Origin of the sequence: uncultured Brachyspira sp., assembly GCF_944390845.1 — a bacterium.
Classification (GTDB): domain Bacteria; phylum Spirochaetota; class Brachyspiria; order Brachyspirales; family Brachyspiraceae; genus Brachyspira; species Brachyspira pulli.
The window spans coordinates 1-44,326 of sequence record NZ_CALXRM010000024.1 but is presented as its reverse complement, the minus strand read 5'-3'; the positions used below and the strand labels follow the sequence as shown (position 1 = coordinate 44,326).

Sequence of the window (44,326 nt, the reverse complement as noted above, 5' to 3'; positions counted from 1 at the left end):
AAGCGTATCCGAGCCTGTCGAGGATATAGCTTCTTTGTGGCAATACCACAGGCACTCCTTTCAGTCGCAAAAGAAGTGGGAGTCTTGCGTAAGCACGCAGAGCGGTGGTCAAAGCCCCAGATATAAAAACAAAAATATAACTTTACTTTTGACAAAGTATAGTTGTTTAGGTATATATAATTGACTTTTATTCCTGTGAGGTCTTCAAATTCTTTTACTACATCCATAGAATTATTATCACCATTAGCAATATATTCACCCCAATTGCATACATTAATAGTAATATTTTGATCTTTCAATTTTGTATAATAATTTAAATCTAATTGCGGTATATCCAATTTACTATTACTTTGAGCAAGAATAGTACTGCAAAAAATCATTATGATAATGAATATTTTAAGAGAGGTATGCATTGTTTTTCCTTTAATTTATTAGAATCTTATTCCTATTTGACCGCCTATATCAAGTCCTCCGAAACTTACTTTAGGCAAAGATTCTTTATATTCCATTAAAGGGAAATCATAAGACATATAAAGTCCTAAAGTTACATTATATAATAAAAGGAAATCAACACTTGCTTTAAGATATGGAATGTATAGATTATAGAATTTATTCTGTAATTCTTTTAAATTATATGAATGAGTTTGTTCTCTGCCGCTATTTTCTTTATAATAACTGCCTCCGCCTAGAGGGAATTTAACACCAGCACCTACACCTATAGATAAAAATAATACATCAATTTTTGGCATTAAACCTAAACTTATAGAATCAAATGTAACATTGCCTTTTCCTGTATCTGATTTGAAAGCGAAATGATCTCTTTGATATCCTAAATCTAATGAAATACCTAGAGATAATATACTTAAATCAAAATAGTAATTAGGTTTTAAATAAACTCCAAATTCAAATCCGCCATCTGGTTTAATAGTTTGGCTTTGTTTTCCGTCTTCAAGATAAAAACCTATTCCAGCTCCCAAAGGTACTGATAAATCAACACCCCAGCCATCTTTAGCCATAAGGCTTCCGCTTATTGTCATTATAAATATTGAAACTATTAATATTATTTTCTTCATTTTTATTTACTCCATCAATACCATATATATAACTAACTATATTATACTTAGTAATATTGCCGTATAAAAGATATGAATATTTTTATTTTTTTCAACTAATAATTTAAAATTAGTGCTTATAAAAACAGAAAAATATCTATAAAGTGCTTAAAATTACTATCATAAGTACTAAATTATTGTTTTTTTGTGAAAATATTATTATGAACAATAATTAACCCGCCCGCCCACCCTTATAGTTAAACAAACCTTTTTAACAAAATGAGCCTAAAAATAGAAATTTTTTATAAAATAATAAAATATAAATTACTATGAATTAGAATAGAAATAATTTATAAGGACATTAGTTTAAAATAAGATATTTTATATGTATGAACTTTGGTGAAGCCCGAAAAAATTTGATATAAAAAATGATTCTTAGATGAAATATATTTATTATAATAAAAAACTTTATTTATAAATAAAAAATCATTTCTTAAAAAAGCCTGCCATTTTTGCAAACAGCAGGCTTTTATTTATTAAATATTTTCTTCTATTAGGATACTAAATCTTTCACAGCATCACGTCCGGCATTTAATGCCTTTTCGTTAGATGGTAAAAATTCTTTCTTGCGTTCTCCGAATACTTTCAAGAATGCCTGCTGAACACTGTCAAATGATACTATGTTATGAAGTGTAAGCAAAGCACCAAGCATTACCATATTCGCGGATTTTGGATTACCTATATCGCCTGCAATTTTATTTGCTTCAACATAAGCTACTTTTATATCATTTCTTGAAGCTTTCTTTTCTATTAAAGATGAATTGATTAATAGTATGCCATTAGGCAAAACATCTTTTTCAAATTTAGTAAGAGAAGGAAGATTCATAATAACAGCAGCAGTAGCATCATGTGATATAATAGGGGAGCCTACAAGTTCATCGCTTACAACAACGGAACAGTTAGCAGTACCGCCTCTCATTTCAGGTCCATAAGAAGGACACCAAGTAACATGTTTATCTTCTATCATACCAGCATAAGCAATCATCTGTCCCATAGACATAACACCTTGACCGCCGAAACCAGCAAAAATTATTCTATCTGTACTCATATTTCCTCCTTAAATTAACCGTCATTTCTAAAATTGCCAAGAGGATAATGAGGAATCATATATTCTCTTATCCATTTATGTGATTCTGTTGGAGATATACCCCAGTTAGTAGTACAGCTTGTAAGCATTTCTACTATAGAAAAGCCTTTTCTTGCTATTTGATTTTCAAAAGCTTTTTTTACAGCCACTTTAGCTTTTCTTATATTAGCAGGACTATCTAAAGCAACTCTCTCAACAAAAGTAGCTCCTTCCAAAGTAGCAAGCATTTCGCATACTCTTATAGGTTTACCAGCTCTATGGAAATCTCTTCCAGCTTGAGTTGTAGTTGTTTTTTGTCCTTCCAAAGTAGTAGGTGCCATTTGTCCGCCTGTCATACCATAAATAGCATTATTCAAGAAAATAACAGTGATATTTTCTCCGCGTGCTGCAGCATGTACTATTTCAGCAGTACCAATAGCAGCTAAATCTCCATCGCCTTGAAGTGTAAATACAACAGTATCCGGAACAGCTCTTTTTACTCCAGTAGCAAGTGCAGGTGCTCTGCCATGTGCTGCCTGCTGCATATCGCAATTAAAATATTTATAAGCAAGTACAGAACAACCTACGGAAGCTATTCCTACAGTTCTGTCAAGTACATTAAGTTCTTCCAAACATTCAGCTATTATTCTTTGTGATGTTCCATGCATACAGCCAGGACAATAATGTGTCCTATCATTAGTTAATCCTTTTGACTTTTCAAATACTATCATATAATACCTCCAGCAAAACCTCTAACATTATCTATTATTTCATGAGAAGTAGGAACTAATCCTCCAGCTTTACCATAGAATTTAACAGGAACCTTACATTCACATGCCAATTTTATATCATCTACCATCTGTCCCATACTCATTTCTATACTTACATACATTTTGCAATTAGGATTATCGAATGCTTTTACTGGGAAAGGCCATAATGTTTGAGGACGAATCATACCTACCTTTTTGCCTTCTTCTCTAAGTTTATCAACTACTCCTCTTACTACTCTTGACATAGTGCCATAAGATACAAATAAAAGTTCTGCATCATCTGCTTTATATTTTTCAGCTCTGGCTTCTTTCTCTTTTATTTCTGCATATTTTTCTTGAAGATGTATATTATGTTTGTATAATAATTCAGGCTCTAAATAAAGAGAGTTTACTATATTTTTTTCTCTTTTTCCTCTAGTTCCATTAGTAGCCCAAGTTTTCTCTTTTAATTCATATTTAGGTTTATATATTATTTCTACAGGCTCCATCATTTGACCGATAAAACCGTCAGCAGCAACATAAACAGGAGTTCTATAATGATCAGCTAAATCGAAAGCTTCCATTATCATATCAGCTGCTTCTTGTAAATTGGAAGGAGCTAATATAGGACAATTATAATCTCCGTCGCCTCCGCCTCTAGTCATCATATTATAATCACTTTGAGCAGGCTGTATACTTCCAAGTCCTGGACCGCCTCTCATAACATTAAGTATAACAGCAGGTACTTCAGCACCGGCAAGATATGATATACCTTCCTGTTTCAATGCTATTCCAGGTGAAGAAGAAGAAGTCATAGCTCTAACTCCAGCACCGCCGGCACCATAAACCATATTAATAGCAGCTATTTCGCTTTCTGCTTGAACAAAAGCTCCGCCGGATTCATACATAGCTTTAGACATAAATTCCGGTATTTCATTTTGCGGTGTTATAGGGTAACCAAAAAAACATTTGCATCCAGCAGCAATGGCAGCAGTAGCCATAGCTTCGTTTCCTTTCATTAATGTTCTAGCCATTATTTATCCTCCTCTTTATCCAGTCTTTCTACTTTTATACATATATCAGGACACATCATAGCACAATTAGCACAGCCCACGCATTTTTCCATATCAGTAACTGCAGCAGGATAATATCCCCAAGAATTCATATTTTCTTTATCTAAGTATAATATCTTAGTAGGGCAAACAGATATACAATTAGAGCAGCCTTTGCATTGCTCACTATCAATAGTAACTCTACCTTTAGCCATATTTCCTCCTCTATATTTATTGATTTTTTTAGTATATTAAAAATATATACCAATATAATAATATTATATTTAAAAAAAACGCTTTGTCAAAATTTAGACAAATTAAATTATATTTTTAATATATAAAGTGAAAATACAAAAACTTCAATGAATAATACTAACTATTATATATAGTAATAACTATCTAAATTATTAATTAAAGTAATTTTTTTTGTTCTTTAATTACAAAATTTATCTTACATATAGTAATTATTGTAATTTTTATATATAATAAAAAATGATTAATAATTTTATGAGAGACTATAATATGAATAATGATGATAAAAAGAATATTGAAAGATTATTTGATTTAGGACATGAGGCTTTTGTAAATAAAGATTATGAAAAGGCTATTGAGTATTTAGATGAAATTATAAATATTTACAATAAAGATATTATAGCATACTCTGACAGTGAATTTATTATATATAGCGATTCATCGTATGATAATGAAGATGAGGAAGAAGGAATAAATGTTAATGATGAGGATATAAACAGCACTCATAATACTTTAGTAGATGCTTACTATAATAGAGCTATATCAAAATATAATATGAGAAATTATGAAGAAGCCATAAAAGATTTTGATAAAGTTATTGAATTATCTCCAGACAAATCAGATGCATATTACAATAGAGGACATTCAAAATCCTATTTGAGAAGATATGAGGAAGGTATCGAAGATTTTAAAAAGGTATTAGAGTTTAATGAAGATGATTATGAGGCAATGTATTATGTTGGACTTGGATATTTTTATTTATCAAACTATGAGGAAGCTATAAAGCATTTTGACTTGTCTTTATCTTTGTTGGAAAAATCTGGGGAAGCAGAAATTGATGATATATATTATTATAGAGGACATTCAAAGTGTTATTTAAAAATGTATGAGGAAGCTTTATCTGATTTCAATAAACTTATAGAGCTTAGAGAAGATGATAATGAGGCATATTATTCTAAAGGGTTAAGCGAGTTTTATTTAGGCTTATATGAAGAAGCTGTAAAAGATTTTGATACTTCCATAAAATTAGACTCTACTTTTTCAAATGCATACTATTTTAGAGGGCTTGCAAAAAATAATTTGGAATTGTATCAGGAAGCTATGAATGATTATAAGAAGGCTTTAGAATTAGGTACTGAAAACACAGTAAATATTTATAATGATATGGGGCTTCTTGAATACAAGCTAGGAAATTATAAAGATTCAATAAAATATTATACAAATATAATAGAAATAGATGAAAATATATTTTATGCCTACTATAATAGAGCATTAGCTGAAGAAGCATTGGATTTGTATGAAGATGCTATCAAAGATTATAGTAAAACTATAGAATTAAATCCGAATGATGTTTATTCATATAATAATAGAGGGCTTATAAAGAATGAGCTTAAAATGTATGATGAGGCATTAGATGATTATAACAAAGCTATAGAGTTAGAAAAAAATGATGCTTATTTATACAATAACAGAGCCTTGCTTAAAGGGAAAATGCAATTATATAGAGAGGCTTTAGAAGATTTTGATAAGGCTATAGAATTGCATAACTGCGACAGTGAGTTTTATTATTTCAGAGGTCTTACTAATTTCTACTTGAATGAATATGATGAAGCTATTGAGTATTTCTCTAAAGCAATAGAATTAGATGAGTATTACATTAATGCTTACAATGAAAGAGGTCTTACTTATTATAGAATAAATGATTATGATTTGGCTCTTAGAGATTTTAATAAAGTAATAGAAATTGATGATGAAAATATATATGCTTATTATAATTCTGCTTTATGTTATGAGGCAATAGAAGATTATGAAAAGGCTGTTAAATATTATACTAAAGTTATAGATATTGATAATCAGCATGTAGAATCTTATTATAACAGGGCATTATCAGAAATGGAGCTTGATTTATATAATGAAGCTATAGAAGATTTTAATAAAGTAATAGAGCTTGATAATGATAGTGTTGATGCTTATTTTAATATAGCTATATGTTATGATTCATTGAATAATCTTGAAGAATCTATTAAATATTATGATAAAGTTATTGAAAAGGAGCCTTCATCTATTGAGGCATATTATAATAGAGGTTTGAGTAAAGTTGGTATTCACCTTTATGATGAAGCTTTGGAAGATTATAAAAAAGCGTTAGAAATAGATCCTAATTATTTAACTGCTTATAATGGTATTGGATTTTCTAAGACAAAACAGTCTAATAATGAGTTTAGAAAAGGAAATATTTCTAAGGCTATAGAATTAATATCTGATGCTTTAATTTATTATAATAAAGGTTTGGAATTAAATATAGATGATAGTTTAACAACTGCTTCAGTATATGACAGTATTGGGTATACTGTTACAAAGTTAGCTAATATATATTTATTTACTAATGATAAAGAAAAAGCAATTAAATATTATAATGAAGCTTTATCTTATTTCAATAAGTGTATAGAACTAAATAATAAACATGCATTAGCTCATAATAGTTTAGCTTATATTGATATACAGTTTGACAAGATGAATAATATTTTTGATAAGTTAAATGAACAGGCTTATAAAAATTTTGAAAAAGCTTATAAGTTTGCAAATAAAGAAGATAAGAAGCTTATATTAAAATGTGTTATTTCACTTGCAAAAGAGAATATAAAAACTGCTGTAGAGTTTTGTAATAGAAACAATATAAGTTTTAATTAACGCACGGTAAATAAAATAAAAAATATAAATTAATTTAGAGTTCAAATTTTTCTATATATCAAAACAGATAAACCGTGCGGTGTTTAAATTAAAAAATCTAATCTCCACTTGGGTGGGGCATGCTTTTTTGTTATTGGCTTTAAAGATAATAACAATAAATGATTAAATCGAGCATAAGGATAAAGGGCGGGCAGTCTAAGTAATTCTTTAAAGTTTATTTTAAAACCCACCCTATATCTTTTTTATTTTAATTTGTGAATTGTAGTTTTTATTTCTTTATTGTATAAATAGAAAAATTTAACCCCCACCCAAATTGGTTTTAGGTTTGGTATGTATTTACCGCACGTTTAATGAAGTTTGTAAAATAGGGTAGTGTAAATAAAATGAATTGAAATTATATTATTTGGCGATTTTACCGTGCGTTGTATAAATAAAAAAGGCTTATAAAATGAAAACATCTTATAAGCCCGTATATAAAAATGTGTGTAACTTAATTATTCAGTTTTAAATAAATTAACAGCCTCATCTTTAGCACTATTAACAGCATTAACAACAGAAGTAGAAGATATTGTAGCACCGCTTATAGCAGCTATTTGTGCTTCTTGTGCTTCCTCTGGTTTAATACCCTTAACAACAGATAAAGGAACTATAGAACTCTGTCCTTTAAATTGATCTCTAAAGCTAGGCTCAGTAATTTTAGCACCAAGTCCTGGAGTTTCAGCCTGTTCAGTAACAACTATTGCTGTAATGTTTTCTACAGTAGCATCGAAACCAACAAGTACTTTATTTTCTCCATTGTATCCGCCGGCAGAAGAAAGTATAGCATAACCAACCACAGTACCGTCAGATTTTTTGCCTATATAATATGGATATGAAGAATTTTCAGTTAAAGGTCCTTCTAATTCATCAGCACCATCAATAACAGCTTTAACACCATTTAATACAGTTTTTTCATTGTTTGCAAGAATATCCTTTTCAAAAGAAGAATATACAAATGAAAGTAAAAAGCCTGCAAGCAATGCTGTAAGAGTAACAGAAATAACAGCAGAATAACCAACTTCTTTTTTCATTATTTATTTCCTCCTTCTTTTTGGAGATTAGCTTTATTTATAGCAAGCAGCTCTTTTTTACCGAAAGGCAAAGGACGAGTAAGCATAGCAATTAAAGGCATAAACATATTACCTATAAGTATAGAATACATCATATATTCCGGAGAAGAACCAAAAGTTCTTAATATGGCAAGTACAGCACCTATTAAAAGAGCATATATCCAAGCACCTAAATGACTTGAAGGAGAAGTAACCATATCAGTAGCCATAAAGAAAGCACCTAAACCAAAACCGCCTGCCAATACATGATATATAGGAGAAGCAATTTTTCCAGGCATAGATAACCATAATATAAGAGTTACTAAGAATAAAGATATAAACATTCCTAAAGGTACTCTCCAATCTATAGTTTTAGTAGCAAGTAAGTATATACCTCCTATTAAAAGCAATAGGAAAGAAGTTTCACCTATAGCACCGCCTGTACTTCCTAATAACATTTGAAGATAATAATGAGCTTCAAATTTTATTTGTTCTATTAAAGATGTACTTAAATTAGCATTGTATGTGAATTTCATGAAAGTTAAAGGAGTAGACTGAGTCAAAGCATTCATCATGTCTATAGACTGAGTACCGCCAGTAACAGTATTTACTAAATTATGAAGTCCTGGAGCAAATAAATCTAGGAAAGGAACTCTCACAGGAGCAGGATACATAGTCATTTGAGCAGGGAAAGCAACTTGTAAGAAAGCTCTTCCAACTAAAGCTGGATTGAATATGTTAGAACCTAAACCGCCGAATACTTCTTTAGCAAATACTATAGCTATAACACTTCCGATTACCACCATAGTAACAGTAGCAGATGGAGGCAATGTCATAACAAGAAGCACAGCAGTAACTATAACAGCATAATCAGGGAGTAAAGGTCTTTTTCTTACTTTTTTAACTATTACAGTAGAAAGTATACAAGTAATAATAGCAGTTAAATATAGAACTATAACTTTAGCCCCGAATAATACTATACTATATATAATAGCAGGCAAAAGAGCTATAATAACTCTTAGCATTATTTTATTGGTAGTATCTCCAGCTTTTATATGTGGAGACGATTCTGTATAAAATTTCATAATTATCTCCTTAAATCATCTTCTTAACAAATCTTTACCAAATCTAATCCACTGAGTCAAAGGAATTTTAGAAGGACAAACATAAGAACAGCAGCCGCATTCAAAACAAGTTGCTATATCTAAATCATTCAATTTATCTTTAACTTTAGCTTTAGCAGTATGAGCAATCTCAGTAGGAGATAATCTAAGCGGACATGCATTAGCACATCTTCCGCATTTAATACATGGATATTCTATTTCTTTAGGCATTTTATCTTTATCTAAGAAAAGTAAAGAGTTAGTACCTTTATTAACACATTGCTCTAAATTAGGTACACTTGCTCCCATCATAGGGCCGCCTGCAAGTATAAGTACGTTTTCAGCAGTAATTCCGCCGCATTCCTCAACAACATGTGAAATAGGAGTACCAAGAGGAAGCCAAACATTTTTATGTTCTTTTATAGCATCACCGGAAATGGTAACAAGTCTTTCTATAAGAGGTTTATCTTTAGCAACCGCTTCATATATAGCATAAAGTGTAGCTATATTAACAACTAAAACGCCAACGTCCATAGGTAATTTACTTACAGGAACCACTCTTCCAGTAGTAGCATCTATAAGCATTTTTTCAGCACCTTGAGGATAACGAAGTCTTAAAGGCATAACTTCAACATTATGCTCTTTTCCTATTTTAGTCATTTCTTCAATTGCTTTAGGTTTATTATTTTCTATACCAATAACAGTTCTTTTAACAGAAGGTATAATTTTTCTTAATATTTCAATACCCTTAAATAAATCTTGGGTATATTCTATCATAAGTCTGTAATCGCTGGTGATATAAGGCTCGCATTCAACACCATTAATAACTAATGTATCGCATCCGCCTTTAGCAGCACCATCAACTTTAACATTAGTAGGGAAAGTAGCACCGCCCATACCTACGATTCCAGCCTGCTGTATTTTTTTAGACATTTCTTCAGCAGATAGAGACATATAATTAGAGTGTTCAAAATATGCCAAATTATCAGCATTGCTGTCTGTATTTATAAGTAAAGCATTAGCTCCGCGTCCAAGAGGATTAGCAGCTATTTCAACAGAAGCAACTGTACCAGTTACAGATGAATAAACATTACCAGAAACATAACCGCTAGCTTCTCCAATAAGTTCACCTCTATTAACTTTATCCCCTTTATTTTTTAATATTTTGGCAGGAGCACCAATATGTTGTGCCATAGATATTAAAACGCTTTTAGGCAAGTTAGATAGAGTTGATGAAGCTATATCAGCAGTGTCTTTGCTGTCATTTGGATGCACTCCACCAAAACGAAATTTACCCAACTTCATATTATCAATCCTTCATTTAATCAAATTAATGTAAAACACTATTATTAATTTAATTATTGTTTATTTAATTTATAGAAATCACAGCTACAGATTTTGTATAACCGCTTCCATAGCCGCATACAGCAACTTTACTATTTTTCTTTATAAATCCATCTTCTAAAGCCATAGATAATGCTACACCAGAAGAAGCACTTAAAGAAGGATTAGCATTTTCCATTTTTGAATATACTATATCTTTACTTACTGATAATGTATCAACAAAATTATCATAAGCGGCTTTACTAGAATAGGAAGGTATATAAAAATTAGGCTCTATATGATTGGAAGATAATACTTCTTTTACATATAAAGCTGCTTTTTTAGCTTCTTCCTCAAAAATATTACTATTTTTTATAGAGATAAAATGTTCTTTATTTAATACACCTTCTTTTGTATAAGGTTTAGCAGTTCCGCCCATAGGTATATAACAATTTTCTAAAGCACTTCCATCAGTTACAGAATCTATAAAATCAATTTGAATATCTGATTGTTCATTAGTAACAAGTGCGGCAACACTAGCATCATCAAATCTATTTTCATCATCACATATATAGAAAGATTCAGTTGCTACTACTAAAATGTTTTTGTATCTATTACTTTTAACAAAAGCATAAGCTAATCTCAAAGCGGATAAAAATCCAGTGAAATCACTTTCTATATCAAAACAAAAAGCATTGCTGGCTTTAATTTTTCCTGCTAATATACAAGCAGTAGAAGGATAAACATAATCTTTAGTAACAGTGGCACAAATTATAGCATCTATTTTATCTGGTGATATATCTTTTAATACTTCATTGATAGAAAGCATAGCCAAATCTGAAGCTGCCATATTAGTTTTTTGATTTTTATAAGTGCCTTTACAAGATTTTATGTATACCATTATAGAATTCCTTTATAAAAATTGAATGTTTTTATTTATCTAATTTTGATATAAATTAAAATATTCTTCTCTTAGCTCCAGAGTCAAAGAGTTCTTTAGCTATTTTTTCATTAACTTTATTGTCCAAGAACTTATACATATTAAGCACAGCATTTTTTACACCAACACCGCTAGTTTTTCCATGACCTACAAATGCTCCCCCATTTAAACCTAATAGTATAGCAGAACCATAAGAATCAGAGCTTAATTGAGATTTTAAGCTGTTAAATACAGGTTTCATCATAAGACCGCCCATAACGCTAACAGGATTCTTTTTTACCTCTGTTTTGAGCATATTAACTACTAAAGAAGCTGTACCTTCTATAGTTTTTAATACTATATTTCCATCGAATCCGTCTGCTACAACTACATCAGCCACATCAGATTTTAGCATATCATTAGGCTCAACATTACCTATGAAGTTAATCTTTTTCATTTTTTGAAGGCGTTCAAAGACTTTTTTGGTATCAGCATTACCTTTGGAATCTTCTTCACCTATATTAAGGAGTCCAACTCTAGGATTTTCTATTTTTAAATATCTTTTGGCGAATACTCTGCCCATAACAGCGAATTGTGCCATATAATCTGGCGTACAATCCACATTAGCTCCCATATCCAACATACAGAATTCTCCGCCTAATTTAGGAAGTGTGGATATAAGAGGAGGACGCATAACACCTTTTAAACGTCCTATTTCAGTAAGTGCTGCTGCCAGAGTAGCACCTGTATTACCTGGAGAAAAGAAACCATCTGCTTCTTTATCTTTAACCAAACGAGCAGCCAATAAAACAGAAGCATTTTTCTTATGTTTTATTGCATTAGCAGGACTTTCGTCCATACTAATAATCTCATCAGTATGTCTAATATCTACACGATTATGATCATATTTCTTTTTAGATAGGGCTTGACTTATACTTTTTTCATTACCTACCAAAATTAAATTAATTTTATCGTTTTCTGGTAATGCACTAATGGCACCTGATACCAATTCTTCGAGAGGCTTCTCTCCACTGGCTACATCAATGGCTAAAATCATAGTACTTCCTAATTAATTAATTTTTTTTATTATCATCCTGCATTTTGTGTTTTTGGAGCTTTTACTACTCTGTCTTTATAGAAACCACATTCAGGACAAATTCTATGTGGCATTCTTTCTGCTCCGCATTGTGGGCAAATTGATAAAGAACCTAAGAATCTTTTATCATTAGCTGCTTGTCTTGATCTTTTTTTTGCTTTCGATTTTCTATGCTTTGGTACTGCCATTTTATATCTCCTTAAAAAATATTTATTATAGACTTTTATCAAAACTAGATAACTGTCACTATTTTACAATATAAAATATTAAATATAATACTATGAAGTATCAATTTTGTCAAGTAAAATTAACATAACATTAATTTTCTTATCTCATAAATCCGCCTATGTTATTTTTTATAACATTTCTATTGCTTATTATTATAGAGCTTTTTTCTATTATTTCATCGCTAAAATTGATTTGGTACGTTTTAGATGTATCTTTATTGAGAAGTATTTCATAGGAATCCATAACTTGTACAAAGTCTATGCTATCTGTTTTGCCATCATTATCCATAACATACTTAAGTAATAATGCTAATTTTCTGCCCAAATAGTAATAGTTACAATCAAGCGAGAATAGTATATCCGAATTTAGAGCATTTTCTATATCTGTATTGATTATTGGTATTGAGTATTTATCACATAAGTAGTCTATATTATAAATATTATCATCTATGTAATTTTCTTTGGCTATGAACAAATAATCTATTTTCGCAGAAGTGATAACTTTTTCTATATCATTAATAGTATATGTCTCATTTACTAACATAGGATAGTAGGATATATTTTCACTGTTACAGTATCTTTGTAAATCTTCTGATATATGACTTGATATTCTTGATTCCCCTGTATGTAAATATCCTAAAGACTTTATTTCTTTATCTGATATTATTTTTAAATATTCAGTTATATCCAAATCTACATATACTCCTGTAATATTGTTATTTTGTATCTTATTTTTTTCTATAGATGATAAGGATATATGATTGAAAGAGCCTGCAAATACTATAGACTGTGGTACTATTATATTCATTGATAATAAAGTGGCATTTTCTCCAAGAACTATAGCTATTGTGGAATTATCATCTCTTACATTATTAGCTATTTGTATTATTGAAGAATCGTCACCATTAGAAGTATAGAAGTTTATTTTTACATTTAATTTATCTAATGATATTTGATCAAGCAAGCCTTTTTCTAATGAATTAAATTTTTTATCATTTTCTTCTTTTATTAAACTAACTATAAAGGTTTTATTTGAAGACTCTTCATCACTACAGGATATAACTAATAATAACAGCGATAATAATAAATATTTAATGGGGTTCATAAAAATCACCTAATTATATATTTTTGCTATGTGCAAAGAAATATATATTATGTCCTATAGCTCTCATCTTTTCTTCATATAAAGTAACGCCATAGCCTTCCAATTTATGAACATAATCACTATCTAAAATATTTTTAAAATTATCTGCTTCTTTATAAATAGGGTTCATTATTTCCAATGCATAAGTATCATCATCAGTAACAGAATAGAACACTCCAGCATCTTTAAGCAGAGGATACATTTTATTTAAAAAGTCTTTTGTAAATATTCTTCTATGGGCATGTTTTTTCTTTGGCCAAGGGTCTGGGAAGTTTAAATATATTTTATCAAAATAATATTTTTCATTTAAATATTCATCTATTACATTATTAGCTTCACCAAATATAATAGTAAGATTTTTTATATTTCTTTTATATGCTTTTGATACAGCTTTTTTTGCAGCTTTATATGAATACTCTATTCCTATGAAATATTTATCTTTATTATTCATAGCAAGTTCTACTATAAACTTTCCGTTTCCGCATCCTATTTCTAATTCTCTTATATTATATTCAGATAATCTTTTTGATAATTCGTCTTTTATTATTGTTTTATCTTCTGTATTAAATTCATCTAATAGATATTCTTTTAATATTTCGTCGCTAAGATTTATACTTCTCAATATTTATTCTCCTAGTATTTTGTTTGAATGATATATTACTTAGTATTTATGTCAATACATCATAGATATTTTTTAACGCACGGTGAAAGAAATTCTAAATATAATTAAAATTGTATTTATATTTACTTATATATTTTAATTAAGTTATTCGTGCGGTATGCAGATAACAAATTTAAACATATCTTGGGTGGGTGTTAAAAAATCTGTTTAAAATATTTAGGAAAAATAAAATAAAAAAGTTGTATTTGAGTATTAAAGAAAGAGGGTGGGCAGCTAAAATAAAATTTAAAAACTTATTTAGAAATCCCGCCCTTTATTCTCTATGGTGTATTTTTGAAATTTTTATTTGCATTATCTTTATTGCTTAATTAGAAATGTTAACGCCCACCCAAGTGCTGTTTAAATTTAGAATTTAAATTAACGCACGGTTAATGCATTTTATTATTTAATAAATTTGTATTGATGATTAGTTTAATAATAAAATTTTGTCCACCGTGCGTTGTAATCGCTAATATTTTTAATTAAAATACTGCTTTCATAGCAATATAATATCTTCCATCTGTTGAACCTTGGAAACCAAAGTAGAAAGGATCAAATTTTATATAAGCACTATACTCTAAACAGAATAAATCTTTACTCATATCAAAATTATTTTTATTGTCATCATCATAATCAACAGGTATATAGAATAATGGTCTTATAGCAATGTTTAGCATTTTCCATTCAAGACCTAATTCAAATCTTAAATAATGAGCATCATTATCTCTCCAAGTATATTCACCCAATAAATTAAGCCATAATTGTTTATCAAGGAAAGGAATTTTACCCATACCAGATAATTGTACTAAATGATGAGTTCTATCATCATCATATCTATCATTATCATCATAATAGTTTTGGAATTTAGATGGTGATAAAGAAGTTTTGTTATTGTATTGATATAGAATTTGAGCTCTAAAATAATCTCCATTTATTTTGAAATTAACACCTAAAGGTTTTGAATCTTTAGAAAAACCTTGAGAGTAAGTTAATTCATAATAATAACCAATGAATCCTGCTCTGAAACCCATTTCATTATCAACTCTAGGCAAATACCAATGAGGTGCGAAACTTGAAGCTTCACTGTCTATCACAGAAGGAAGAAGCATAAATGTATTTCCGTTTATATCATTTACAGCCTTCATTCTGAAAGATAATAATATCCTAGTTAATGTAACAGTTTCTATACCGGCATCATATAAACCTATACTTCCAGTTGCATTGTCTTTGTCAAATACGTCGAATTTGGAAGTCATAGTAACAAATGGGGTAGCGGAGAACATCCAATCGAAATGGAAACTTTTACCTAAAGATAGATACATATTAGGCATACTGAAATGACCGTTTTTTAAATCCACACCGATTAATGTATTCATATGAAGTTCTATTGTAGAAAGTTCATATAAAAGTCTTGAAGAATAAGAAGTTTGTAAAGGAGCTTCTCTCTTATGACTTTCATGTATGAAGTCAAAAGGCATGTAACTTTCAGTAGGTCTTATAGGTTCTATTCCAATATATGGCCACACATCAACTATTCCTTTTAATAGTCTTTGTTCCTTCTCTGTATATGGTGATTGTGCATATACAGCCTGCAAGCTTATAATTAAGCTTAATATAATTAGTGTTAAAATATTTTTCATATAATTGTTTTTAATTGTTTTATTTATATGTTATAATTCTATCATATAAATAAAAAATTGACAATTGAATTTATATGTGATATAATTTTTAATAGTCTTTTGGGGGAGTAAAAAATTGAAAGAATTTAATATTTTAGAAGAAAAAATCAAAGATTTTTTAGATGAATATCAGGTTATATCCTACGATAATAAGGAATTATTACAAACTATAGAGCAATTAAAGGGTGAAAAAGAACAATTAATCAATACCCTAAATCAAATTAAAGACAGTTATAATGCTCTAAAAGAAGAAAAAACTATTTTAGAAGCTGATAAAAGAAATGCTAATGATATCTATAACACTATAAAAGAAGAAAAAGATACTCTTATAAAGCAATTAGAAGCTACTAGAATAGAAAGAGATAATTTAAAATCTAATTTTGAAAATATAGAAAAAGATTCTGTAAGCCTTTTAGAAGAAAACGATCATACAAAAAAAGAATTAGAAAAAGCTCATAGAACTATAGAAGCATTAAAAAAAGAAAATGAAGATTTACAAGAAAAATTGAGCATTCTTATAGAAAAAATAGACAGCGTAAGAAAAGGAAATTTTGATTCAAAAAAATCTTATCATGCGGCACAATCAGCACCAGTAACTAATAATCAAGAACCTTCTCAAGCTGAGGAAGTTGAATCAATAAAAGAGGATATAAAAGAAGTAAAAGAAGAAGTTAAACATATTGAAGAAGAAGTTACTAAAGTTGAAGCAGAAATACAAGACGAAGAAGATCCTTTCAGCACTCAAGATGATACATTTGGTTCAGAATATGAAGAATATAAAAATGCAGAAGAAACTAATAAAATAGAAGTAAATGAAGTTCAAAACACTAATGAAAGTCATGAAACTAAAGAAGCTGCTGAAGTTTCTGAACCTCAAGAAATAAAATCAGCTTCAAATGTAAAAGTTACTGAAGATGAAGACCCATTCTCTAATGCTTCAGATGCAAGCTGGGACGAAGATATAAAAACAGAAGAAGTTAAAGCTCCAGCTGTAGAAGAAGAAGTTAAAGAAAATAACAGTAATGAAAATAAAGAAGATAATTATGAATTTGATATAAACGAAGACGATCAATATATGTTCGGCGATGATGATGAGGAAGAATTCTTCTTTGATAATGAATCAAAATAATTGACTGCAGGTTAATGAAATGGATAATAATACTTTAGAGGTAACTATATACGGCAGAACTCTCAGCATAAAATCCAGCGAGGAAAATGCTGAGTATTTGAAAGAAGTTGCAGATTTTGTTGATGAAAGTATGAATGATATTGCAGAACATTATGGTCCGAACTATCCTAGAGACACTATAGCTATACTTGCCTGTCTTAATATAGCAGACTTATTGAAAAGAGAAATCGCTAACAGTAAGGCAGGTAAGGATACTTTATTAGCTTTAAAAGAAAGTATAGCTTCAAGATCAAATAAATTAATTAAACTTATGGACGAAAGAAAAGAAACTATTAAAGAGACTCAAGAATAATTATTAAATATATTAAAATAAATTATTTTTTGTTCAAATAATAGTATTCTTTTTACTTTTGTCAAAACCTCAATACACAAAAATAAATATTCTTTTTCTATTATTCTTGTAAAATATGTTTTAAAATAATAAAAAAATTATAATTAAGAAAATTTTTATTATACAAGTGAATCATCATTTCAAAAATATTGATTTAATAAATATAGACTAAAATCTTTTTTTAATATATTATATAGCATCTTATATACTTAAAAAATTATGGATTGAAGATTATGAATACAAACGCAGAAGAATACAAAATTTCATTTGTTACTATATTAGTAATTTGTTCTTATATCGCTTGTCAAATGATATCAAATATAGCAAGTGTAAAGATAGCTAATGTTTTAAGTTTAGCAGTAGATGGAGGAACATTTTTATATCCTTTAGCATTTACAATTAGAGATATGGCCCATAAAACTATAGGTAAAAAAAATACTCAAAAACTTATAATAGTATCAGCCATTATAAATATTTTTTCTCCTATTTATTTTTATATAATTTCTCAAATACCAGCAGATGCAAGTTGGGAATTCAATGAAGCTTTTCAATTAACATTAAGTCCGGTACTTAGAATAGCATTAGCTTCTATAATAGGTTCAACTTTATCAGAATTAGTAGACACAGAAATATATCATTTATTCGTTACTAAAATTACTAAAAAACATCAATGGTTAAGAGTATTAGTGAGCAATGCTTTTAGTATTCCAGTTGATAATTTAGTTTTTGTTGCTGTAGCATTCTGGGGTGCTTTGCCATTCGATGCTTTAGTTGGAATATTTATATTTAATTTTATAGTAAAATATGCAGTTACAGTTATAAGTGTTCCTATGATATATTTAGTTAAAGAAAAAAATTAAAAAATTTGACATATAATTGTTTAATTGTTATATTTTTGCAACTTAATTTACAAAAATTATATATAGGAAATAGAGAGAAAAATAATATGAAAGCTATTATAAAATATTTATCATCATATTTGCCGGAAAATATTGTTACTAATTATGATTTAGAAAAGACTTTAGATACAAACAATGATTGGATAGTTACAAGAACAGGAATAGAAGAAAGAAGAATAGCAAATGATAATGAAAGTTCAGGCGATATGGCAATCAAAGCAGTAGAAAATTTGAAAAATAAAGGTGCAGTAGTAGAGGACTGTGATGCAGTAATAGTTGCTACTTCTACAAAATCATATACATTTCCTTCAACAGCAGGACTTGTTCAAAAGGCTTTTAATATAAAAAATTCTTGCCTTGCTTTTGATATATCAGCCGCTTGTTCAGGATATATATATGCTTTGAATACAGCTTCTTCATTAATAGAGAGCGGAGAATGCAAAAAAGTATTGATTATAGCAGCTGAAAAATGTTCAGATATACTTAATTGGGAAGATAGAACTACAGCTATATTATTCGGCGATGGTGTAAGCAGTGCATTATTAGAAGCATCAGACGAGGATAAAGGAATCATATCAACAGATATAGGTGCTGAAGCTAATGAGGAAATACTTATAGTAAAGGGTGGTGGAAGTGTTTCTCCTATAACAGAGGAAAATGTTGAAGATAAAACCAATACTATAAAAATGGCAGGAACTGAAGTATTTAAAAAAGCAGTTACAACTTTTGATAATACAATCAGAAAAACTGTAAAAGATGCTGGTTTGGAATTAAGTGATTTATCTCTTATAATTACCCATCAGGCAAATACAAGAATAATGAATGCCGTTGCTAAAAATTTAGGTTTATCAGATGATAAGTTCTATATAAATATACAAAAATACGGCAATACTTCTGCAGCAAGTGTAGGAATAGCATTTACAGAAGCTTTTGATTCTCATGTTATAAAAGAAGGCGATTATGTACTTCTAACAGCATTTGGTGCGGGTTTAACTTGGGGTTCTACTTTAATAAAATTTTAATAATTACAAGGTTTATACGATATGACATTATATAAATATTTATCTTCAGGTTTTGGAAAGGCAGAGGATTTGAACTGTGCTGAAAAAATGCTTTATGGAGCAAATAAGGTATATAATTTAGGGATCAATAAAGATGATTTAAAATTAGCAGCAGGTTTCGGAGGCGGTATGGCTATGGGTATTACTTGCGGTGTATTGACTGGAGGCATAATGGCTCTTTCTAAAGCTTTTATAGCTGAGAGAGGTCATGAAGGTATGCTTTTGAAAGAAATTGAGGCAGAATATCTATCAAGATTTGAAAAAAGAACAGGCTCATTAAATTGCGGCTGTTTGGTAGAGAAATACAGAGATCCGGAAAATGGATGCGATTATTTAATATTTGAGGCAGCAAAAATATTTGATGATTTAATGGAAGAATATAAAACTTATAGAAAAATATAATAAAAGTTTTTATATAAAAAAGTGAGGACTTAAAAATCCTCACTTTTTATTTTTTAATTCGGTATTATAAAATATCACATATAGATTTTATAATATTAACTTTTTTTCTTTCTCTTTCGCTTAAAGGAGCATATTTAGATTTATACATTATATCATTTGCAAGTACTATAAATTGTTCTTTAAGCATCTCAGCGGCTTCCTTAGGCGTTTTACCGCTTCCTTTTATAGCTAAATCATCATTACCTATAACATAATGATCTTCAGCAATTTTCATTATATAACCTCTTAAAGATTTTTTGAAATGAAAATCATCTACATCGCTAAAATTTAATTCAACTTTTTGTTTCTGTGCCATTATATACCTGCCTTTTTTGCATAATCTTCATTGGTTAGACTAAATGTTTTTTGGGTAAATATAATCTCATTGGTATTGAATGCATAAGGAGCTTTACCTTTTAATCTAGCTACACCATTTGATATAGCCTGATCAATAACTACATACAATTCTTCAGCATGTTTTTTTTGATACTTCATAACATCAGCAATAACTATCTCATAAGCAGTTTGTCTGGTAGGAGCACCAGTATCGCCTATGATATGATAAGAAGCACCATCTAAAGTATCTATCCACAAATAATCGCCTGTAATATCATAAATCTCAAAATTTATACTAACCTTTTGAGCCCAAAAAGACATAGCAGAACTTGCATACATTACGCCATCAACTTTATCAGTAAGAAGCGATAAAGTTTCTTCGCTTAGTCTATTAGTTGCAAGTGTACCAGTAGCAGCAACATAATCAGCACCTAATATTGAATGATTAGGCAGTTTTGCAAATTCTTCATTTCCTAATGCTTCTTGCAAGGTTATTAGTCTAACCATTTCATTTTGAGAATTAAAATTACTAATAAAACTGTTTAATACAAAATCAGTGTATATTTCTGTATTTAAATATTTTAATTTGTCAGTATATTGATTAGTCATATTTTTAGGAAATGTAAAAGAGGCTATAGCAATGGTTCTATTTTTTTCTATGATATCATCTACTCTTACATAGGAATATCTTGAGGCACAAGATATCATAATAAATAAAGCCATTATTATAAATATAAATAATTTAATAGTCGTTTTACTCACAATAATATATCCTAATCTTATTATTCTGTTTTTTCTTCTTGAGTTTTTTTAGGTTCTTCAACAGCTTCAGGTTTTTTATTTTCCCTGTATTCTACAACTTGTTTTATAGTTGATCTTACAGCATAGTCTTTATCAGTAGAAGCAAGTAAATTCAAAGACCTATCAACTCTGGCATCATCATAGTCTTTTAAAGCCTCAACAGCTGCCATTCTTACCCATTTATTTTTACTTGATAAACTGTCAAGTATAGAGTTTAAAAGAGCTTTTGCCCTCATAGTTCCTGCTACTTTCAAACCTTCTATTTGAACTTGCAAATCTGTATCGGATATTGCTCTTTTCACTCTGTCAATAGCTTCCGGATTATTAGCTTCCAATTTTCCAAGCCCTAAAACAGCTAAACAGCGTACATTAAAGTCAGGGTCTTCAACACTGGCACGAAGAAAATCACTATAGGCTATATCAGCTTCTATCTTTCCTAAAAGCCATACAGCTTCGGCACGAACTTCTCTCCCTCCGTTTTGTGCTGCATTTAGAACTTCTAATATTACTTCTTCATTATTTGGATCTTTTTCTAATTTCTTTTCTGCTTTATGCACATCTTCAAGTCTGCGTAAAGTAACATCTTTTTCAGAACAAGATAATAAAAGCATAGAAAATGCAGTAAATATAAAAGCTATTATATTTTTTTTCATATCAATATTATAACCATTTACTCTTTAATTTATTAATTTCTTCTTTTGCCTTTTCAGTATTTTCTATAGATCCTTGAGCAAAAGTATCTTTTCCGCCGCCGCGTCCGCCGCTTACTGCTATAATATCTTTTATGATGTTATTAGCAGATAATTTCTTTTCTTTCAAGGCATTTCCTGTTATCTGTACAAGTATAGAGTTTGCAGAATCAGTTTTACTTATCATTATAGCAATACTGTCTTTTACTCTTTCTTTTATAGTATCAGCGTATAGTCTTACTTCTTTTATATCCTCATTAAACTCTAAATTATAGAATCTAATTCCATTTAAATCTTCAAACTTATCTATAAATGAATTTGCTGAAGCTCCTGAAGTTTTTAATTGTTTAATTTCTTTTTGCAATTTTTTTACTTCATTCTGTAAGTTTTCAGCTTTTACAGTAAGTTCATCTATTTTATTGGCATTTAATATACTGCTTAGATTCTTAACTTTATTGAATAATACAGTAGCTTCTTTAGCAGCTTTTAAGCCAGTAATAGCCTCTATACGTCTTACACCGCTAGCAACAGAACCTTCGCTTACTATATGGAAATAACCAACTTCAGATGTATTTGTCAAATGGCTGCCTCCGCAAAGTTCCACAGAAAAACCATTTCCTATATCAAGTATTCTTACAGTATCAGGATATTTCTCTCCGAATAATGCTTTAGCTCCAGCTGCAATAGCTTCTTCTTTAGGCATATATTTTATTACAGCAGGCATTGATTTGAATACTACCTCATTAACTTGATTTTCTACATTAATCAAAGTTTCTTCAGGAATTGAATCTGGGTGAGTGAAGTCAAATCTTAAATAATCTTCGCATACAAAACTACCAGCCTGATTAACATGGCTTCCTAATGTAAGTTCTAAAACTCTTTGAAGTATATGTGTAGCAGTATGATTTTTTCTTATAGCATTTCTTCTGTCAGCATTAACGAATAATGTTACTTCTTCGCCTGCATTGAATGAATGATTATTATTTTCTAATATATGTATAATAGTACTCTCTTTCTTTTGAGTATCTATTACTTTTATAGTTTCTTTTGAGCTTGTTTCTAAATGTCCATTGTCTCCAACTTGTCCGCCCATTTCACCATAGAAAGGAGATACATCTGTTACTATAACAGTATTTTCTTTATATACAGCAACTATTTTTGCTTTTACTCCATTAACTAAATTGTCTCTTTCTTCGCCTACATATTTAGTTTCATAATTTTCAACATAACCGAATTTAGATTTTTTATCTTCTCCAGTTCCTCTGCTTCTTTTTTTCTGTTCTTCCATAGCTTCTTCAAAACCAGCTTTATCAACTGTAAATCCATGATCAGCTGCTTCTTCTTCTGTAATATCAAGAGGAAGTCCGTAAGTATCGAATAACATGAATGCATCTTTTCCTGATATAACTTTACTTTCTTTATTTTCTTCCATTACACTGTAAAGTTTATTCATACCAGCAGATATTGTGCTTATGAATTTGTTTTCTTCATCTTTTAATATTCTTTTTATATTTTCTTCTTCTTTTGGTAAATAATCATATATATCTTTATAAACATTTATTACTGCACCAGTAAGCTCATTTAAGAAAGCGCCTTTATGTCCTAAATCATTTGCAGTTTTTAAAGCTCTTCTTAAAAGTCTTCTTAATACATATCCTCTGCCTTCATTAGAAGGTATGCATCCTTCAGCAAGAACGAATACCAATGCTCTTAAATGGTCAGCTATTAAATTGATTTTTGTTTTGTTTTTATCTTCATATTTTACATTTAATTTTTTTATTATAGCATCAACAATAGGCTTCATTACATCAGTTTGATAATTGCTTTCAACACCTTGTATAATGTAGCATAATCTTTCAAGACCCATTCCAGTATCTATACCTACACTTTTTAGAGGTGATAAATTACCTTCAACATCTTGGAAAAATTCATTGAACACCAAATTCCAGAATTCCAAATATCTTTCACAATCACAGCCAACGAAACAATCAGGTTTACCGCAGCCTTTTTCTTCTCCCATATCAATATAAAGCTCACTGCAAGGTCCGCAAGCTCCAGAATCTCCAGCAGGTCCCCAGAAATTATCTTTCTTTCCAAGTCTTACTATTTTCTCTTTTGGTATTCCTATATGCTCGTTCCAAATCTTGAAAGCATCATCATCTTTTTCATAAATAGAAACATATATTCTTTCTATAGGAAGTTTAATTACCTGAGTAGAAAATTCCCAAGCAAATTCAATAGCTTCTTTTTTGAAATAATCTCCCATAAAACAGAAATTACCAAACATTTCAAAGAATGTATGGTGTCTTGCAGTTTTACCTATATTTTCTAAATCTGAAAGTCTGAAACATTTTTGTATGCTTGCAGCTCTTGTATATGGTGCTTTTTTTATTCCGGCATAATATGGCTTGAACTGAAGCATTCCTGCAGTTGTGAATAATAGGCTAGGGTCATCTATAGGTATAAGTGAAGATGATTTTTCTATAAAATGGTTTTTACTTTTAAAAAACTCTTTAAATTTTTCTCTCAATTCTAAATGTGTCATGATAGCTCCTATTTAAGAACATTATATATGAATACTTTATTTTTATTTCAAAATTATATAGTTTATTAATAATATATTAAATTAGTTATGAATGCAAGTACAAATTAAAAAATAGTTAACATAATAATGATTGAAAAATTTATTTATTTTAAAACAAATACAACTATTTATAAAATATATGATTAAAATTATTAAAATGGCAAATAAAAAAGAGGACTGTTGGAAATACCAAGAGCCCTCTATAACATTTTAAATTATAAGCACTATTCTATAATGATAACATAAGTCATTCTAGCACGTTTTATTGTAATAGTGAAAGATTTGTCGTTACCATAAGATTTTACAAAGTTATTATAGTCATCAGTATTTGAAATAGTGATGCCATTAATAGCCTTAATAACGTCTCCAGGTCTAAGTCCTGCTTGATATGCTTGAGAGTTCTGACTCATATTAAGCACAACAACGCCTCTTTCATTGCTTCTTATTTGAAGTCTTTGAGATATTTCTGGTGTAATATTAGAAACATCTAGTCCCATCCAAGAACGTGCAGATCCCTGAGAATTATTCTGTGATTGTCTGCTAGGGACAACATTTTCATCTTCAACTCTAGCTTCTATAGTGATTTTTGTGCTTTTTTCTCTGCCGTTTCTCAAATATTTTACGGTAACTTCTTTACCTACTTTTGTAGTAGCAACTTTATTAAATAAGTCTCCAGATCTAGTCATTTTTTCACCATCAAATTCTATGATGATATCGCCGTCTTGTAATCCGCCTTTAGAAGCAGGTGAATCTGGTATAACTTCACTTACATAAACACCGCTGTTTTGTTTAACATTAAGACCTCTTGATAAATTCTCATCAATGTCTTGTAAGTATATTCCTAAATATCCTCTAGTTACTTTTCCGTTTTCTTTTAATTCAGTCATAACAGAAGTAGCAAGATTTATAGGAGTAGCAAAACCTATACCTATGCTTCCGCCTGAAGTAGAGTATATTAAAGTGTTTATACCTATTACTTGTCCATGTATATTGAATAAAGGACCGCCTGAGTTACCAGGGTTTATAGCAACATCAGTTTGTATATATCTTTGATATTTATTAGCACCAACATCGCTTCTACCTTTAGCACTTACAATACCGAAAGTTACTGTATTATTAAGTCCGTAAGGGTTACCTATAGCAATAGCAAATTCTCCTGGTTCTATAGCGTCACTGTCTCCTAAAGAAACATAAGGAAAAGTTCTGTTATTAGCTTCTATTTTTAATAAAGCTAAATCATAAGCTTCATCATATCCTACTAATTGAGCTGGTAATTCACCATCTTCGCCATAAAGAGTAATCATTATTTTAGTAGCACCTTTAACTACATGGTAATTAGAAAGTACATAACCATCTTCATTAATTATAAAACCGCTTCCTAATGATTTTTGACTTCTTCTTTGTCTAGGCATTTGATCGCCGAAAAAGAATCTAAAGAATTCATCAGCATATCTATCTTCTTCAGTTTGACCAGCTTCTATTTCTGTAGATATATTAACTACAGCAGGCATATTTCTATCAACTACATCTCTTATAGCACTTTCAACTTCTAAAGCACCATCTAATGAACCAGAAAAAGCAGTTTTTTCAGGTGCTGCTTGAGCATGAACTAAAAACTCATCTCTTTTATAATTTTTTTCATATGAAAAAATGAAAAAGGAAATTATAATACCAACTAAGGTAAAAGTAAGCCCAAGGTTTAAAAAGAACATAAATGAACGTTTTTTTTGCTCCATATATATAACCTCCTATTGTATTAATAGTTTATTTTTCTACTAAAACCTATTGATTTTATATATTATATAAAAAATAAAATTGAATATATTATATGAATGTTCTACCTCATTATTTTACAAAATAAGATTATTTGTATAATAAATAATAATTGTTTTTTTGATAATCATAGTGTTTTAGTACATATTATAAACCTACGAAAAAAAAACAAAGTAAAAAAATTATTTATAATTCTTATTTTTATAAAATATTTCAGGTTCCCCTTTAGGTCTAGTATTCCATCTTGGATGTACCCAAAGCCAATTTTCAGGGTATTTAGCTATAATTTCTTCAAGCTTTTTAGTATATCTTTGCGTATTATGTCTTATAGTTTCTTCTTTTGTTTCTTTTTCTTCTATATACATTATTTCTGATATTACAATTTTATGATGTCCGTATCTATCTGGTACACTATAAAGAATTGCTATAGGAGCTCCAGTTTTCATAGCTATCGCAACAGGTCCAGTAGCTGTGGCACAAGGATATCCGAAGAAATCTACAAAAATACCATCTAAATAGTTTTGATCTGATAAGAAGGCAACAGGACTATTTTCATTTAAGGCATAAAATATTTCTCTTAAATTTCCCCATCTAGATATACATTTCATACCTCTTTTTTCTCTCCAAGACTTCATATAAGCATCTAGTTTTGGATTATCAAGAGGTCTTACTATAACACTAGGATGATATCCTTTTATAGCGAAATAGAAAGCTATATATTCCCAGTTTCCTAAGTGACCAGTAACAGCTATTATACCTCTGTTTTTTTTATGCATAGCTTCATCAAACATCTCCTGACCTTCTATTTTGATTCTTTTCAATATTTGCTCATTTGACATTCTTGAAGATTTGATAAACTCGGCAAAAGTCATTATCATAGATTTCATAGAACGCTTTGCTATTCTTTTTCTTTCATGAAAACTTTTTTCAGGAAAAGCTTGTTTTAAATTAATTAATGCTACACGTCTGGCACTAGGTACTAAATAATACATTAAAGTACCTACTAATTTGGCAAATAATACAACAATAATATATGGTGTAATTGCCATTATTTCCATCAATATACGTAATGGAATATATTCAAGCATAATAACTTTTGGGGATTTATAAGCCAAGATTATACCTCTTTAGTTTCTTCTTCTTTATTGTCATTATCATTATTATTATCAATTGGTTCTTCAAATAAATCTTTATCTTCTATAGATTCATCAAATTCATTGCCATTAACTGTTATAGCTTCAGGATTTTCTGCATTGCTAGAACCTTCTTCTGATATACCTTCATTTTCTTCTGAAGATTGTTCATCAGTTTGTCCTTCAGTATTAACTTGACTTTCTTCAGTATTAGCAACTTCTTCTGCTGTTTCTTGTAGTACTGCATCTTGAGAAGAAGTTTGTTCTGTAGTGAGTGTTTCTTCTTCATCTTCGCCTTCTATCAATATTCCAGCTCCAGATAATTCACCTTGTGTGATTAAATAATTGAATCCAGAAATAAAGTAATATGCTTCTGTTAAAGCTTTCATTACATTATAACCTTGTATTCTTTTTTTGCCTTTACCTAGTTCTGAAGAAAAAGTTAATATATCATTAGGGTTTTCTATGATTCTTTCTCTTTCTTCTTTATCTAATAATAATTTATCTAGTTTTTTCTTGAAAGGAGAAATTATTGATACAAAAGTGTTTCTCAAGTTTTTAGCCAAATAAGAACGCTGACCATTTTTATCAGATAACATAGAAACTCTTTGTTCAAAACGCATAGTTTTATCTTCTTCTACTTTAAGAATAGTTCTGCAAAGCTCGCTGTATTCATTTAATCTTGAATGAGTATCTGATAATGATAAGAATATATTATTAAAATCATTTTTATAATCTGTTCTAACTTGATTGTCATAAACTAAATTATATCTTACCTTATTAGATACAAATACAGCTGAATATTCTCTGTCTAAGAAGTCTATTAATACCTTTATTCTGTATATCTTATCTTTTGTAGATACAACAAAGAAAGGATCTGCTTCATAAGCTATATTATTATCTTCTTTTTTGAATGATACGCATTTATTTATTAGTTTGACGCCTATAGATTCAACTTTGCTTAGTTTTTCTTCTTCAGCATCTTTTTTCTTGCCTATATTTTCTTTTGCCTGTTCTATTTTAGTTTCTTGTAATTTTTCTTTTTCTTTTCTTAATTTTGTATAATATCCTAATATATCCTCATCTGAAATATTCAAGAAACGGTTAAAATCATTTATAGTTTCTAATTTCTCTTTACAAGCATATTGAACTAATATTAACAATTTAGGATAATATTTTGAGTATACAAGATCAACAGCTCTTTTGAATGCTGATATTCTTGAGTTTACTATACCTTTACTAATATTATCAACCATAGCATAGGCAAGCATAGCTTTTTCTCCAGCCAATTTTATTCTTGAAGAATAGGCATGAAGAACATATAATGGCTTGAACATAGATTTTAATTCTCTTGTATAACTTTCAGCCATAACATTAGTATTTAATTCTTTGAATGGTCTTAAGAAATCTTTATAAATTTTTTCATCATATTGGTCTTTAATTCTTTCCAAAAGCTCTAAATCATCAAGGTCTTTTGAAAATTGAGCTATGATTTTTTGATGTTTAGTTTTAGCATCTATATCTGTAGCTTCTGTAGGATTTAAAGCATTAAATATTAAGGTGTCCATTTCTAAGAATGCTGATATGATATTTTTATCTATAAAGTTCAAGAATTTAGGGTTAACATTTCCGCCCATAAATGTAATAACTCCAGCACCTACAGCATCAAACCAGAGTTTTAAATTAAATAATAATCCGCTATTTTTTTGCTTAACAGCAACAGCAGTAGAATTGCTATTGTTAGCAGAATTACTATCTGGTTTAGCTCCGCCTGAAGTATTTGCACCTTTTGAACCTTTAGAATCGTTTCCAACTAAAGTGTTTGCATTTCTTCTTGATGAACCGCCAACAACTCCAGTATTAACCTTCTTCTTATCTGTTACAACCTCACCGCCAGCATCTACGAATTTATTGAATAAATCTTTTCTAGCATCTTTGTTTAGTTCATCTAATTTTAGTCTATCTCTAGTGTTATCTATATCACCCATAGAAAATAACTCCCTTAAAAAATGAATTGTTTATTTATTATCTCTATGTATTATGGTAGCACTGCCTTGATTTTCTGCCATAATAGTCATGCTTGATATTTGAACATGGCTTTTTCTAGTTAATGCATATTCTATATTATCGGCTATATCTTCAGCATATAAAGGAATAAATCCCTTATATACATTATCTGCTTTTTCTTTATCCCCTTTAAATCTTACTGTAGAAAACTCTGTATTAACAGCACCAGGCTTAATATTTGTTATTTTTACTGGTTTATCTATTAATTCAACCCTAAGACTGTCTCCGAACATTTCTACAAAAGATTTAGTAGCACAGTATATAGCACCTCCGCTATAAGCTTCATCAGCAGCTGTAGAAGATAAATTTACTATATGTCCATACTTGCTTTTCAAGATATAAGGGAGCAAAAGTCTTGTTAATACTATTAAACCTTCACAATTTACTCTTACCATTTGTAAAGCATCTTCCATACTATTATTATAGTATAAATCTTTGCCTAAAGCTAAACCAGCATTGTTTATTAAAATATCTATATTCTTGTTTTCAATATTATCAATTGCTTTTATTATGTCTTCAGTTTTAGAAAAATCTAATTTTATAACATCTACTTTTACATTATATTCTTTTTCTAATTGAGATTTTAAACTTTCAAGTTTTTCTATTCTTCTAGCAGCCAATATAAGATTAACTCCATTAGAAGCAAGCATTTTAGCAACAGCTTCTCCAATACCTGCACTAGCTCCGGAAACAAATGCTAATCTTCCGCTAATATTTTCTGTATACATTAGTAACTCCTAATACTGTTTTATTATGTAAAAATAAAAATATACTATTTCTAGTATTTATGCAACAATATATTTTTATTATATATTTTGAACACTATATTGCAATAGTATATAAAAAATATTTTTAATTAATTTTATTAAAAAATAAAAAACAACAAAATGAAATTTGACTAAAAAAATGTCCGATTTTTTACCAATAATGAAAATTATGTTTGTGGAAAATAATACTTTTAGTAACAAAAAAGGGGCTATTATGAAAATAGCCCCTCATATTTTACAAAACAAGGAATTATTTATTTACTCATAAGTTCTAACCATTCCGGCAACATCTTGAGCTGTATACTGCATACCAACTTCATTAAGGTATTTAGTTATTAAAGCATCAACTTGTTTTTTTAATCCTTTAGAATATAGCTCCATAACTACAGTACAGTTTTGTTTAGAATCCCATTTAGTTTCTACTACAGAAGCACCTCTTAATCTTCCAGCTACTCTTTCTTGTATAACATATTCATCTATCATACCTTTTTCTGTAGAACTTAATGATTCTATATATGAACCTACTACTTTAGCAACGATTTTGTTTTTAGCATCCAATTCAGCTGCCTGTTTAGAAGCTAATTCTCTTCTAAATTTATCTGTAGGATCTATATCCTCTGAAGGTAATCCCATACCCATAACTCTGAATGTATCATCGTTAATCCAGCCTTCTGGTCTGCTTTTGCTGATGCCAGTACCGCATGAAACAGCAAATGCTGCTGATATCATCAATATAATAAAAATTTTTTTCATATGTTTTACTCCTCCTTACTAGGATATTATATATTTTTAAAATATATATTGCAATAGCTGTAAAAAATATTTACATAATATTGTTTTAATACTTTAAATATAATAAATAAAATACATATTAAGTAAAATATCTTTTATGATTATCGATTATTAATTTTATTTGTTTTAAACAAAAAATGATTATTATTGTAATAATATACAATATGTTTGTTATATTATACAATAATTAATATATTGTTTTTATACAAATAATTAATAATCATTCATAAGTTCTAACCATTCCGGCAATATCCTGAGCTGTGTATTGCATTCCAACTTCATTAAGATACTGAACTACCAATTCATCAATTCTCTGCTTTAAATTCTTACCATACAATTCCATTACAACAGTGCAGTTTTGGCTTGAATCCCATTTACTTTCAATAACAGAAAGCCCTCTCACTCTTCCAGCTACTCTTTCTTGTATAGTATATTCATCTATCATGCCTTTTTCTGTAGAGCTTAATGATTCTATATATGATCCTACTATTTTTGCTACTATTTTATTCTTTCCGTCCAATTCAGCTGCTTGTTTTGCCTCTACTTCTCTTCTGAATTTATCTCTTGTATCATCAGAAGGGGAGCCTAAACCTAGTACTCTAAATGTGTTATCGTTTACCCAACCTTCCGGTTTATTTCTGCTTACACCTTTTGAGCATGATAATATTATAATGGTAATTACTATTAAACTAATAGACAATTTTTTCATAAATATTATTCCTCTTATTGTATAAAATATAATTTGTATATGTACTATTATGTGATTGTATATTTTTTATAGTATATTGCAATATGCATTTTTAGTTTTTTTTCTATTTTAATTGACATAAAATAAACATTATATATAATTGTTAGTTAATATTAACTTATAAATTTAAGGATATAAAATGAAACTCAAACATACAGTCAATTTTATAAAAAAACATACAGTAGCAATTTTTGTAAAAGTTGAAAAAGAAGAACCTAAAGTATGTACATTTAATGAAGAGTATATAAAATTATTCAATAGTTTGGTAAAAGATAAATATTATACACCTTCTACTCCTTTTGCTTTCGGATTTGCAAGCAATACTAGAGTTATTTTTATTACATATAGAGAAATGAAAAATTATATGTATGAAACTTGGAAAAATGCCGGAGCTTCATTAATAAAAATAATGAAAGATTTACATATTGATGATATAGAAGTTGATATGGCTGAATTATTCGCTGAAATAGCTTCTGAAGAATCTTATATTCAATTCTGTTTGGGTATGATACTTTCTTCTTATAGCTTTGATAATTATTTAGGCGATAAGAGATTAAAAGAAAAAACAGTTATAAAGAATATTCTTTTAGTTTCAGGCGATAAAAAAGATACTGAAAATGCTATAGCTAAAGCAAATCAAATAGCAAATTGCATATTCTGGGCTAGAGATATGGTTAATGAGCCAAGCAATGTTATTAACTCATTGACATTTGTTGATAGAGCTAAAAAACAGGCTGAAAGCAGAAAAATAACAACTACTGTATTAACAGAGAAAGAATTAAAAGCTGCAAATATGAATGGTTTATTAGGAGTTAATGCCGGAAGTAAAAATCCTCCTAGATTATTCATAGCACAATATAAAAAAGCAAGAGCTAAAAAACATATCTTATTAGTAGGTAAGGGTATAACATTTGATACAGGCGGAATGTCTTTGAAGCCTGCTGATAGTATGTTAGGTATGAAAGATGATATGGCAGGAGCTGCTGCGGTTTGCGGAGCATTATTTTTAATATCTGATATGAATTTAGATGCTAATGTTACAGTATTATGTCCTTTAACTGATAATAAAACAGGAAGTGCTGCTATTAACCCTGGCGATGTATTAAAAATGTGCAATGGTGTTACAGTAGAGGTAGTTAATACAGATGCTGAAGGAAGATTGATACTTGCTGATGCTTTGGCTTATGGTATAAAAAAATTCAATCCGGATTTTGCTATAGATATTGCTACTTTAACTGGTGCTTGTTCTATAGCTTTGGGAAGAAATGCTACAGGATTAATGTCAAATGATGAAGTATTAACAAAAGCTTTAGTAGAAGCAGGAAATGATACTTATGAAAGAGTATGGGAACTTCCGATGTTTGATGAGTATAAAGAGCAAATAAAATCCGATATAGCTGATATAAAAAATACTGGCGGAAGACTTGCAGGTACTATAACAGCTGCTCAATTCCTATCATGTTTCACAGAGGGAGCTAAATGGGCTCATTTGGATATAGCATGTACTTCTATAAGTGAATTTGATAATAAATACTTATCTAAAGGTGCTACTGGAGTAGGCGTATATTTACTTGCTAAAACAGTAGAAAAACTTGTTGAAGTTCAAAAAGTTTGATAATGGGTTTTTAATTTAAATATATGTGAAAATAATCATAGTGTATAGTGATATATGCTATGATTATTTTTTATTTAAAATTAGATAGTAAAATTTATTTTTTATTCCAATTTAGGCATTTCTTTTTATCTTCATCAGTTATTTCTCTAATTATCTTGCAAGGATTTCCAAAAGCAACAACATTATCAGGTATATCTTTTACAACAACACTTCCTGCACCTATTACAACACCATTTCCTATAGTTACTCCCGGTACAACTATAGTATTTGCTCCAAACCATACATTATCGCCGACAGTTATAGGATAAGCATATTCTATATATTGATTTCTTCTTTCTATGTCTATTGGGTGTCCAGCAGTATAAAATCCGCAGTTAGGTGCTATAAATACATTATTTCCGAATTTTACTTTAGCACAGTCTAATATTATGCAATTATAATTAACATAAAAATTATCTCCGGCTTCTATATTAAATCCATAATCGCAATGAAACGGAGCAGTAATTCCGAAATCTTTTCCTATTTTTCCGAATAGTTTTTTTATTATATCTTCTTTTTCTTTTGTCTGATTTGATCTTAATAAATTATATTCCAAGCACAAGTCTTTAGCTTTATCCCTCATCATTTCTAAATCTTTATCTCCGCTGCAATGTTCAAGACCATTAATCATTTTTTCTAATTCATTCATAATTGCCTCCTTTTATCAAATATAAATATTATAATAAAATACAAAAAAATAAAGTATAGTTTTTCTGGGTTTAACTTGAAATTATTTACATAACATGGTATAATAAGTATTCAAATTAGATAAAAATGGGAGTGTATATGCCTTCAGGAAGAAAAAGACTTCGTCAAAAGATGGCTACGCATAAACGCAAAAAACGTTTACGCAAAAATAGGCATAAGAAAAAGTAATATAAACTAACATTATACATATTAATGTTTTTTTCATCTCTTGAATGTTAAAGTTTATTAATGGGAAATAATAGTATGTCAACCGATGTGAGAACTGTCATAGAGGTATGCGTGGGACTTCATTGTTCTACAAAAGAGGCTTATGCTCTTTTAGAATCTATTCGTTCGCATTATGACTTGCAAATAGGCGTACCATCAGCAGATGGTATGCTTCTTAAAGAGATGGAGTGTATGCATAATTGCCGTAATGCTGTACCTGTCCTTATTAATGGTATGGAATGTACAAAATCGTCTTTTAAAAGTATTATCAAGTATATAGAAGCTATACATGTAAGAAAAAGATGAAGAAATTTGTACTGCATAGTGAAAGTAATATAACTAATATTGGAACCTATAAAGATCATTTTGGTGATTATTTAGTAGTACAATCATTAGAGCAAACCTTTATAAGAGATTTGCAGAGTTTTTCTGTACTTTCACGCGATGCTTTTCAAAGATCATTGTATAGTATTCTAACTGATAAAAATATAAAAGAAGATTTTTTGATCGTTAATGCAGCATCTTTTGATTATCTTGTTTTTAAAGATAAATTTCTTATAAAAAATAATCCGCATCTTATATTAGACGGTTCCTCATTTCTTGCAAAAATTCTTAATCTAAAAAGAATAGATATTGTATTAAAAAATTATTATTTGGAAGAAAAAGACATTATTATAAAGGCTGTAGCAGAAGCTGAAGATGCAAGATTTATATATGATGTGAAAGTGAACATATATACTGAGGACACATATTATCAAGAATGCAGTCAAAGAATTACTCCTTCATATTTAGAAAATAAAAAATATATATTCGATTTAGATACTATAACTCAGCTTACATATTTAGCACATATTGGAGAATACAGCTTCAAAAATTATGGTACTGGTAAAAATAAAGGAACTTATATATTTTCCGTTACTGGTGATATAATTAATCCGAATTTATATGAGTTTGAAATAGATACTCCTTTAAAAAATCTCAGTAAAGCAGCTGGAGGACTTAATAAAGAGTATACTGCAAAATGTGTATTTACTAATGGTTTTTTGAATCCTCCTATAGATTTTGAAACATTTCAGAAAATGACTTTAGATTATGAATGTTTTGACAGTCTTAAGATGAAAATTGGAAATGGAGGAATATGTTTCATACGTGAAGACAGATGTATGGTGAGGGTAGTATTAAAAATAGTTCAGTTTGGAAGAAGTATATCCTGCGGCAGATGTATGCCTTGTCATTATGGTTTTGATTTATGCGAATATTATATTAATAAAATGCTTTTGGCTAATTCTATTTACAGTGATTATGCAAGTTTGAAAGAAGCTGTTGATATGATAAAGTTAGGGGCTTCCTGCTCATATATTAGGAATTTGGCTAATTGCATATCATCTACAATAGAGATGTTCAGAGATGAGTTTTTATATTTAATAGAGAATAAGGTTACATTGTATAGTTTTATAAAAGATTAATGAGGTTTTATTTGAATGATAGTAAAATTTAATGTTGATGGAAAAATGGTATCTGCTCAAAAGGGATATACTATACTTCAAGCACTATCATACATTAATGTTGATATACCTCATTTATGCTCTTACAAAATAAACCCATCTACAAATACTTTTGAACCTAAAAATACAATAGCATGCTGCAGATTATGTGTGGTTAAAGTAAAACGCAGAAATGAAATTAATTACTCTTATAAATTTGCATGCAATGAAATAGTAGAAAATTCTATGAGTGTTTTAACTGAAGATGATGATATAATAAAATATAGGATATCATTGCTTCAGTCTATACTATACATGCATAAGCCTATATGCGAAAGCTGTAAAGTAGATTATATTTGTCAATTAAAAAAATATTTGGATTTTTATAAAGTTTCAATATTGGCCTCTGATAATGCTTCAAATGAAGATGATATTAATCTAAAAGAAGTAAAAAAAATTGTTGAGGAAATGAAGCTTCCTAATTATATAAAAACTAATTATGAAAGATGTATTAATTGCGGAATATGCAGAGATTATAAAGTTGTAGACGGATATAATTCTATGATAACAGATTTATGTCCTACTCATGTATTTGAAGTAGAAAGGGACATAGACAATAAATTATATGAGGATATAAGCACTGTAAAGAAAATAAGAAGTTTTTGTATAGGCTGTAATCATTTATGCGAAGTAGATTATAGTTATATAGATATTAGTATAAAAGATATTTCTTCTCCTAAAGGCAAAAAATACGGATTATGCGATTATGGAAGGAAAATGTCTTACTATTCCAATAATTTATTAGAAACTCCTTTTTATAATGGTATGCAATTTGATTTTAGAAAAGCTAAGGAACTTTATCATAAATTTATAGGTGAGATTGATATTGACAGTACTTTGGCTATAAGTTCAAGTATGTATCCTATAGAAGATATTAAGGCATTTGATGATTTTATTTATTCTTTGGGAATATCTCATTTAACTTTCAAAAAAAATAGAATGGCAACTAATTCTTATAATATAAGGGATAATTATACAAATATTAATGATTATTCTGTTAAGGATTTGAGAATTTCAAAATTTGAAAAAGATATTAACAGCAATAAATTTAGTAAATATATTATACTTGGCGATGCTTTAGATGATAATGATGAAATTATAGATTTTGCTAAAAGAAATAAAGGAAATTATATATTATTTACTCCAACTTTTTCTGTATTAGCTTATAATTCCTATTTATCTTTTCCTATTCAGTATCTTGGAGAATTTGAAGGGCATTATATAGATAATCATGGAAAAACTAAGGAGATGTTATCCTTTACTGAAAAAAATAAAAACAGACTACGTTTAGTTGAATTATTAAAATATTTGTATTTATAATAATTTTGTTCTATACTATATAATATATAGATATTGGTTTTATTATGTTCTTATAAAATAAGAGGAGAGGTATTTATGGCAAAAACTAGAGCTGAGATACTCCATAGTAAAAGTAAAAAAAATTATGATATTATCATTATAGGCGGCGGAGTTATAGGTGCTACTATAGCATTAAAAACTTCAAGAGTGGGATTTTCTACACTTCTATTAGAAAAACATGACTTCTCCTACGGAGCTTCATCACGTACTTCAAAAATGCTTACTGGAAGATTCAATGATATGAACAGTAAGAATCTTATATCTGTTATTAATCAGGTAAAAGAAAGAAACAATTTGATGTATAAAAATTCTTCTTCTCCTTTTGGTATTATGAAGCCTATATATGAACATAGCCGCAAAGGTCTTTTCAGAGAGGAGATGAGGGCATTTTTATATGATTTATTTTCCATATTTGGAAAGACTAAGAAGCATGTATCTCATAGCAGGAATTCGGCCTTAGATATTTTGCCGGATTTAGTTAATAATGATGTAATAGCAGCAATAGAATATTATGAAGGTTATGTAGATGACTCAAGATATGTTATAGAACTTCTTTTAAAAGCAGAGGAATATGGTGCTGATATATTGAATTATGCTGAAGTAAAAGGCTTTGAATATAATCAAAAAGAAATAAATTCAGTAGTATTTACTGATAATGTTGATAGGCGTGTTTATGTTGCTTCAGGTAAAACTATATTGATTGCGGCAGGAGCTTGGGGACAGAGTATAAGTTCTTTAGTGCCTAATGGAAGTTTTGAAGATGGTGTATCTTATGTAAAAGGAACACATTTAGTTATAGACAGTGATTTGATACATATAAATAAATCCGTTGTACTGCCTAAAATAAAGAATAGACCTAATGTATTTTTAACACGTTGGAAAAATTCTACTATTATAGGCCCTACAATAAAAAAGCATCATACAGATTTTGACTGTGTATATGCTACAAGCGATGAGGCAGAATATTTGCTTGATATATACAATACTTACTTTAGTTCTATTGTAAATAAGAATCATATTGTTACAACTCAGGCAGGAATGATGCCTTTAAATCCTTTAAATGTAAAAATACATTCTCACCCTCAATATAGATTATTTACAGTGGAAGGAGGAGATTTTACAACTTCTTCAGCTGTTGCTATTAAAACTTTAGTAAAAATGTATGGTAAGCCTTATAAATGGTTCAGTAATGAGAAGGTTATAAATAGTAAAATAGATAAGAATGTTCAATTAGTGCTTAATAAAGAAATGGTTAAGTTTTTAATAGACTATTTCGGATCTGTAAAAATGATTATGAAATTAAATGAAATGTGTCAGAATGATTCTTCTCTTTTAGTTGAAGTTGGTCTTGATTATAGAATAAATAGGGGATTGATAAAATACTTTATTGAAGTGGAACATGCTTGTCATTTAGATGATATTATGATGAGAAGATTAAGATTCATTTTAACAGAAAATGATTGCGGTACTTTAATTGCTGAACATATAGCAGAAACAATGGCTGATATTTTAAATTGGAATAAAGAAAAGACACAATGGGAAATAAAGAGATACAGAACAGAAATTAAACGTGCCAGAATAGCATTATTTTAATTATGAAATAATTTTAGTATATACCTAAACAACTATATTTTGTCAAAAATAAATTTATATTTTTATATCTGGGGCTTTGCCCCATACCCCAGTTCTTTTACCGAGTAGGTACCTTTCGGTATTGGTATAAAAGAACCTATATCCTCGACAGGCTCGGATACGCTTCGCGAAAAACTGCATTTTTAATCTAAATCTAAGTTATACCCTACATTTAATACATATATTTTTTAATATAAAGTTCTAGTACTTGCGTTTTTTGCAACTTTTTTGTGCGGCAAAAAAGTTGATAATATTACATAATGTGCAGTAGTCGGCAAAATGAAATCGTTTCAGTATATACCTAAACAACTATATTTTGTCAAAAATAAATTTATATTTTTATTTTGATATCTGGGGCTTTGCCTTATTATTATAAAATATATTCTTTAGCTGTATATTAATTCTTTAAAACCTTTAAGTATATTAAGACCAGTATTTCCGCTTTTTTCTGGGTGGAACTGTATACCATATACATTATTAGATTTTACAACTGCTGGTATAGTAACATCATATTCACTGTCAGCTATTATACTTTCATCGCAGTACTTTCCATAATATGAATGTACAAAATACACATATTCCATATTATTAATATATTTAAATAATTTATCTTCTTTTCTGATATTTAAATTATTCCAACCCATATGAGGGATTTTTAATTCTTTATTTTTTAAATCTTTTTCTATAGGGCATATACTTCCCTTTATAAGTCCAAGACCATTATATTCGCCGTATTCATAGCTTTTATCAAAAAACATCTGCATACCTAAACATATACCTAAAATTAATTTGCCTTTTTTAGCTTCTTCAATTATTGTATGTTTTAATATGCCTTCATTTCTTTTTTCTAATTTATCAATGGCATCTCTGAAAGCACCAACTCCTGGAAGTATAATTGCATCAGCATTTTTTATTATATTTTCATCATCTGTCAATTTATTTTCTATACCCACATAATCAAGTGATGACATAAGTGAAAATAAATTTCCAACTCCATAATCGATTATAGCTATCATAATTCGTTCCTTTTTTAATAAAAAATTATTCGCCGGTAGAGTCTGCCAAGTAAACTTGCCAGATGCTCATAATTTTTTTATAATAAATTCTTTTTAAATAAAAAATTATTCGTTAATATAGTCTGCCAAGTGCCATTATCAAACAAGCATAATTTTTTATTATTATTAAAAAATTTATTTTACAATAAATATTATTTTTCTAACATACCTTTTGTTGATAATACTTCATCTTTATATTTTTCATCTATTTCGCATGCTTGTGCTAAAGCTCTGGCAACGCCTTTAAAAATAGATTCTATTATATGATGAGTATTCTCACCGTAAAAAGTTTTTATATGCAAAGTAATATTCATTGAATTAGTAAAAGCAACAAAAAACTCTTTTACAAGCTCAGTATCAAAATCGCCTACTTTTTCATGTATTAAATCACTGTTAAAAACTAAATGACTTCTTCCGCATATATCAACAGCAGCCAATGTTAAAGCTTCGCACATAGGCATATAAAAGTTTCCGTATCTTTTAATTCCTTTTAAATCGCCTAAAGCTTCCTTAAAGCATTTCCCAAGTACTATTCCAATATCTTCAACTGAATGGTGATAATCTACATTTGTATCGCCATAGCAGGTAACATCTAAATCAAATCTTCCATGGCGTGCAAATAAATCAAGCATATGATTCAAAAATCCTACACCTGTATCATTATTGTATTTACCGCTTCCGTCAATATTTAATTTGATTTTTATTTTTGTTTCTGCTGTATTTCTTTCTATTTCATGTATTCTCATAAAAACTCCTAGTTAATTTCATAAATACTAGAAAAATGATATTTTGTCAAAATTTATTTTAACTGTTTTATAGTTTTTTTACAACTTTTATCTTATTATTAATAGTATTATTTTTAATTGTACTACATATACAACTTGTATTTAAAGTTTGAATATTTCAATATATTATACTAAAATTGTTAATGCTATTAATTTATTTTGTATTAAGGTTGTAATAATGAATAAAGAACAGATAAGAGAAAAAGTTTATAAGGATAAAAATGTTGAAACAGCTATAAAAGACGGAGTAGAAAATTATTTATCTCATACAGTTCCAAATAGGGCAGATTGTGAGTATGAATATTTAAACAATTATACATTAATAACAGCAGAAATTTTTGAGGAAGGTTATATTATTTCTGATGTTCATATTGATGTTAATATGATAGTTTATGATTATATTTCAAAAGATGACGGTAAAAAAGAAAGATATATTTGTTTGAATAAAACTTATTTAATGGGGCTTAATTTAAAATTCAAATTGAAAAATATTGATGATGATATAGAAGATATTGAAGTGAGATATTTTAATATATACGGCATTACAGATAACATTTAAAAACAAATAAGAATATAATAATTTGATTACTATATTCTTATTTTGGTTATGTGTATGACTTAAGAAAATTATAAATTAATACTAATAAATCTGCATGCTCTTTCTGCTGCATCTTCTATTAAGCTTTTTGAGTTTTTTATAGCTTCATTAAGAGGCATAGCTTTTTTCAAAGCAGGCATAATCGATACAATACCCATATCATAAACTGCCTCAGCACCATCTCTTATATCTCCAACTATAGCAATAACTGGTATTTTGTTGGATCTTCTTGCAACGCCTACTGGAACTTTTCCTTTTTTTGTCTGTCCGTCAATAGCTCCTTCTCCTGTTATTATAAGGGAAGTATCTTTTATCTTATCTTCAAAATCTATTATATCAAGCACTGCATCAATACCGCTTTTCAACTCGGCATTGCAAAAAGCCACAAGTCCCCCTCCAAGTCCGCCTGCTGCACCTGAACCTTCAATATAGTCTATCTTTTTATTAAATTTTTCTTTAACAATTCTTGCTATATTTTTAAGTCCATTATCAAGTATATCAAAACTCTCCTCAGTAACCCCCTTTTGTTTTCCATATATAGCTGTAGCTCCGTTTTCACCGTAAAGCGGATTTTTTACATCACAGGCAACATTTATTTTTATATCAAATATTCTTTTATCTACATTGCTGTCATCAATAGAAGATACTTTTATCATATTTTCAGCAATAGCTTCAAGTTCATTATTATTTTCATCAAGGAATTTATATCCTAATGCATTTGCCATTCCTATGCCGCAATCATTTGTAGCACTTCCGCCTATGCCTATTAAAATTTCTTTTATATTGTTATTTATAGCATCTTTTATAAGTTCGCCGGTACCATAAGTTGAATATTTCAAAGGGTTTCTTATAGCATCATCAACTAAAGTAATACCAGAAGCTTCTGCCATTTCTATTACTGCTTTTTCTTTATTAATAATACCATATTTCGCTTCTATAATTTTTCCAGATGGATTTTTAACATTTACTTTTTTTATATTTCCGCCTGCCGCATAAAGTACAGAATCAACTGTGCCTTCGCCTCCGTCAGCAACGGGTATTTTTTTTATATCAGCATTTTTAAATACTTTTAATATACCTCTTTCTATACAATTGCAAACTTCCATACTGCTGGCACTTCCTTTGAATGAATCTGGTATTATTACTATTTTCATAATTATTTCCTTAATATTATTTTTTTATATTATTGTTTATTAACAAAATTGATATTATATGAAATTTAATCCTATCAATATTATTATTAATTGGATCCAAATTTAACAGCTCTTTAATTTTTCTCATTCTATACACTATAGTATTTCTATGAACAGATAATTTATCACTTGTTTTGGTAATGCTCATATTGTATTTACTCATAGTGATAATCGTTTCTTTTAGATTAGAATTGTTTTTTATAATCTTCAATACATTTCTAAGTATCATTTTTAAACTTGATTGTTCATTAGTAGATATATAAAATTCTAATATATAGTCTTCTATAAAGAATACTTCTCCATTATTAGAATATTGATTCCAATTAAGTAAAAATTTTGCCTGTTCATAGCTGCTTGAAATTTCATTAATATTCTTTGATACAGCACCGCAGGAAGCTTTAAAATGAAGTCCTAATTTACTATCTAAAGAATTTTGTAAATATATAAAAAAATTATTTAGTATTTTTCTTTCTAAACCGTATTGCTTTTTATCAAAACTTTTTATGAGTATGAATTCATTATCTCCGAAATATGATATTATATCCTGAGAATTAAAATCTGATGAATCTTTTATTTTTGATATAATATAATCATTCATTCTGTTTTTATCCAAATAATCATTATTATCAAATTTTATGAGGCATACTATTCTATTAATATTTTCAATTTGATAATTATTCTTTTCAAGCCATATAAGTATTGATGGTATATAATGCTCATTATTTTTAGAAATCATCATATTGATATAATTATTAATAGAAGTTTGTTTTAATATTTTTTTATCAGTATCCAATTCTTTTTCTATCAATATTTCTGCTGTTAATTTCACAATGGCTGCTATTTTTCCAACTTCTTTGGGATTGCCTGTAACTCCCAATACTCCTATTATTTCATTATTTATTACTAGAGGTATATTTACTCCGGGTTTGGCACTTTCTATATTATTATCAATAAAATCAAAATATTCCATGTCTTTGCCTTCTTTCAATACTTCCAAAGCACCTGAATGTATTTTACCTATTCTTGTTTCATCTCCGCTGGCTATAATTTCTCCATATTCATTCATTATATTGATATTGTATCCCAATTTATCCATTATCTTTTTTAATAATTTTTGTGCTGTTAAGGTATTTAAAGGCATATATATTCCTAAATATTTTTATTTTGATATTAAAATAATTATATAATAAATATGTCAAATTTATATACATAATATATAAAAATACAAAATCTATTTCATTATTTGCAATATATAAAATACATATAAAATAATTGTGCTTTATATATAAAAAAATAATAATAATAGATTTATTGTATATAATGTACAAAATAATGTATGATATATTGTTCTGTATATATAAAGACAATTATCATTATTTAGATACAATTTAAACATAAAAACAAGGAGGAAAAAAATGAATGGTATTTATATTTTTAGTTTAATAGTCATTTCAGTAATAGTAATGATTATTGCTATTAGTAAATTCAAACAACACCCTTTTGTGGTATTAATTACTATTTCTATACTGGTTGGTATTTTATCAGGTATGAAAGTGGGAGATGTTGTTACTAAAGTTCAAACAGGTTTCGGAAGCATATTAAGCAGCATAGGTATAGTTATTATATCAGGAACAATTATAGGAACTATATTAGAGAAAACAGGTGCTGCTTTGACTATGGCAAATACTATATTAAAAATAGTAGGTAAAGACAGATCAGTATTAACTATGGGAATCACAGGATATACCTAAACAACTATACTTTGTCAAAAGTAAAGTTATATTTTTGTTTTTATATCTGGGGCTTTGCCCCATACCC

42 protein-coding genes and 1 pseudogene are annotated in these 44,326 nt (G+C 28.8%); 13 read left to right on the top strand and 30 right to left on the bottom strand.

Going from position 1 to position 44,326, the window contains the following annotated elements; genetic code table 11:
- The 6 genes and pseudogenes from Q0K52_RS06725 to Q0K52_RS06700 form a co-directional block, all read right to left on the bottom strand.
- Positions 1–413: pseudogene (locus tag Q0K52_RS06725) on the bottom strand (hypothetical protein); the annotation flags it as partial.
- An 18-nt stretch (positions 414–431) separates the two neighbouring features.
- On the bottom strand, positions 432–1,073 hold the full coding sequence (locus Q0K52_RS06720) for a hypothetical protein (protein WP_297297798.1): 642 nt from the start codon (positions 1,071–1,073) through the stop codon (positions 432–434).
- A gap of 532 nt (positions 1,074–1,605) precedes the next feature.
- Entirely contained in the window at positions 1,606–2,160 is a 555-nt protein-coding gene (locus tag Q0K52_RS06715) for a 2-oxoacid:acceptor oxidoreductase family protein (RefSeq protein WP_297297795.1), read from the bottom strand.
- Positions 2,161–2,174: 14 nt separating this feature from the next.
- A complete protein-coding gene (locus Q0K52_RS06710; RefSeq protein WP_297297793.1) occupies positions 2,175–2,909 on the bottom strand; it encodes a thiamine pyrophosphate-dependent enzyme in 735 nt (244 codons plus the stop codon).
- Positions 2,906–3,961 (bottom strand): 3-methyl-2-oxobutanoate dehydrogenase subunit VorB, encoded by a 1,056-nt coding sequence (vorB, locus tag Q0K52_RS06705; RefSeq protein WP_297297791.1) that lies wholly within the window; start codon positions 3,959–3,961, stop codon positions 2,906–2,908. Before vorB ends, Q0K52_RS06710 begins: the two co-directional genes overlap by 4 nt.
- The gene (locus tag Q0K52_RS06700; protein ID WP_297297789.1) at positions 3,961–4,194 is read right to left on the bottom strand and encodes a 4Fe-4S dicluster domain-containing protein; all 234 of its coding nucleotides are present in this window, start codon (positions 4,192–4,194) and stop codon (positions 3,961–3,963) included. Before Q0K52_RS06700 ends, vorB begins: the two co-directional genes overlap by 1 nt.
- 292 nt (positions 4,195–4,486) lie before the next feature.
- Between Q0K52_RS06700 and Q0K52_RS06695 the strand changes: the two genes are divergently transcribed.
- A complete protein-coding gene (locus tag Q0K52_RS06695; RefSeq protein ID WP_297297787.1) occupies positions 4,487–6,922 on the top strand; it encodes a tetratricopeptide repeat protein in 2,436 nt (811 codons plus the stop codon).
- A gap of 494 nt (positions 6,923–7,416) precedes the next feature.
- Here Q0K52_RS06695 and Q0K52_RS06690 read toward each other — a convergent pair whose 3' ends face one another.
- From Q0K52_RS06690 to Q0K52_RS06650, 9 genes are all read right to left on the bottom strand, one after another.
- Complete coding sequence (locus Q0K52_RS06690; RefSeq protein ID WP_297297784.1) at positions 7,417–7,992, bottom strand: FMN-binding protein; 576 nt, start codon at positions 7,990–7,992, stop codon at positions 7,417–7,419.
- Complete coding sequence (locus tag Q0K52_RS06685; protein ID WP_297297782.1) at positions 7,992–9,095, bottom strand: RnfABCDGE type electron transport complex subunit D; 1,104 nt, start codon at positions 9,093–9,095, stop codon at positions 7,992–7,994. The genes Q0K52_RS06690 and Q0K52_RS06685 overlap by 1 nt, the downstream gene beginning before the upstream one ends.
- A gap of 15 nt (positions 9,096–9,110) precedes the next feature.
- Complete coding sequence (gene rsxC / locus Q0K52_RS06680; RefSeq protein ID WP_297297780.1) at positions 9,111–10,418, bottom strand: electron transport complex subunit RsxC; 1,308 nt, start codon at positions 10,416–10,418, stop codon at positions 9,111–9,113.
- Positions 10,419–10,482: 64 nt separating this feature from the next.
- Complete coding sequence (locus Q0K52_RS06675; protein ID WP_297297778.1) at positions 10,483–11,337, bottom strand: 3-oxoacyl-ACP synthase III family protein; 855 nt, start codon at positions 11,335–11,337, stop codon at positions 10,483–10,485.
- Between the two features lie 55 nt (positions 11,338–11,392).
- Positions 11,393–12,412 carry a phosphate acyltransferase PlsX gene (gene plsX / locus Q0K52_RS06670; RefSeq protein ID WP_297297776.1) on the bottom strand — a complete coding sequence of 340 codons (1,020 nt, stop codon included), beginning with the start codon at positions 12,410–12,412 and terminating at the stop codon, positions 11,393–11,395.
- 32 nt (positions 12,413–12,444) lie between these two features.
- Complete coding sequence (rpmF, locus tag Q0K52_RS06665; protein ID WP_014489261.1) at positions 12,445–12,639, bottom strand: 50S ribosomal protein L32; 195 nt, start codon at positions 12,637–12,639, stop codon at positions 12,445–12,447.
- A gap of 139 nt (positions 12,640–12,778) precedes the next feature.
- The gene (locus Q0K52_RS06660; RefSeq protein WP_297297774.1) at positions 12,779–13,783 is read right to left on the bottom strand and encodes an ABC transporter substrate binding protein; all 1,005 of its coding nucleotides are present in this window, start codon (positions 13,781–13,783) and stop codon (positions 12,779–12,781) included.
- A gap of 13 nt (positions 13,784–13,796) precedes the next feature.
- Positions 13,797–14,444, bottom strand: a complete 648-nt coding sequence (trmB, locus tag Q0K52_RS06655; protein WP_297297772.1) for a tRNA (guanosine(46)-N7)-methyltransferase TrmB — start codon at positions 14,442–14,444, stop codon at positions 13,797–13,799.
- A gap of 521 nt (positions 14,445–14,965) precedes the next feature.
- Positions 14,966–16,123 carry a hypothetical protein gene (locus tag Q0K52_RS06650; protein WP_297297770.1) on the bottom strand — a complete coding sequence of 386 codons (1,158 nt, stop codon included), beginning with the start codon at positions 16,121–16,123 and terminating at the stop codon, positions 14,966–14,968.
- Between the two features lie 115 nt (positions 16,124–16,238).
- On the opposite strand from Q0K52_RS06650, the gene Q0K52_RS06645 reads away from it, so the two are divergent.
- The 5 genes from Q0K52_RS06645 to Q0K52_RS06625 all read left to right on the top strand — a co-directional run bounded on the left by Q0K52_RS06645 (position 16,239) and on the right by Q0K52_RS06625 (position 20,044).
- Positions 16,239–17,291 carry a hypothetical protein gene (locus tag Q0K52_RS06645; RefSeq protein WP_297297768.1) on the top strand — a complete coding sequence of 351 codons (1,053 nt, stop codon included), beginning with the start codon at positions 16,239–16,241 and terminating at the stop codon, positions 17,289–17,291.
- A 19-nt stretch (positions 17,292–17,310) separates the two neighbouring features.
- Entirely contained in the window at positions 17,311–17,643 is a 333-nt protein-coding gene (locus tag Q0K52_RS06640; RefSeq protein WP_297297766.1) for a cell division protein ZapA, read from the top strand.
- A gap of 272 nt (positions 17,644–17,915) precedes the next feature.
- Positions 17,916–18,542 (top strand): queuosine precursor transporter, encoded by a 627-nt coding sequence (locus tag Q0K52_RS06635; protein WP_297297764.1) that lies wholly within the window; start codon positions 17,916–17,918, stop codon positions 18,540–18,542.
- 86 nt (positions 18,543–18,628) lie between these two features.
- The gene (locus Q0K52_RS06630; protein WP_297297762.1) at positions 18,629–19,603 is read left to right on the top strand and encodes a beta-ketoacyl-ACP synthase III; all 975 of its coding nucleotides are present in this window, start codon (positions 18,629–18,631) and stop codon (positions 19,601–19,603) included.
- 21 nt (positions 19,604–19,624) lie between these two features.
- The gene (locus Q0K52_RS06625; RefSeq protein WP_297297760.1) at positions 19,625–20,044 is read left to right on the top strand and encodes a C-GCAxxG-C-C family (seleno)protein; all 420 of its coding nucleotides are present in this window, start codon (positions 19,625–19,627) and stop codon (positions 20,042–20,044) included.
- A 64-nt stretch (positions 20,045–20,108) separates the two neighbouring features.
- Here the strand turns inward: Q0K52_RS06625 and Q0K52_RS06620 are convergent, their stop codons facing one another.
- The 10 genes from Q0K52_RS06620 to Q0K52_RS06575 form a co-directional block, all read right to left on the bottom strand.
- Positions 20,109–20,399, bottom strand: a complete 291-nt coding sequence (locus tag Q0K52_RS06620) for a hypothetical protein (protein WP_297297758.1) — start codon at positions 20,397–20,399, stop codon at positions 20,109–20,111.
- On the bottom strand, positions 20,399–21,142 hold the full coding sequence (locus Q0K52_RS06615; RefSeq protein WP_367270979.1) for a hypothetical protein: 744 nt from the start codon (positions 21,140–21,142) through the stop codon (positions 20,399–20,401). Before Q0K52_RS06615 ends, Q0K52_RS06620 begins: the two co-directional genes overlap by 1 nt.
- 59 nt (positions 21,143–21,201) lie before the next feature.
- Positions 21,202–21,873, bottom strand: coding sequence for a HEAT repeat domain-containing protein (locus tag Q0K52_RS06610; protein ID WP_297297755.1), 672 nt, complete (start codon positions 21,871–21,873; stop codon positions 21,202–21,204).
- A gap of 7 nt (positions 21,874–21,880) precedes the next feature.
- Positions 21,881–24,454 (bottom strand): alanine--tRNA ligase, encoded by a 2,574-nt coding sequence (alaS, locus tag Q0K52_RS06605; protein WP_297297753.1) that lies wholly within the window; start codon positions 24,452–24,454, stop codon positions 21,881–21,883.
- Between the two features lie 263 nt (positions 24,455–24,717).
- Positions 24,718–26,229 (bottom strand): DegQ family serine endoprotease, encoded by a 1,512-nt coding sequence (locus Q0K52_RS06600; protein WP_297297751.1) that lies wholly within the window; start codon positions 26,227–26,229, stop codon positions 24,718–24,720.
- Between the two features lie 219 nt (positions 26,230–26,448).
- Complete coding sequence (locus Q0K52_RS06595; RefSeq protein WP_297297749.1) at positions 26,449–27,381, bottom strand: lysophospholipid acyltransferase family protein; 933 nt, start codon at positions 27,379–27,381, stop codon at positions 26,449–26,451.
- A 2-nt stretch (positions 27,382–27,383) separates the two neighbouring features.
- On the bottom strand, positions 27,384–29,387 hold the full coding sequence (locus tag Q0K52_RS06590; RefSeq protein WP_297297747.1) for a hypothetical protein: 2,004 nt from the start codon (positions 29,385–29,387) through the stop codon (positions 27,384–27,386).
- Positions 29,388–29,417: 30 nt separating this feature from the next.
- On the bottom strand, positions 29,418–30,194 hold the full coding sequence (locus Q0K52_RS06585) for an SDR family NAD(P)-dependent oxidoreductase (protein ID WP_297297745.1): 777 nt from the start codon (positions 30,192–30,194) through the stop codon (positions 29,418–29,420).
- Positions 30,195–30,491: 297 nt separating this feature from the next.
- Positions 30,492–30,986, bottom strand: coding sequence for a hypothetical protein (locus Q0K52_RS06580; protein ID WP_297297743.1), 495 nt, complete (start codon positions 30,984–30,986; stop codon positions 30,492–30,494).
- A 259-nt stretch (positions 30,987–31,245) separates the two neighbouring features.
- On the bottom strand, positions 31,246–31,734 hold the full coding sequence (locus tag Q0K52_RS06575) for a hypothetical protein (RefSeq protein ID WP_297297741.1): 489 nt from the start codon (positions 31,732–31,734) through the stop codon (positions 31,246–31,248).
- A gap of 178 nt (positions 31,735–31,912) precedes the next feature.
- Between Q0K52_RS06575 and Q0K52_RS06570 the strand changes: the two genes are divergently transcribed.
- Complete coding sequence (locus Q0K52_RS06570) at positions 31,913–33,388, top strand: M17 family metallopeptidase (protein ID WP_297297739.1); 1,476 nt, start codon at positions 31,913–31,915, stop codon at positions 33,386–33,388.
- A gap of 94 nt (positions 33,389–33,482) precedes the next feature.
- On the opposite strand, the gene Q0K52_RS06565 is transcribed toward Q0K52_RS06570, so the two are convergent.
- Complete coding sequence (locus tag Q0K52_RS06565) at positions 33,483–34,076, bottom strand: sugar O-acetyltransferase (RefSeq protein ID WP_297297737.1); 594 nt, start codon at positions 34,074–34,076, stop codon at positions 33,483–33,485.
- Between the two features lie 302 nt (positions 34,077–34,378).
- Here Q0K52_RS06565 and Q0K52_RS06560 point away from each other — a divergent pair, with 302 nt between their 5' ends.
- From Q0K52_RS06560 to Q0K52_RS06545, 4 genes are all read left to right on the top strand, one after another.
- Positions 34,379–34,648: an NAD(P)H-dependent oxidoreductase subunit E gene (locus Q0K52_RS06560; RefSeq protein ID WP_297297735.1), complete on the top strand. Its 270-nt coding sequence runs from the start codon at positions 34,379–34,381 to the stop codon at positions 34,646–34,648.
- Positions 34,645–35,808 carry an NADH-ubiquinone oxidoreductase-F iron-sulfur binding region domain-containing protein gene (locus tag Q0K52_RS06555; RefSeq protein WP_297297733.1) on the top strand — a complete coding sequence of 388 codons (1,164 nt, stop codon included), beginning with the start codon at positions 34,645–34,647 and terminating at the stop codon, positions 35,806–35,808. Before Q0K52_RS06560 ends, Q0K52_RS06555 begins: the two co-directional genes overlap by 4 nt.
- 15 nt (positions 35,809–35,823) lie before the next feature.
- Positions 35,824–37,206, top strand: coding sequence for a 2Fe-2S iron-sulfur cluster-binding protein (locus Q0K52_RS06550; RefSeq protein WP_297297731.1), 1,383 nt, complete (start codon positions 35,824–35,826; stop codon positions 37,204–37,206).
- A gap of 75 nt (positions 37,207–37,281) precedes the next feature.
- Complete coding sequence (locus Q0K52_RS06545) at positions 37,282–38,838, top strand: FAD-dependent oxidoreductase (RefSeq protein WP_297297729.1); 1,557 nt, start codon at positions 37,282–37,284, stop codon at positions 38,836–38,838.
- A gap of 425 nt (positions 38,839–39,263) precedes the next feature.
- On the opposite strand, the gene hisH is transcribed toward Q0K52_RS06545, so the two are convergent.
- Positions 39,264–39,893, bottom strand: a complete 630-nt coding sequence (gene hisH / locus Q0K52_RS06540; protein ID WP_297297727.1) for an imidazole glycerol phosphate synthase subunit HisH — start codon at positions 39,891–39,893, stop codon at positions 39,264–39,266.
- Between the two features lie 191 nt (positions 39,894–40,084).
- Positions 40,085–40,678: an imidazoleglycerol-phosphate dehydratase HisB gene (gene hisB, locus Q0K52_RS06535; RefSeq protein WP_297297725.1), complete on the bottom strand. Its 594-nt coding sequence runs from the start codon at positions 40,676–40,678 to the stop codon at positions 40,085–40,087.
- A gap of 217 nt (positions 40,679–40,895) precedes the next feature.
- Here hisB and Q0K52_RS06530 point away from each other — a divergent pair, with 217 nt between their 5' ends.
- Positions 40,896–41,276, top strand: coding sequence for a hypothetical protein (locus Q0K52_RS06530; RefSeq protein ID WP_297297723.1), 381 nt, complete (start codon positions 40,896–40,898; stop codon positions 41,274–41,276).
- Between the two features lie 68 nt (positions 41,277–41,344).
- Here Q0K52_RS06530 and Q0K52_RS06525 read toward each other — a convergent pair whose 3' ends face one another.
- Together Q0K52_RS06525 and Q0K52_RS06520 are read right to left on the bottom strand one after the other, a co-directional pair.
- Positions 41,345–42,472, bottom strand: coding sequence for a glycerate kinase (locus tag Q0K52_RS06525; protein WP_297297800.1), 1,128 nt, complete (start codon positions 42,470–42,472; stop codon positions 41,345–41,347).
- 13 nt (positions 42,473–42,485) lie between these two features.
- Complete coding sequence (locus tag Q0K52_RS06520) at positions 42,486–43,649, bottom strand: sugar diacid recognition domain-containing protein (RefSeq protein ID WP_297297721.1); 1,164 nt, start codon at positions 43,647–43,649, stop codon at positions 42,486–42,488.
- Positions 43,650–43,923: 274 nt separating this feature from the next.
- Here Q0K52_RS06520 and Q0K52_RS06515 point away from each other — a divergent pair, with 274 nt between their 5' ends.
- Positions 43,924–44,259 carry a hypothetical protein gene (locus tag Q0K52_RS06515; RefSeq protein ID WP_297297719.1) on the top strand — a complete coding sequence of 112 codons (336 nt, stop codon included), beginning with the start codon at positions 43,924–43,926 and terminating at the stop codon, positions 44,257–44,259.
- The last annotated feature ends 67 nt before the right edge of the window (positions 44,260–44,326 follow it).

Bases quoted from the DNA above. Each gene is read 5' to 3' on its own strand.
- Q0K52_RS06720 (WP_297297798.1), bottom strand. From the start codon at position 1,073: ATGAAGAAAATAATATTAATAGTTTCAATATTTATAATGACAATAAGC.
- Q0K52_RS06715 (WP_297297795.1), bottom strand. From the start codon at position 2,160: ATGAGTACAGATAGAATAATTTTTGCTGGTTTCGGCGGTCAAGGTGTT.
- Q0K52_RS06710 (WP_297297793.1), bottom strand. From the start codon at position 2,909: ATGATAGTATTTGAAAAGTCAAAAGGATTAACTAATGATAGGACACAT.
- vorB (WP_297297791.1), bottom strand. From the start codon at position 3,961: ATGGCTAGAACATTAATGAAAGGAAACGAAGCTATGGCTACTGCTGCC.
- Q0K52_RS06700 (WP_297297789.1), bottom strand. From the start codon at position 4,194: ATGGCTAAAGGTAGAGTTACTATTGATAGTGAGCAATGCAAAGGCTGC.
- Q0K52_RS06695 (WP_297297787.1), top strand. From the start codon at position 4,487: ATGAGAGACTATAATATGAATAATGATGATAAAAAGAATATTGAAAGA.
- Q0K52_RS06690 (WP_297297784.1), bottom strand. From the start codon at position 7,992: ATGAAAAAAGAAGTTGGTTATTCTGCTGTTATTTCTGTTACTCTTACA.
- Q0K52_RS06685 (WP_297297782.1), bottom strand. From the start codon at position 9,095: ATGAAATTTTATACAGAATCGTCTCCACATATAAAAGCTGGAGATACT.
- rsxC (WP_297297780.1), bottom strand. From the start codon at position 10,418: ATGAAGTTGGGTAAATTTCGTTTTGGTGGAGTGCATCCAAATGACAGC.
- Q0K52_RS06675 (WP_297297778.1), bottom strand. From the start codon at position 11,337: ATGGTATACATAAAATCTTGTAAAGGCACTTATAAAAATCAAAAAACT.
- plsX (WP_297297776.1), bottom strand. From the start codon at position 12,412: ATGATTTTAGCCATTGATGTAGCCAGTGGAGAGAAGCCTCTCGAAGAA.
- rpmF (WP_014489261.1), bottom strand. From the start codon at position 12,639: ATGGCAGTACCAAAGCATAGAAAATCGAAAGCAAAAAAAAGATCAAGA.
- Q0K52_RS06660 (WP_297297774.1), bottom strand. From the start codon at position 13,783: ATGAACCCCATTAAATATTTATTATTATCGCTGTTATTATTAGTTATA.
- Q0K52_RS06650 (WP_297297770.1), bottom strand. From the start codon at position 16,123: ATGAAAAATATTTTAACACTAATTATATTAAGCTTAATTATAAGCTTG.
- Q0K52_RS06640 (WP_297297766.1), top strand. From the start codon at position 17,311: ATGGATAATAATACTTTAGAGGTAACTATATACGGCAGAACTCTCAGC.
- Q0K52_RS06635 (WP_297297764.1), top strand. From the start codon at position 17,916: ATGAATACAAACGCAGAAGAATACAAAATTTCATTTGTTACTATATTA.
- Q0K52_RS06630 (WP_297297762.1), top strand. From the start codon at position 18,629: ATGAAAGCTATTATAAAATATTTATCATCATATTTGCCGGAAAATATT.
- Q0K52_RS06625 (WP_297297760.1), top strand. From the start codon at position 19,625: ATGACATTATATAAATATTTATCTTCAGGTTTTGGAAAGGCAGAGGAT.
- Q0K52_RS06620 (WP_297297758.1), bottom strand. From the start codon at position 20,399: ATGGCACAGAAACAAAAAGTTGAATTAAATTTTAGCGATGTAGATGAT.
- Q0K52_RS06615 (WP_367270979.1), bottom strand. From the start codon at position 21,142: ATGGCTTTATTTATTATGATATCTTGTGCCTCAAGATATTCCTATGTA.
- Q0K52_RS06610 (WP_297297755.1), bottom strand. From the start codon at position 21,873: ATGAAAAAAAATATAATAGCTTTTATATTTACTGCATTTTCTATGCTT.
- alaS (WP_297297753.1), bottom strand. From the start codon at position 24,454: ATGACACATTTAGAATTGAGAGAAAAATTTAAAGAGTTTTTTAAAAGT.
- Q0K52_RS06600 (WP_297297751.1), bottom strand. From the start codon at position 26,229: ATGGAGCAAAAAAAACGTTCATTTATGTTCTTTTTAAACCTTGGGCTT.
- Q0K52_RS06590 (WP_297297747.1), bottom strand. From the start codon at position 29,387: ATGGGTGATATAGATAACACTAGAGATAGACTAAAATTAGATGAACTA.
- Q0K52_RS06585 (WP_297297745.1), bottom strand. From the start codon at position 30,194: ATGTATACAGAAAATATTAGCGGAAGATTAGCATTTGTTTCCGGAGCT.
- Q0K52_RS06580 (WP_297297743.1), bottom strand. From the start codon at position 30,986: ATGAAAAAAATTTTTATTATATTGATGATATCAGCAGCATTTGCTGTT.
- Q0K52_RS06575 (WP_297297741.1), bottom strand. From the start codon at position 31,734: ATGAAAAAATTGTCTATTAGTTTAATAGTAATTACCATTATAATATTA.
- Q0K52_RS06570 (WP_297297739.1), top strand. From the start codon at position 31,913: ATGAAACTCAAACATACAGTCAATTTTATAAAAAAACATACAGTAGCA.
- Q0K52_RS06565 (WP_297297737.1), bottom strand. From the start codon at position 34,076: ATGAATGAATTAGAAAAAATGATTAATGGTCTTGAACATTGCAGCGGA.
- Q0K52_RS06560 (WP_297297735.1), top strand. From the start codon at position 34,379: ATGTCAACCGATGTGAGAACTGTCATAGAGGTATGCGTGGGACTTCAT.
- Q0K52_RS06555 (WP_297297733.1), top strand. From the start codon at position 34,645: ATGAAGAAATTTGTACTGCATAGTGAAAGTAATATAACTAATATTGGA.
- Q0K52_RS06550 (WP_297297731.1), top strand. From the start codon at position 35,824: ATGATAGTAAAATTTAATGTTGATGGAAAAATGGTATCTGCTCAAAAG.
- Q0K52_RS06545 (WP_297297729.1), top strand. From the start codon at position 37,282: ATGGCAAAAACTAGAGCTGAGATACTCCATAGTAAAAGTAAAAAAAAT.
- hisH (WP_297297727.1), bottom strand. From the start codon at position 39,893: ATGATAGCTATAATCGATTATGGAGTTGGAAATTTATTTTCACTTATG.
- hisB (WP_297297725.1), bottom strand. From the start codon at position 40,678: ATGAGAATACATGAAATAGAAAGAAATACAGCAGAAACAAAAATAAAA.
- Q0K52_RS06530 (WP_297297723.1), top strand. From the start codon at position 40,896: ATGAATAAAGAACAGATAAGAGAAAAAGTTTATAAGGATAAAAATGTT.
- Q0K52_RS06520 (WP_297297721.1), bottom strand. From the start codon at position 43,649: ATGCCTTTAAATACCTTAACAGCACAAAAATTATTAAAAAAGATAATG.
- Q0K52_RS06515 (WP_297297719.1), top strand. From the start codon at position 43,924: ATGAATGGTATTTATATTTTTAGTTTAATAGTCATTTCAGTAATAGTA.